Genomic DNA, 57052 nt, shown 5'->3' with positions numbered 1-57052 from the left:
CGATGCTCTGCGCCGCGCACCCGGCGACTGGTTCGTCGTGCACTCGTACTCCGGCTACGAGAACAAGGTCAAGAACAACCTCGAGATGCGGGCGCAGACGCTCGACGTCGAGGACTACATCTTCCAGGTCGAGGTGCCGACCGAGGAAGTCGCGGAGATCAAGAACGGGCAGCGCAAGATGGTCAACCGCAAGGTGCTGCCCGGTTACATCCTGGTGCGGATGGAGCTCAACGACGCCTCCTGGGCCGCGGTGCGGAACACGCCCGGCGTCACCGGCTTCGTCGGTGCGACCTCGAAGCCTTCCCCGCTGAGCCTGGACGAGGTGCTGAAGTTCCTCGCGCCGCGGACGGAGCAGCCCGCCAAGGCCTCCGCCGAGTCGGGGAAGAAGGCCGCGCCGCAGCAGCAGGCCGCCGCGCAGCAGCCCGCTGTGGAGGTCGACTTCTCCGTCGGCGAGTCGGTCACCGTGATGGACGGGCCGTTCGCGACGCTGCCGGCGACGATCAGCGAGGTCAACGCCGACGCCCAGAAGCTCAAGGTGCTGGTGTCGATCTTCGGCCGCGAGACGCCGGTCGAGCTGTCGTTCAACCAGGTTTCCAAGATCTGACCGGGCTCCGGAGCTGGAGCACGGCCACGACGCGCGGCACGGCAGTGCGCGCGATGGCGGGTGGCCACCGGGTGGTCCCGCCAAATTCGGTTCCGGGGCAGGCCGGGACCGGGTGATCGGATAGCGAGGAAGCAGAATGCCGCCCAAGAAGAAGAGGCTTGCAGGAATCGTCAAGCTGCAGATCCAGGCCGGCCAGGCCAACCCGGCTCCGCCGGTCGGCCCGGCGCTGGGGCAGCACGGCGTGAACATCATGGAGTTCTGCAAGGCCTACAACGCCGCCACCGAGGACCAGCGCGGCGATGTGGTGCCGGTCGAGATCTCCGTGTACGAGGACCGGTCCTTCGACTTCAAGCTGAAGACGCCGCCGGCCGCGAAGCTGCTGCTCAAGGCCGCCGGTGTGCAGAAGGGCAGCGGGGTTCCGCACAGCACCAAGATCGGGAAGGTCACCCAGGACCAGATCCGCGAGATCGCCGAGCGGAAGATGGTCGACCTCAACGCCACCAGCATGGAGCAGGCGGAGAAGATCATCTCCGGCACCGCCCGGTCGATGGGTCTGAACATCGACGCGTGATCTGGCGGCTCGATCCGGCCCGAGCTGGTCGAGCCGGATGATCCCGCCGGCCGGAAGGCGGGGTCGTGGGAGGGCCGGCGCTGGCCCGACCAACCACAACTGACTCAGGCAGCGAGGACAGTCATGGCGAAGCGCAGCAAGACCTACAACCAGGCCGCCGAGCTGGTGGACCGCGACCGGCTCTACACGCCGTACGAGGCGGTCGAGCTGGCGAAGAAGACGTCGAAGGCGAAGATGGACGCCACCGTCGAGGTGGCGCTGCGGCTGGGAGTGGATCCCCGGAAGGCGGACCAGATGGTCCGCGGCACCGTGAACCTGCCGCACGGAACGGGCAAGACGGCCCGCGTCATCGTGTTCACGTCCGGCGACAAGGCCAACGAGGCCGAGCAGGCCGGCGCGGACGCGGTGGGCTCGGACGACCTGATCGAGCGGATCCAGGGCGGCTGGCTCGAGTTCGACGCGGCGATCGCCACACCGGACCAGATGGCCAAGGTGGGCAAGGTCGCGCGCGTGCTGGGCCCGCGCGGGCTGATGCCGAACCCGAAGACCGGCACCGTGACGCCGAACGTGGCCAAGGCGGTGGCCGACGTCAAGGGCGGGAAGATCAACTTCAAGGTCGACAAGCAGTCGAACCTGCACTTCATCATCGGCAAGACGTCGTTCGACACGAGCCAGCTGGTGGAGAACTACGAGGCCGCGCTGGACGAGATCCTGCGGGCCAAGCCGACCGCGGCCAAGGGGCGCTACCTGAAGAAGGCCAGCTTCACGACCACGATGGGCCCCGGAATCCAGGTCGACCCGAACATGACCCGGAAGCTGCTGGAGGCCTGACGCCGTTCCCGCTTCAGGCGCACGGCGCTGCCTCCGGTTTGCGCGAGGTTGCTTCCGGCGCACGAGGCGCCGCCGATGTACACGGCGAAGTGGTGCTACACGGCGAAGTGGTGCACATGCCGAAGTGGTGCACATGCCGAAGTCCCCTCGGCCACCGGGTCGAGGGGACTTCGTCGTGCGCGTGGCCTGAGCTTCCCGGTGTGGATGAACGCTGCTCCGAACGTGTGGGGACAATTCACAATTTTCATGAAAATTGTGAACCGTCCCCACGCGATCGGATGATCATGCTCCGGCATCGCTCACGATGGGGGCGCTGCTGAATCACGGGCGGGCGCGGGGGTCGACGCGTTCGATGGGGGCGTTGCGAACCACCTCGCGCCCCACCTCGGCCGCGTGCTGGACGAAGCCCGGACCGTCCCAGTCCGGCGGCCAGCCGTGCCACAGGCGGAGGCGGCCGTCGACGACCACTGCGGTGATCTGGTCGCGGTTGGCCAGGCGCACGAGTTCCCAGGGCAGGTCCCAGGACGGTGTGAGCTCCGGGACGCCGAGGTCGACGAGGAGGAAGTCCGCGGCCTTGCCCGTCGCGATCTCCCCGGTGTGCTCGCCCAGCCCGACCGCCTCGGCGCTGCGCGCGGTCGCGTGCTCCAGCCACCGCTCGCCCGCACCGGCGACGGTGTCCCCGTTGCGCAGGCCGGTGGTGAGCAGCTGCGCCGTTTCCGCCGCGTCGACCATGCGGAAGCCGTCACCGCGGGTGCCGTCGGTGCCCATCCCGAAGCGCACGTCCAGCGCTGCCATCGTGTTCGCAGGTGCCACCGAGTTGCCCTTCCACGCGCTGGCGACCGGGTTGTAGCTGATCGCCGTGCCGGTGTCGGAGAGCAGCCGCAGCTCCTCCGCGGACAGCAGCGTGGTGTGCGCGCCGAGCGTCTGCGGTCCGAGCGCGTCGATGCTGTGCAGGTACTCCAGGGGGCGCAGCTCGTGGCTCCGCAGCGAGCGCTCGACGGCGGCCAGGTGCTCGTTGAGGTGGATCTGGAAGACCGCGTCCGCTTCGGCGCACAGCTTCGCCGTCCGGGTGATCACCTCGGCGGTGGCATCACCGGGAACGGGGATCGCCAGGGAGGGGTGCACCAGCCGGTCGGACTCCCAGCGGGCCAGGTGCTCCGGCCCGCCGGAGCCGTCCGAGCACACTTCGCCGAGCACGCACCGCACCCCGGTGTCGCGCACGGCGTCGGCCAACACCCCCACGTCCACCGGTGCGCGCGTCCCGGCATCGGCGACGGTGGTGAAGCCGCCGCGCAGGGCTTCGAGAGCTGCGAGTTTCGTGGACGTGTAGGCGGTCTCCTCGTCGAGGGCGTGCTCCAGCGGCTCCCAGATCGGTTTGAAGACCTCGGAGGGCTGGCCGAAGGACTGCGCCTTGCCGAAGCTCTGCGTGAGGTGGTGGTGAGCGTCCACGAAACCGGGCATGAGCAGTTGTCCGGGCAGCTGCACCGGTTCGGCGCCGTACTGCCCGGCGAGTCGGTGCGCGGGGCCGATGTCGCGGAACGCACCGTCGGCCACGAGCACGGCTTGATCACGTGCCGGACCGCTCGGCAGCAGCACGAGCTCGGGAACGAGCAGCAGGGGGTCCGCGCGGAACAGCTCGGGGCCGGGTTGGGCGCTCGCCGTTCCGGCTCCGGTGGTGCCCAGCAGTCCGGTGCCCGCAGCGGTCACGCCCATGCCGACGAGGAACCTCCGCCGGGCCACGTTCGCGCCGTCCTCCGCTGGAGTCGGCGTTGTGCCGTGCTGTTCACGCGCCGGTTCGCCGTCGGATCCGTCGGTCAACCTGACCTCCTCGGTTCGGTGGTGACCGGGTCGGGTTGCAAGCTAAACCGCCGTGATCGTTCCGGACAATCGGCGTTCAGCACGAATGAGCCGTGCCGCGGGCGGTGTCGCGTTGGACGTTCCTCCAACGCCGGGCGTTCACCGGCGAGCCGTGCGCTTGTCGGCATGCGGCATCACGTCAGGCGTGCCGCACCGGCAGCCGTGCCGCACCGGCAGGCGTGCCGCACCGGCAGGCGTGCCGCACCGGCAGCCGTGCCGCACCGGCAGGCGTGCCGCACCGGCAGGCGTGCCGCACCGGCAGCCGTGCCGCACCGGCAGGCGTGCCGCACCGGCAGGCGTGCCGCACCGGCAGGCGGCGTCACCGGCAGGCGGGGGCACTGCGGTCGTACGAGGAGATCAGCCATCCGCCGTCGTCCTGTCGGTCGAGGCCGAAGCTGCCGAGTTCGGGGCCGCCGCCGCTGCGCACGCGGCAGCCGTAGACCACGGCTTCCGGTTCGGCGACCTCCACCGCGTTCTCCTGCAGCGAGGGGTTGGCGTACTGGCCGCCGTTGGTGACCTGCGCGTGCAGCTGCCGTGCGGCGCTGGTGCAGTCCTGCGCGCCGTGTTCGCTGGCGAAGGCGGCCTTGCCGGAGGGGCTGAACAGCAGGCAGGTGTGTTCCGGCTGCTCCCCGCGGAGGTAGTTGTACACGCCCTGGACAGCCCGTTGCGGGTTGGTGGAGGTGATGGGCACCGAGTCCGGCGGCACGCCCCCGCCGGTGCCGCCGCCTCCGCCGGAGCCGTTCGAGCCGGTGAGGACGTGTTGCAGCATCGGTGGCACGAGCAGGACCAGCAGGGCCAGATACACCAGGCGGCGAACGAACTTGAACCGGAACAGCCGCAGGAGGCGCTTCCACCACGGGGTGCGCGGTGTCGTGGCCGGTGGCCCCGCCGGAGGCGCCGTCGCCAGGTCGCCGGGCTGGCCGCCCTGTTCGCGCTGCCAGCGCTTGAACCGCTGGAACTCGAGGAACTCCTGGTACTGCCGGTACTCCTCGTCCTCGGTCGCGGCGGACTCGGCGACCGGCGGGCGCGCACCGGTGGCCGGTGTGGAGGCCGTGTCCGCGGGCTCGTGCGCTGGTTCGACGAGTTCGGCCTCGACGGGTTCGGCGGGTTCGATCCCACCGTTGTCCGCCGGGCGCGGCGCGGGGCGGTGTTCGTTCGGGTCGGCCACACCGATCATGATGCCGCCCACCGGGCTCGTGGTCACCAGTGCCCGAGCGGCGCTGCGTGTTGCGGACCGCGCCGAGCGTCGACCCCGGTGCGGGGCCGGCTGCGCGGTGGGCGTACGCTGGGACGCGATTCCAGCCGATGACCGCTGGTCTTTCCCCGCGCCGGGTCCCGGTCGCAGGGGAAACGAAGGTCCCGTGAGAGACGGGCGGCCCGCGCAGGAGGAACGTGGCGATCAGACCGAGATGTGCTGATGACGCCCCGTGCTCTCGCTGCGCCGGGGCGTTTTGTCGTCTCCGGGCCCGACTGACGGACGACAGTCGGAAAGGGAGAAAGGAGGCGACATGGCGAAGCCCGAGAAGGTCGCGGCGGTGGACGAGATCGCCGAGCACTTCAACGAGTCGACCGCCGCGGTCATCACCGAGTACCGCGGGTTGACCACGGCGCAGCTGGCACAGCTGCGGCGCACTCTCGGTGACGAGGCGACCTACCGCGTCAGCAAGAACACGCTGACGAAGCGTGCCGCCGCGCAGTCCGGTATCGAGGGTCTGGACGAGCTGCTCACCGGTCCGACCGCGATCGCCTTCATCCGGGGCGAGCCGGTGGACGCGGCGAAGGCGCTGCGTGAATTCGCCAAGGCCAACCAGGCGCTGGTGATCAAGGGCGGTTACATGGACGGCCGCCCGCTGTCCGTGTCCGAGGTCGAGCGGATCGCCGACCTGGACTCGCGCGAGGCCACGCTGGGCAAGCTGGCCGGTGCGATGAAGGGCAAGCTCAACCAGGCGGCGACCATGTTCTCCGAGCCCGCCGCGCAGATCGCGCGTCTGTCCGGTGCGCTCAAGGACAAGCAGGAATCCTGAGTCCGCTGCGGCGAACTCGAGCGTCGCGGACCCCGGCGGATACCGGTTCCGCCATCCGCACATCCGGCCACTGCCCGTGCGCGGGCACTGATCGAAAGGAACGCCACCATGGCCAAGCTGAGCAACGACGAGCTGCTCGACGCGTTCAAGGAAATGACCCTCCTCGAGCTCTCCGAGTTCGTCAAGCAGTTCGAGGAAACCTTCGACGTCAGCGCCCAGGCCCCGGTCGCGGCGGCCGCCCCGGCCGCCGGCGCTGCCGAGGCCGAGGAAGAGGAAGAGCAGGACGAGTTCGACGTCATCCTCGACGGTGCCGGTGACAAGAAGATCCAGGTCATCAAGATCGTGCGCGAGATCGTCTCCGGCCTGGGCCTGAAGGAGGCCAAGGAGATGGTCGAGGAAGCGCCGAAGCCGGTGCTGGAGAAGGTCGACAAGGAGAAGGCCGACGACGCCAAGGCCAAGCTGGAAGAGGCCGGCGGTCAGGTCACCCTGAAGTGAGTCGACTCGTTCCGGGCTGACGCATTCGTCGGCGCAGAACGCGCGGTGGGCACCTCCCTTTTGCGGGGGTGCCCACTTTTTTGTCGGTACGCGTCGTTGCCTCCCCTCCCGCGCTGCGCGGTGTTTTCGGTGCGCACCAGCGCTATTCCCGCATTCCGGGAAATCGTTCGGACAATGCCGGCCGGATCTTGTGAACTCGCCAGTAACTTCCGCGCGCCGCACTCGTTGCACAGGTGTGACGCGAGAAACCTTCGGTTAGCCGGGTCACATTTGGCAGGCTGCGTGTTCCGGGGCTGGTCCCGGTTGCCGCGAAGCGAGGGGAGTGGAGGTCCGGATGGGCGTCGAGGTGGCCGTCGATGGGCTGTCCAAGTCTTTCGGCTCGCAGACCATCTGGCGGGATGTCTCCCTGAGCCTCCCCCCTGGTGAGATCAGCGTGCTGCTCGGCCCGTCGGGAACGGGGAAGTCGGTCTTCCTCAAGGCGCTGGTGGGACTGCTCAGGCCCGAGGAGGGGCAGGTGCTCATCAACGGCACCGATGTCTGCACCTGCTCGGAAAGCGAGCTCTACGAGATCCGCAAGCTTTTCGGCGTCCTGTTCCAGGACGGCGCGCTGTTCGGGTCGATGAACCTCTTTGACAACATCGCTTTTCCGCTGCGCGAGCACACCAAGAAGAGCGAAAGCGAAATTCGGAACATCGTCGGCGAGAAGATGGACATGGTCGGTCTCGTCGGATCCGAGGACAAACTGCCGGGCGAAATTTCCGGCGGCATGAAGAAGCGCGCCGGGCTGGCGCGCGCCCTGGTGCTCAACCCGGAGATCATCCTCTTCGACGAGCCGGACTCGGGGCTGGACCCGGTGCGGACGGCGTACCTCAACCAGCTGATCGTCGACCTGAACGCGCAGGTCGACGCCACGTTCCTGATCGTCACGCACGACATCAACACCGCTCGGACGGTCCCGGACAACATCGGCATGCTGTTCCGGCGCCACCTCGTCATGTTCGGTCCGCGGGAGGTCCTGCTGACCTCGACGGAGCCGGTGGTCGAGCAGTTCCTCAACGGCCGCCGGGCGGGCCCGATCGGGATGAGCGAGGAGAAGGACACCGGGCAGATGGCCGCGGAGATGGCCGAGCTCGGCAACGACGACGAGGGCCTGCCGCAGATCATCCCGCAGCTGAGCGTCTCGGCCGGGGTGCCCGACCGCGCGGCCGTGCTGCGCCGCAAGGACCGCGTGATGCGGGGGTTGGGCACGCTGGATCCGGCCGCGCAGCAGGAGATCCTCAACACGCTCACGCCGGACGAGCGCGCTCGCTACGGCGTCGACGGCCGCCAGCACGCGCAGGCTCCCGCGCCGCAGGGCCCGGCCGGTGCGCACTCGCTCGAGCCCCGGCCGGAAGCCGGCGGGCAGCCGCCGCAGCAGGCCCAGCCGCAGGGTCAGCACGCGCTGGGGCGGTGGCCGGCGTCCTCCGAAGCACCGACCACTCCGGGCCAGCAGCCCGCCGCCACGCACGAGGCGTGGTCGGGATCGCTGGATGCTCCAGCGGTGGCGCAGGTTCCGCAGCAGGACGCCGGTCCGCCCCCTGCCGGCGGCCCGCCGCCCCCGGGGAGCGGGGGTCAGCAGGACCCGGCCGGTGCGGAGCCGACTCCGCCGCCGTGGACGGTCGGCCACGACTCCGCGGACGAGCAGCAGCCGGCGCGGCGGCGCTGGTTCGGTCGGAAGCGGGGGGATGCCCGGTGAGCCGCCCCGCAGGAGCAGGCATGCCGGGTGCAGGGGCCGTCCGGGAGACCGGGCGGCTGTTCGCGCTCGCGCTCGAGGTGGGGCGGAACCTGCCCAAACGGCCTTTCCAGCTGCGCGAGTTCGTCCAGCAGTGCTGGTTCATCGCGAGCGTGACGATCCTGCCGACAGCGCTGGTCTCCATCCCGTTCGGGGCGGTCATCGCGATGCAGCTCGGCTCGCTGACCCAGCAGATCGGTGCCCAGTCGTTCACCGGTGCGGCCAGCGTGCTGGCGATCATCCAGCAGGCCAGTCCGATCGTCACCGCGCTGCTCATCGCCGGCGCGGGCGGTTCCGCGGTCTGCGCGGACCTGGGATCGCGCAAGATCCGCGAGGAGATCGACGCGATGGAGGTGCTGGGCGTGTCGGCGATCCAGCGCCTCGTGGTGCCGCGGGTGCTGGCGGCGATGCTCGTCGCCGTACTACTCAACGGCATGGTTTCGGTCGTCGGCGTGCTCGGCGGCTACTTCTTCAACGTGATCATGCAGGACGGCACGCCCGGCGCCTACATGGCGAGCTTCAACGCGCTGGCGCAGCTGCCGGACCTGTGGATCGGCGAGGTGAAGGCCCTGATGTTCGGGTTCCTGGCGGGAGTCGTCGCCGCCTACCGCGGATTGAACCCGCCGCCCGGCCCGAAGGGCGTCGGGGATGCGGTGAACCAGTCGGTGGTGATCACCTTCCTGCTGCTGTTCGCGGTGAACTTCATTCTGACGACGGTCTATTTGCAGCTCGTGCCGCCGAAGGGCATGTGACGGCGAGGGAACGCGGACATGGTGACGATCTCCCAACGCGCACGACGCGCGTTCCGGCGACCGCTGGAGACGTTGGACGACCTGGGCGACCAGATGTCGTTCTACGTCCGCACCCTGGTGTGGGTGCCGAAGGCGCTCTTGCGCTACCTCAGGGAAACGCTGCGGCTGCTGGCCGAGGTGAGCTTCGGCAGCGGGGCGCTCGCCGTCATCGGCGGCACGGTCGGCGTGATGGTCGGCATGACGGTCTTCACCGGCACGGTCGTCGGCATGCAGGGCTACGCGGCCCTGGACCAGCTGGGCACCTCGGCCTTCTCCGGCTTCGTCTCGGCCTACTTCAACACGCGTGAAATCGCGCCGCTGGTGGCGGGTTTGGCCCTGTCGGCCACCGTCGGGTCCGGGTTCACCGCGCAGCTGGGCGCGATGCGCATCTCCGACGAGATCGACGCACTGGAAGTCATGGGCGTGCCGAGCCTGCCGTACCTGGTGACCACGCGCGTGATCGCGGGCTTCGTCGCGGTGATTCCGCTGTACGTGCTGGGACTGCTGACCTCGTACGTGGCGGCGCGCGCGATCACGGTGTTCGGTTACGGCCAGTCGGCCGGCACCTACGACCACTACTTCAACCTGTTCCTCCCGCCCGAGGACGTCCTCTGGTCGTTCGGGAAAGTGCTCATCTTCAGCGTGGTGGTGATCATGACGCACTGCTACTACGGCTACCGCGCCAGCGGCGGCCCGGCCGGTGTCGGTGTCGCGGTCGGGCGCGCGGTCCGCACGGCGATCGTGACGACCGCACTGCTGGACTTCTTCCTCAGCCTCGCTATCTGGGGCACCACGACGACGGTTCGGATCACGGGATGAGCAGGCAGACGGTGGGAACCACGGTGCGACGCCGGTTGCTCGGCGTCGCCTTGCTGATGTGCGTGGTGCTGTTCGTGACGATGACGCTCGCGTTCTACAACCGCGCGTTCGAGTCCACTGTGGATGTCGTGCTGAAGGCGCAGCGGACGGCCAACCAGCTGCTGCCGCAAGCGGACGTCAAGGTGCGCGGGATGATCGTCGGCCGCGTCGAGAAGATCGAACCGACCTCCAGCGGTGCGGACGTGCACCTGGCGGTCGAACCGGAGCACGCCGACGAGGTGCCGAGCAACGTCTCGGGCCAGCTGCTGCCGCAGACCCTGTTCGGCGAGCGCTACGTCTCCTTGCAGCTGCCGCAGCAGGCCTCCACCGACCCGCTGCACAGCGGCCAGACCATCCGGCAGGACATCAGCCCCGCCGGGATCGAGCTGGAACGGGTGCTGTCCAACACGTTGCCGCTGCTGCAGGCGGTCCAGCCCGACGACCTCGCGGCCACGCTCAACGCCGTGAACCGGGCGCTGGACGGGCGCGGTGAGCAGATCGGGCAGACGATCACCCAGCTCAACGACTACCTGTCCGAACTGAACCCCTCGGTGCCGAAACTGCAGCAGAACCTCCGCGAACTCGTCGGTGTGGCGCGCACTTACGAGCAGGCGGCGCCGGACGTGGTGCAGGCGCTGGACAACTTCAGCACCACGGCGCGGACGGTCGTGGAGCAGAAGGAGAACCTCCAGGACCTGACCGGTCAGCTGACCACGACCTCGCAGGACGCCACGTCGTTCCTGCAGGAGAACGGCGACACGATGGTCCGCCTCGGCGACGAGGCGCGGCCGACGCTGGACGTGCTGTCCAAGTACTCCTCGCAGTTCCCGTGCTTCCTCGGCGAGATGGCCGACTACGTGCCGCGGATCCGCAAGGCCTTCGGCGAGGGCACCGACGAGCCCGGCCTGCACATCAAGCTGGAAGTCGTCCCGCACCGCGGCAAGTACGAGCCGAACCAGGACGAGCCGGAGTTCAACGACAAGCGCGGTCCGCGCTGCTACAACCTGGTGCCGCTGCCGGAGCCGATGCCCGAGTACCCGCCGGGCGGCCCGTTCAAGGACGGGTCGGAACCGCCGCCCCCGTCCAAGCCCATCCAGGACGGCGTGTACCCGCCGGGCGGTGTGGAGCCGTTCATCCCGCCGGGCGCGGAAGAGCAGGGCGCGTCCACGGCGCCGGCGAGCACCCAGCCCAGTTCCGCCGGCCTCGGCACGCAGAACTCGCCGCGGGAGGCCGAATGGATGTCCTCAGTGGTCGCGCCCAACCTCGGCCGGCCCGCCGGTGACGTGCCCGGGTGGAGCTCGCTGCTGGTCGGCCCGGTGCTGCGGGGAGCGGAGGTGAGCTACGAATGAACGGTCGTTCGATCGCCGCCCCGCTGACCAAGTTCCTCGTGTTCGTGCTGGTCACCCTGCTCGCCATGGGGGTGCTCGTGATGACCATCGCGAACCAGACCTTCGGCAGCTCGCAGAGCTACAGCGCGCGGTTCACCGACGTCACCGGGCTCAACGAGGGCGACGACATCCGCATCAGCGGGGTGAAGGTCGGTCAGGTCGACAGCATCGAGGTCGTCGACCGCCGCTACGCCGAAGTGGACTTCAGCGTGCACGAGCGCCGGCTGCCCGACTCGGTGACCGCGACGATGAAGTACCGGAACCTGGTGGGGCAGCGCTACATCGCGCTGGAGCAGGGCGCCGGTGACCCCAACCAGTACCTGCCGGCAGGTGCGACGATCCCGCTGCAGCGCACCAAACCCGCCCTCGACCTGACGGTGATGCTCGGCGGGTTCAAGCCGCTGTTCCGCGCGCTGTCGCCGGAGGACGTCAACAAGCTCTCGCACCAGATCATCCAGGTGCTGCAGGGCGAGGGCGGCACAGTGGAAAGCCTGCTGACGCACATCGCCTCGCTGACCACCGCGATCGCGAAGAAGGACCAGGTGGTCGGGCAGGTGATCGACAACCTCAACGGGGTGCTGGGCACGGTCAACCGCCGGGACGAGGAGCTTTCCGCGACGATCGGCCAGTTGCAGAAGCTCACCTCGGGCCTCGCGCAGGACCGGCAGTCCATCGGTGAGGCGGTCACGGCCATGGACGGGCTCACGAACACCACCGCCGACCTGGCCGAGCGCTCCCGCCCGGGCCTGAAGGAGAGCATCGGCGGACTCAAGGACACCGCGTCCAACCTCAACCAGCACGAGGAAACCACCGAGCGCGTGCTGCAGAACATGCCGGACAAGCTCAACACCCTCGGCAGGACCGCCTCCTACGGTTCGTGGTTCAACTTCTACCTGTGCCAGGCGGAAGGGACCGTCGGCGTGGGCGAGGCCGAGATCCCGCTGCCCGTGCTGCCGAATACCCAGCCGAGGTGCCAGCGATGAAGCCGTTCACGCAACGCAACCCGTTCACCATCGGCCTGGCCGGGCTGGTCGTGCTGGTGCTGGCTTTCCTGCTGGCCATGAACTTCGAGCGACTGCCGGTGGTCGGCGGCAAGTCGTACTCGGCCGAGTTCAGCGAAGCCGCCGGACTGGCCTCGGGCAACGAGGTCCGCGTCGCGGGCGTGCGCGTCGGCGAGGTCACCGATGTGGAGCTCGCCGGCGACCGGGTGCGGGTCGACTTCCGGGTCAGCGACACCTGGCTCGGCGACCGCACCGCTGCGGCGATCAAGGTCAAAACCCTGCTCGGGCAGAAGTTCCTGTCGCTGGACCCGAAGGGTTCGCGCGAGATGACCGCGGCGGATCCGATCCCGTTGCAGCGCACCATGGCCCCGTACGACGTCATGGAGGCGTTCAGCGACCTGTCCACCACAGTGGACAAAGTCGACACGGACCAGTTGGCGCGCAGCTTCCGCACCATGTCCGAGACGTTCGCCGGCACACCGGACGACGTCAGCGGCGCACTGGACGGCCTCACGCAGCTGTCGCAGACCATCGCCAAACGCGACGCGAAGCTCAAGGAACTGCTCAGCAACACCGAGCAGCTGTCGAAGACCGTCGCCGACCGCAACGCCGAGTTCGAGCGGCTGCTGCAGGACGGCAACCTGCTGCTGGAGGAGATCCGCAACCGGCGCGACTCGGTGCACTCGCTGCTGCAAGGCACGCGTGAGCTCTCGCAGCAGCTGAGCGCGCTGATCGACGAGAACAACGAGCAGATCGCCCCGGCGCTGGAGCAGCTCGACCGCGTGACGAAGATGCTGCAGCGCAACCAGGACAACCTGGACCGCAGCCTGGAGAAGTTCGCGCCGTTCACCCGCCTGTTCGCGAACGTGCTGGGCAACGGACGGTGGTTCGACACCTACATCTGCGGTTTGCTGCCGCCTGCCGTCGGTCCGATCAACGAGAAGGGCTGTCAACCATGAGCAGCGTGTCTCCGCGGCTGTCCAGGCCGGCGTGGGTGAGCCTGCTGGCGCTCGCCCTCGTCGTGCTGCTGGCGGCGACGGTGGCCGGGTGGTGGCTGTTCTTCGGCGCCACGCAGCGGAAAGTCACCGCCTACTTCGACGCGGCGATCGGTGTCTACCCGGGCGGCGACGTGCGCGTGCTCGGTGTCCCGATCGGGTCCATTTCGGACGTGACCCCGCAGGGCGAACGCGTGCGCGTGGAGATGGACATCGACCGGGACGTGGCGCTGCCGGCCGAGGCGAGTGCGGTCGTCGTGGCGCCCACCGTCGTCAGCGACCGGTACGTGCAGCTCGCGCCGACCTACTCGGGCGGGCCGGAGCTCTCGGATGGCGCGGTGATCCCGCCCGAGCGCACGGCGACACCGGTGGAGCTCGACCAGGTCTACAACAGCCTCAACGAGATCACGAAGACGCTCGGGCCCGAAGGCGCGAACTCGCAGGGGGACCTGAGCAAGCTGCTGGACACCGCCGCGGAGAACCTGGACGGCAACGGACGCAAACTCGCCACGACGCTGCGGCACCTCGGCGAGCTGGGCGGAACGTTGCAGGGCAGCAGCGAGGAGTTGTTCGCCACCGTCGACAACCTGCAGAAGTTCAGTTCCATGCTGCGCGCCAACGACGACCAGGTGCGGCGATTCAACTCGCAACTGCAGGAGGTCGGCTCGTTGCTGGCCGACGAGCGGAACAACCTCACGGCCTCCATGGCGGAGCTGACGATCGCGCTGGAGAAGGTCGACTCGTTCCTCAAGAACAACCGCGAACACCTCAAGTCCAATGTGGACCAGTTGAACGCGGTGGCGAAGACGCTAGTCGAACAGCGCGCCGCGCTGGACGAGTCGCTGACCAACGCCCCGCTGGCGCTGAACAACCTCACGAACTCCTACAACGGCGCCTCCGGAACGCTGGACACGCGTGCGGTGATCAACGAGCTCAACCAGCCTCCGCTGGCGGCGGTGTGCAAGCTGCTCAGCCAACGTGCCCCGGCCGACGTGCCGGGACAGGTGTCGCAGCAGTGCGACGCACTGGCCGGCCGGGGTGACACCCGCAAACCCGAAGGCACGCCCGCCGAGATCATCAATTCCGCGCAGAACGGTGAGCTGCCGCCGCTGCCGCTGCTCGGCGGAGCGCAGAACGGGCAGAGCTCCGGAGGTGGCCGATGAGCGCGCACTTCCCGCGAACCGAAGCCCGCACGAGCGCCGGTGGCGGACGCCGCCTCCGGATGATCGGTGTCCTGCTGCTGGTGATGACCGTGTTCGGCGGCTGCGGATTCCGCGGCGTCTACGAGATGCCGCTGCCCGGCGGCGCGGACCTGGGCGATGACCCGTACGAGGTGCGGATCCAGTTCCGGGACGTGCTCGACCTCGTGCCGAACTCGGGTGTGCGCGTGAACAACGTGCCCGTCGGCCGCGTGTCGGACATCAGGCTGGCCGAGGATTCGTGGCTGGCCGAAGTCACGGTGCAGCTCAACGGCGATGTGGACCTGCCGGCCAACGCCGTAGCCCAGCTGCGGCAGTCCAGCCTGCTCGGGGAGAAGTACGTCGACCTGAGCGCCCCGGCGAAACCGGAAGCACCGCGGGGCGAACTCCGCGGCGGTGCGCTCGTCCCGGTCGAACGCACCGACCGCAGCCCCGAGGTGGAGGAAGTGCTGGGCGCGCTGTCCATGCTGCTCAACGGCGGCGGAGTGGCTCAGCTGCAGAACATCACCCGCGAACTCAACACCGCGCTGGACGGGCGGGAAGCCGACGCGCGGGAACTGCTGAACAACATCGACGAGCTGGTCACCCGGCTGGATGCCCAGCGCGACGACATCACGCGGGCGCTGGACAGCGTCAACCGGCTCAGCGCCGAGCTCAACGCGCAGCGCCAGAGCATCGACAAGGCGCTCACCGAGATCGAACCGGGCCTGCGCGTGCTCAACCAGCAGCGCGAGCAGCTGACGACCATGCTGCGCTCGCTCGACGAACTGTCCGGAGTGGCCACCGATGTGGTCGAGCGGGGCGGTGACGACCTGGTGCACAACCTCAACCAGCTCGCTCCGACCGTGCGGAAGCTCGCCGAATCCGGCAGTGCCCTGCCGAAGTCCTTCGAGGTGTTGGCCACCTTCCCGTTCCCGGACAACGCCGTCGAAGGGATCAAGGGAAGCGACTACGTGAACCTGTACGCGGACGCGGACCTCAACCTCACCCGCATCATGAACAACCTGGGGCGCTCGCAGCAGCCGTTGCTGCGCACGCCCGACCTGCCCCTGCCGCTGGGGCAGCGGCCAGGAGACCCGCCGGTGGGGCAGTCCGAACAGGACGGAGGCGGGCAGACCCCGACGCGGCCCGCCCCGACGCCGAGCGACCAGCCGCCGAGCGACCAGCCGCAGCCCTCGGAGCAACCCGAGGACGGCGGTGACGGCGGGAACGACGACGGCGGCCTGCTCGGTGGGCTCTTCGGAGGTAACTGATGCTGACGCGCAAAGTCCGCCTGCGAGTGCTCGCGTTCGTGATCATCGCCCTGCTCGGCGTGGGCTACACCGGCTTCACCTACGCCGGCCTGGACAAGGCCCTGTGGGCGCGCGGTTATGACGTGACCGTGAAACTCGCCAGCACCGGCGGAATCTTCGAGAACGCGGAAGTCACCTACCGCGGTGTGCCCGTCGGGCGGGTCGGCGAGCTGCGCCTGAGCCGGGAGGGCATCGCCGTGCCGCTGAACATCGAGTCGGACGCGCCGCGCATCCCGCGCGACGTGCGGGCCGTGGTGGCCAACCGCTCGGCCGTCGGCGAGCAGTACGTCGACCTGCGACCGCAGACCGACCGGGGGCCGTACCTCTCCGACGGGGCGGTGATCGAGGAGAAGCGCACCAGCACACCGCTGCCGGTGCAGAACCTGATGATGAACCTGAACTCGTTCGCCGAGTCGGTTCCGCAGGACTCGCTGCGCACCGTGGTCTCCGAGCTCGGCACCGCCTTCCGCGGGAACGGCCAGCACTTGCAGACCGTTTTGGACACCACCAGCGAGTTCACCGCCGAGGCGCAGCAGCACCTGCCGCAGACGAAGCAGCTGCTCGATGACGGCCAGACCGTGCTGGCCACGCAGAACGAGCAGGCCCCGGCGATCAAGTCGTTCAGCAGTGACCTCGAGGCGTTGACGGCCGAGCTGAAGGAGTCCGATCCGGACCTTCGGGGTCTGGTGGAGCAATCCCCCGAAACCGCCCGCCAAGTCAGCGGATTCCTCGACGAGCAGGAACAACTCGGCCCGCTGATGCGAAATCTGACCGGTACGTCCGAGGTGCTGGCGAACAACAACGACGGCATCGAGCAGATCATGACGCTGTACCCGGCGATCGTGGCGGCTTCCAACAGCGTCGTACCAGGTGACGGCAAAGCGCACTTCGGACTTGCGCTCAACGTCTTCGATCCGTTGCCATGCACGGCCGGATACGAGGAGACTCCGAAACGCGCCGGCGACGAGATGGCGCCGCTGCCGCTGAACACCGAGGCGCACTGCGCCGAACCGCGGGGAAGCGACACGTCGGTGCGCGGGGCGCAGAACGCGCCGTGAGGCACAGCACGAGACACGACACCAGGTCGTTGATGGGAGTGGTCATGTCCGGCGAGAATTCCGCGCCGCGCCGGCGAACCGGGGCGCTGGTGGTGACGTCGCTGTGCGGACTCAGCCTGGTGGCCTGCGCGGGCACCGGAATCGCGTGGGCCGTCAGCGCTCACGACTCCGAAGTGCAGCGCGCACAAGTGCGCGACGAAGCTCTGCAGGCGGGGCAAGCGGCGGTGGCGAACTTCAACAGCCTCGACCACCGGAAGCTCCAGCAGGGCTTGGACCGCTGGGAGCAGAGCTCCACCGGTGCGTTGCACCAGGAAGTCCAGCAGGGGCGGCAGCAGTACGCCGAGCAGATCAAGCAGCGCAAGAGCATCACCGAGGCGAAGGTCCTCGACGCGGGGCTGACCGAGCTCGACGAGCAGTCCGGCAAGGCCAGGATGATCACGGTGGTGCAGGTGACGGTGCGGGCGGAGAGACAGCAGCCGAGCACGCAGCGGCACCGCTACGCGGCGCAGCTCAGCCGCGACGGCGAGGACTGGAAACTCGCCCGGATCTCCCAGGTGCCCAACGGGGCCCAGGAACCGAACGAGTCCCAGCAGAACGGCGGGCAGCAGAACGGCGGGCAGCAGAACGGCGGGCAGCAGAACGGTTCCGGGGGCGGATCCGGCCAGGGACCGGGCGCGTCCGGGCAGTGACGCGCCGCAGCACCTCGACCAACCGCGCAAGGAGCGAACGCAGTGTCCACGAACCGTCACAACCGTCCGCGCGGCTCCGCCGCCCGCCGCGTCGCCGGGACGCGGAACCGGCCCGCTGCGGACGACGCGCCCAGCGGCGCGAACACCACCGAGCACCCGGACGCCGGCAGTTCCGGCTCGGCCGCCGAGGAGTCGGCGGCTCAGGTCGGTGCGGGCGGTGCCGAAGCGGCACCGGAACCGCACTCGGAGGGGAGGGACGAGAACTCCTCCGGGGGTGCTGCTGACGGCACCGCCACTGATGAGGCTGCCACCGACGGCACCGCTAACGGTGGCATCGCCACCGGTGGCACCGCTACTGGTGGTGCCGCCACCGGGAATGCCGCTGCTGAGGGGGATGTCGCTGCTGAGGAGGGCGTCGCGGCCGGCTCCGGCGGAGCCGGGACGCCCGGAGCGGAGGCCGGTGCTGCCGCCGAGACGAGCAGCGCCACCGGCGCAGGCAGCGCAGGCAGCGCGGACAGCTCGGGCATCTCGGGCAGCTCGGGCGCGGACGGGGCCGCCGTCGGTTCCGGCGGATCCGACGGGGCCGGAAGAACGGAGGAAACCGCTGCCGGAACCGGCCGGCGGTTGGGCTCGGCCTCGGCCAAGCGGCGCAGCGTCCGCGCGGCGCGCCGCGGGACCGCGGGCCAGCACCGCAAACCGGAGTCCGAATCCGAGGGTGCGGGCACCGCTGAAGAACCCGCCCGCGCGGGCCGGCTCGCACGGGTGCGTGCGCGTCCCGTTCCCGTGCTCGCCGTGGTGACGGTGCTCGCCCTGGCATTCGCCGGCTGGTTCGGCTACGAGACCTACTCGCTGCGCTACAGCGGTGCCGCGGCCAACGCGGCGCTCACCGACGGTGCGGCCACCAGCGAGGTCAACGGGCAGATCACCAGCGCGGTGGAGAAGGTCCTCTCCTACGACCACAACAACGTCCAGGCCTCCGAGAAGGCTGCCGACCAGTTGCTCACCGGGTCCGCCGTGGACACGTACAACCAGCTGTTCGGCGTGGTCAAGGAGCAGGCCCCGAAGCAGCAGCTGGTGGTCACCACGAGCGTGCGGGAAAGCGCGGTGACACGTCTGGAAGGCGATCAGGCCGAAGTGCTCGTGTTCGTGGACCAGCGGTCGATGCGCGCCGAAACCGGGCAGAGCAACTCGGCGCCGGCCCAACTCAGCATCGGCGCGCACCGCGAAGGCGACACGTGGAAGATCAACCGCATCACCCTGCGCTGATCCGGTTCCCGCCGCGCTGGTCCGGCGTGCCGGGCGGGGTCCGTCGCCGGCCCCGCCCGGCACGCCCGCGCGGCCGCCTCACGTGCGCGCCAGGCGGTCGCTGATGAGCCGGTTCAGGCTGATGCCCTCCTCGGCCGCTTCGGCCGCCAGCCTGCGGTGCAGCGTCTTCGGGATGCGCACGTTGAACCGCCCCGAGAAGTGCTGGTCCGACAGCGGAACGGGCACCCGCTCACCTCCGCCGAGGAGGTCGGCCACGGCCTCGGCGGCGAGCTGCTCCATTCCGGCCAGCGCGTCCTGCGGCGTCACCGCGAGCCAGGACAGGGAAGGCAGTTCCAGGCAGGTCGCCACGTATTCGCCGTCCTCCGCGGACCAGGACACGCGGTAGGTGTAGTGTTCCGAGTTCACGTGCTGTGTCGTCATCGCTGCTGTCACTGCCGCCCCTCCAAACGGTCGATGGCCTTGAGGTGGACGCCGCATCGCGCTCACGATCGCGTCGATCTTGGCCACGCTACTGATGGTACCATTACTGGTGCCACTGCGCTAAGTAGGGCGTTCTGCGGTTTTGCGCGGAGTGGATCTGCACGCTGCTGGGCGTTGCGCACTCAGGTGTTTGCAAGTCCTTCCACCCGGCCACGGCCTCGGCGGCGAGCTGCTGCGGAACCGCGCCTACGGTCCGACGTGGACGAACGGGGCCCACTGGCTGGGCGCGTCCGGGTGCTCGTCGCGCAGGCGGCGGGACGCATCGTGCAGGGCGTAACTCGCGTGGTCCAGCTCGCCGCCGACGACCTCGCCGTACACGCCCTCCAACGCGGTGCACGCGTTGCGCTCCGCGGCCTCCCACAGCGATCCGAGCACGTGCGCGTACCCGGCGAAACCCAGGATCGCGGGCAGGCACACGGCCGCGGGGGACGGGACTTCCGCAGCGGTGGCGCAGTGGCCGAGCACGCACAGCTCGGCGGCTTCCAGCCGCACCTGTCCGATCTCCACGACGCCGAGCGAGGCCTCCGGTTCGCGGGAGAGCACCGATGCCGCCGCGGGCCGGCTCGGATACGCCGCGCTCCGCTCGCACACGTGCACCCAGCCGGCGCGCGGCAGCCGGCGCAGCACCTCGTCGGTGGAGGCGTCCGCGCCGAGCACCTCGGCCCCGGGCCAGTAGCGCGCGACCACCTGGTTGCGCGGCGGCAGTTCGCGCGCGGGGCCGCCGGCCGAGCCGGCCGCGACCAGCGCCGAGGTCTCCGCGGGCTGCTGTCCGCGGGTGCGTCGCAACGCGCCCAGCGTCGGCACGTACGAGGACACCACGCACTCCAGCGCGCTCGTGCCGTCCGCCGCGGTCGCCGCGTGCAGCGGCAGGTGCGCGGTGGAGCCGTGGGTGCACCACCACACGCGCGGCCAGCGCTGCCCGGAGCCGGGGCTGCGGTGATAGCCCATGCGTTCCAGCACGGGCCGCACCAGCTGCTCCCAGCTCCAGTGCAGGCATTCGCCCAGCCGCTGCTCGTCGCGGCGCAGGGCGGCGTCCAGCGCGGTGTGCGCCTGTTCGGTGACCGCCTCCGGCGACGCCCCGGGCAGCGGCACGGTCACCAGCCGACCGCCGAACACGATCAGCGCGTCCGAGCGGTACCGGCTGATGTTGGGCAGCACGATCGCGCCGTAGTCGGCCCCGGCCTGCGCGGCCGTGGTGGCCAGTTCGTCGAACGGGGCCGGGCGGAGGTGCTCGCTGTCGACGGTGCGGATGCGGCCGAGCAGCTCGTGCCAGGCGTCGGCGCTGCGCGTGCGGTCGTCGACGGGGGTGAGCACCGGTTCGGCGGTGGGGCGGTCGAGCAGGCGGCGCAGGCGCACCGCCTCGTCGGCGAGTTCGGGCTTTCCCCGGTGCAGCGCACCGAGTTCGCCGCCGGTCGGCAGGAAATCGGTGAGCACCGCGGTGCGCCCGTGCTCGAGCAGTTCGACGGCCCGCTGCGGCAGTCCGGCCTCGATCGTGCACGCCACGGCGTCGGCGGTGAGCAGAGCCCAGTCCCGCTGCACCTCGGGGGACGCGACGACGCGCTTGCCGCGCGGCACCAGCGGGAGCAGCTGCACCGCCTGGGAGAACGACTCGGCGGCATCGGACCAGCGTTGGGCGTCGGCGGCCAAGCGGGCCGCCGTCTCGGCCGCGCGCAGGCGCTGATCGGCCGGGGCGGTGGACTGCTCGGCGGCTTCGGTGAGGACCTTGCGCGCCCACCGGTAGTTTCGCCGCCGCCCGGAGCGCCGGTGCAGTTCGCGGAGGGCTTCGCCGAGCCGGAGGGCGACGTCGGCGCGCGCGGGCATGCCGTCGGGGATCCCGCCGAGGCCCTGGGCGAGGCGCTGGATCGCCCCGTCGAGATCGCCCTCGCGCCGGGTGAGCCGGTAGCGCCGCAGCGAGAGCTCACCGCGCACCGCGGTGTTCTGCGCGGCGACCGGGCTCGCGCCGTACCCCTCCGCGATCGTGTCCACCGCGAGGTGGCCGGCGACCTCGGCGGCGCGGTCCAGATCGGCCGTGCCGCCGGAGTGCTCGTGCCGGGTGACGAGGCTGCGGATGAGGGACAGCCGCACCGGGTCCGCCGCGGCGTCCGCGACGTGCCGCAGTGCTTCCTCCCCGGCGGTGACGGCGGTGTCCAGCGCGGCCGCGTCGGGTTGCTGCGCGTGCTGGCGGCGCGCCAGCGCGCCGTAGAGCGCGAGCACCGCCACCCGGTACGGGTCGTCGCCGCGCATGGTGTGCGCGGCGGAGGCGAGCGGGCGCAGCACCTGCTGCAGGAGTTGCGGTTCGCCCGTGGCGTCGACGTGGTCGAGAGCGCATTCGGCGAGGTGGCGTGCGGCCCTGCCGAGCAGGGGACCGCCCTCCGCGACGGCGGCCACCACGCCGAGGAGTTCGACGACGGCCGTGTGCAGGTCGGCCACGTCGCCGCTGACGTGGAAGCGCAACCGCAGCGCGCTGGCGAGGTAGCACTGCGCCCGGTGCCGCCCGGTTCCCTCGGGCAGGCTGCTCGCCCCGGTGCGCAGGTGGTGCACGCTCTCGTCCAGCGCCGCCGGGTCGCCGCTGCGCTGGGCGCGCCGGGTGAGTGCCGCGCCCAGGTTGACCAGCAGTTCCGGCGCCTCGCCCTCCGGGGCGTTGCGCGCGGCTTCCCGGAAGGCGTCGATGGACTCCTCGTCGGCGCCGTTGTCGCTGGCCACGCGGGCGTGCGTGCGCAGGCTGGTCGCCAGGCGCACCGCTGCCACGTGCCGCCGCGGATCACCGCGCGGGGTCAGCCGGGCGGTTTCCCGGGCGTGGGCCGCGGCCTGCGCGCTCGACTCCGCGCTGCGGCTGCGCGTGGCGTGCTCGATCAGCGCCAGCACGAGGTTGTTGCGGTAGAGCAGCAGGTCCTCGTCGGTGCGCGGGGCCGCGGTGACCGCCGAGCGGTAGTAGGCGATCGCGTCTTCCAGGTCGGCGACGTCCGCGCTGGTGGCGAAGGTGAGCTGGGCGGCGGTGCCGAGGTTGTTGAGCACCGAGGCGCGGGCCGGGTCGTGCTCGGCGAGCACGCCGGCGGTTGCGCGGAAGACCTCGGTCACCCAGGGCAGCGCGCTGAAGTCGCGCGTGCTGACGATCCGGTTCATCGCCGCGAGGGCGTCGGCGTAGCGCTGCTCGGGGGTGCGCCGCGGGTTCTCACCGGTCGTGGCCACCGGTGGCCGGTTGTCGGGTTGCCCGGCCCCGGGAGCGGGGGCCGTCCCGGTGCCGCGCGGTGCGGAGGCCGCGGGGTCCGCTGCCGGGGCCGCGGCCGGTGGAGTCGGTTCCGGCGGGGCGGGTTCGGGCGGCGTGGGCTCGGGCGGCGGAGTGCCGTCGACGTGTTCGCGGGAGAACCAACCGGGCGCGGAGCGCGTCTGCTCGGAGCGGACCTCGTGCCGCCCGCCGGACGAGCTCGCCGGTCTGGCGTCGTCGCTCATGGGTCGGTACTCCTGTGCACTGCGGTTACCGGCTGCGTCGCTCCCCCGACTGAACGACGGGTACACGCTACCGGGATGCGTCCCGTTTGTGGTGCCTTGTGCAGCAACCCGCACCGCGCCCCCTCCGAGCGCCCCGTCCGAGGAGCGGGACGCTGCGCGCGAACGCGGTGGTGCACCGGTTCCGGCGCGGGCGCTGCTGCAGCTGCGGTGACCGGAATCACTCCGCTCGGGCGGGCCGGGACCGCTCCGCTCGGGCGGGCCGGGGTCACTCCGCTCGGGCGGGCCGGGACCGCTCCGCTCGGGCGGGCCGGGGTCACTCCGCTCGGGCGGGAATGCCGCGAGGGCGGGAGGTGTTGCAAGAGTGCCGCACCGGCAACTGCTCCGTTGCCCCGATGGCGTGAAGCCCGATGTGGGGCACGCCATATGCGGTCCGATGTGTCCGGTTTTCGCGGCAGGGTCACCGCGGGGCGCGGCGGCGGTCGCGGCCGCCCGCGGCGGGCGTGCGCGCTGCCGGTGACAACCGAATGACCAGCGAATCCGTCGTGATCAGTCGAGCGGGGCAGCGACCGTGTCGTGCGCCACGAGGGTGATCGATGCGCGCTCCCTTGACTGTGGGCGGTCGCGGGTTCACTCTGGATTCGAAGCGAGCACCCCCGTCGCACTTTGCCGGGGGCCTCGACAGCTGCCGTCGTTCCGGCTAGACTGCTACGTTGCGCTGCCCTCTTTCCGTATGCCCGTGAAGGGCTCCTAGGATCGTGGGCGCCATTGCACCCTTGACAGCCGTGTTAGCGATCATGTTCCGTGCATCGGCCTCGATGCCGCGCCGTTCCCAGGTGCCGGGCACCGGCCGCCGGTGCTGCGCATCCCCGATGCATCATCCATCGCTGACGCGGTTGCAGCCAGTTCAGAGTCCCGGAAGGACGCATCTTGGCAGTCTCCCGCGCGACCAAGGTCTCTGCAGCTTCCAACTTCACGTCGGAGATCCCTGGGGCACCCAGGCGGGTCTCGTTCGCGAACATTCACGAGCCGTTGAGCGTGCCGAATCTGCTCGACCTGCAGGTCCAGTCCTTCGAATGGCTCGTCGGTGACGAGTCCTGGTTCCAGCGCCGGGTCGATGCCGGCGAGGAGAACCCCCAGGGCGGACTCGAGGAGGTCCTCAACGAGATCTCCCCGGTCGAGGACTTCTCCGGCTCGATGTCGCTGTCCTTCTCCGATCCGCGCTTCGACGAGGTCAAGGCGACCGTCGAGGAGTGCAAGGACAAGGACATGACGTACTCGGCGCCGCTGTTCGTCACCGCCGAGTTCACCAACCACACCACTGGCGAGATCAAGAGCCAGACGGTCTTCATGGGCGACTTCCCGGTGATGACCAGCACGGGGACGTTCATCATCAACGGCACCGAGCGGGTGGTCGTCTCCCAGGTCGTGCGCTCCCCGGGGGTGTACTTCGACCAGTCGGTGGACAAGTCCACGGACAAGGACATCTACGGGGTGAAGATCATCCCCAGCCGCGGTGCGTGGCTCGAGTTCGACGTGGACAAGCGCGACACCGTCGGTGTGCGCATCGACCGCAAGCGCCGCCAGCCGGTCACCGTGCTGCTGAAGGCGCTGGGGTGGAGCGACGAGGCCATCCGCGAGCGGTTCAGCTTCTCCGAAACGCTGCTGGCGACCCTGGAGAAGGACCAGACGGCCGGCCAGGACGAGGCGCTGCTGGACATCTACCGCAAGCTGCGCCCCGGCGAGCCGCCGACGAAGGAGAGCGCGCAGACCCTGCTGGAGAACCTCTTCTTCAAGGAGAAGCGCTACGACCTGGCCCGAGTCGGCCGCTACAAGCTCAACAAGAAGATGGGGCTCGAGCTGCCCTACGAGACCGGTGTCCTGTCGGAGGAGGACATCGTCACCGCCATCGAGTACCTGGTGCGGCTGCACGCGGGCGAGACCTCGATGAACGCGCACGGCGGAGCCGCGGAGGACTCCGCTGAGCAGGCCACCGTCCCGGTCGAGGTGGACGACATCGACCACTTCGGCAACCGGCGGCTGCGCACGGTCGGTGAGCTCATCCAGAACCAGGTGCGCGTGGGGCTCTCGCGCATGGAGCGGGTCGTCCGCGAGCGGATGACCACGCAGGACGTCGAGGCGATCACGCCGCAGACGCTCATCAACATCCGCCCGGTCTCCGCGGCGATCCGGGAGTTCTTCGGAACCTCCCAGCTGTCCCAGTTCATGGACCAGACCAACCCGGTGGCGGGGCTGACGCACAAGCGGCGGCTCAACGCGCTCGGTCCGGGCGGTCTGTCCCGCGAGCGGGCGGGCATGGAGGTCCGCGACGTCCACCCGTCGCACTACGGCCGGATGTGCCCGATCGAGACGCCGGAGGGCCCGAACATCGGCCTCATCGGCTCGCTGGCCACCTTCGGCCGGGTGAACCCGTTCGGCTTCATCGAGACGCCCTACCGCAAGGTCGTCGAGGGCCGGGTCACCACCGAGATCGAGTACCTCACCGCCGACGAGGAGGACCGGCACGTCAAGGCGCAGGCCAACGCGCCGATCGACGCCGACGGCAACTTCGAGGAGGAGCGGGTGCTGGGTCGGCGCAAGGGCGGCGAGGTCGAGCTGCTCGCGCCGACCGAGATCGACTACATGGACGTCTCGCCGCGGCAGATGGTCTCGGCCGCCACGGCGATGATCCCGTTCCTGGAGAACGACGACGCCAACCGCGCGCTCATGGGCGCGAACATGCAGCGCCAGGCCGTGCCGCTGCTGAAGTCCGACTCGCCGCTGGTCGGCACGGGCATGGAGCTGCGCGCCGCCTACGACACCGGTGAGGTCATCCACGCGGAGAAGGCCGGCGTGGTCGAGGAGCTCAGCGCCGACTACATCACCGTGATGGCCGATGACGGCACGCGCCGGACCTACGGGATGTCCAAGTTCAACCGGTCCAACGCCGGCACCTGCTTCAACCAGAAGCCGGTGATCAACGAGGGCGACCGCGTCGAGGCCGGGCACATCCTCGCGGACGGCCCGTGCACCGAGCAGGGCGAGATGTCGCTGGGCAAGAACCTGCTCACGGCGATCATGCCCTGGGAGGGGCACAACTACGAGGACGCGATCGTCATCTCCCAGCGCCTCGTGCAGGACGACGACCTCACCTCGGTGCACATCGAGGAGCACGAGGTCGACGCCCGCGACACCAAGCTCGGCGCGGAGGAGATCACCCGGGACATCCCGAACGTCTCCGACGACGTGCTGGCCGACCTCGACGAGCGCGGCATCATCCGCATCGGTGCCGAGGTGCAGGGCGGCGACATCCTCGTCGGCAAGGTCACGCCGAAGGGCGAGACCGAGCTGACCCCGGAGGAGCGGCTGCTGCGCGCGATCTTCGGCGAGAAGGCGCGGGAGGTCCGCGACACCTCGCTGAAGGTGCCGCACGGCGAGACCGGCAAGGTCATCGGCGTCCGCGTGTTCAACCGCGAGGACGAGGACGAGCTGCCCGCGGGCGTGAACCAGCTCGTGCGGGTCTACGTCGCGCAGAAGCGCAAGATCCAGGACGGCGACAAGCTCGCCGGCCGGCACGGCAACAAGGGCGTCATCGGCAAGATCCTGCCGGAGGAGGACATGCCGTTCATGGAGGACGGCACCCCGGTGGACATCGTGCTGAACACGCACGGCGTGCCGCGGCGGATGAACATCGGCCAGGTCCTGGAGAGCCACCTCGGCTGGATCGCCAAGCAGGGCTGGTCGATCGAGGGCGAACCGGACTGGGCGCGGCGGTTGCCGGAGGAGCTCTACGACGTGGAGCCCGACACGAACACCGCGAGCCCGGTGTTCGACGGTGCCCGGGAGGAGGAGATCACGGGTCTGCTCGGCTCCACCAAGCCGAACCGCGACGGGCAGCAGCTCGTCAAGGGCGACGGCAAGGCCACGTTGTTCGACGGCCGCAGCGGTGAGCCGTACCCGCACCCCATTTCGGTCGGGTACATGTACATCCTCAAGCTGACGCACATGGTGGACGACAAGATCCACGCGCGGTCCACCGGTCCGTACTCGATGATCACGCAGCAGCCGTTGGGCGGTAAGGCCCAGTTCGGTGGCCAGCGCTTCGGTGAGATGGAGTGCTGGGCGATGCAGGCCTACGGCGCCGCCTACTCGCTGCAGGAGCTGCTGACGATCAAGTCCGACGACGTGGTCGGCCGGGTGAAGGTCTACGAAGCCGTCGTCAAGGGCGAGAACATCCCCGAACCCGGTATTCCGGAGTCGTTCAAGGTGCTTCTCAAGGAGCTCCAGTCGCTGTGCCTGAACGTCGAGGTGCTCTCCAGCGACGGTGCTTCCGTGGAGATGCGCGAGGGCGAGGACGAGGACTTGGAGCGTGCCGCCGCGAACCTCGGCATCAACCTGTCCAAGAACGAGTCGCTGTCGGTCGACGACGTCGCGCACTGACGACCTCGCCGCCGGCCCGCGGTGACGCCGCGGGCCGGCGCCCGACCCAACCTGGCAGGACTGCCGCCGCGGCGGCAGAACTTTCGATCAAGGGAGAAGAGCCGACGTGCTGGACGTCAACTTCTTCGACGAACTCCGCATCGGCCTCGCCACGGCCGACGACATCCGCCAGTGGTCGTATGGCGAGGTGAAAAAGCCCGAGACGATCAACTACCGCACGCTCAAGCCGGAGAAGGACGGCTTGTTCTGCGAGAAGATCTTCGGACCCACCCGCGACTGGGAGTGCTACTGCGGCAAGTACAAGCGGGTCCGCTTCAAGGGCATCATCTGCGAGCGGTGCGGTGTCGAAGTCACGCGCGCCAAGGTGCGGCGTGAACGGATGGGGCACATCGAGCTGGCCGCTGCCGTGACGCACATCTGGTACTTCAAGGGCGTGCCGAGCCGGCTGGGCTACCTGCTCGACCTGGCCCCCAAGGATCTCGAGAAGATCATCTACTTCGCCTCCTACGTGATCACCTCGGTGAACACGGAGATGCGGCACAACGACCTGCCGACGCTGGAGAGCGAGATCGGCGTCGAGCGCAAGCGCATCGCCGACGACCGGGACTCCGAGCTCGAGCAGCGCGCGCAGAAGCTCGAGACCGACCTGGCCCAGCTGGAGCAGGAAGGCGCCAAGAGCGACGCCCGCCGCAAGGTCAAGGAGGCCGGCGAGCGGGAGATGAAGCAGATCCGCGAGCGCACCCAGCGCGAGCTGGACAAGCTCGAGGAGCTGTGGGAAACCTTCACCAAGCTGGAGCCGCGGCAGTTGATCTCGGACGAGACGCTGTTCCGCGAGCTGTACGACCGCTACGGCGAGTACTTCACCGGCGGCATGGGTGCCGAGGCGATCCAGGGGCTGCTGCAGAACTTCGACATCAACGCCGAGGCCGAGGGCCTGCGCGAGACCATCCGCACCGGCAAGGGGCAGAAGAAGCTCCGCGCGCTCAAGCGCCTCAAGGTCGTCGCCGCGTTCCAGAACACCGGCAACGACCCGGCCGGCATGGTGCTCGGTGCGATCCCGGTGATCCCGCCGGACCTGCGCCCGATGGTCCAGCTGGACGGCGGCCGCTTCGCGACCTCCGACCTCAACGACCTGTACCGCCGGGTGATCAACCGGAACAACCGGCTCAAGCGGCTGATCGACCTCGGTGCGCCCGAGATCATCGTCAGCAACGAGAAACGGATGCTGCAGGAGTCCGTCGACGCGCTGTTCGACAACGGCCGGCGCGGACGTCCGGTCACCGGCCCCGGCAACCGCCCGCTCAAGTCGCTGTCCGACCTGCTCAAGGGCAAGCAGGGCCGCTTCCGGCAGAACCTGCTCGGCAAGCGCGTCGACTACTCCGGCCGTTCCGTCATCGTGATCGGTCCGCAGCTGAAGCTGCACCAGTGCGGTCTGCCGAAGGAGATGGCGGTCGAGCTGTTCAAGCCGTTCGTCATGAAGCGGCTGGTCGACCTCAACCACGCGCAGAACATCAAGTCCGCCAAGCGGATGGTGGAGCGGCAGCGGCCGCAGGTCTGGGACGTGCTGGAAGAGGTCATCGCCGAGCACCCGGTGCTGCTCAACCGCGCTCCGACGCTGCACCGGCTGGGCATCCAGGCCTTCGAGCCGCAGCTGGTGGAAGGCAAGGCGATCCAGCTGCACCCGCTGGTCTGCGAGGCGTTCAACGCCGACTTCGACGGCGACCAGATGGCCGTGCACCTGCCGCTGTCGTCGGAGGCGCAGGCCGAGGCCCGGGTGCTGATGCTGGCCAGCAACAACATCCTCTCGCCGGCCTCCGGCCGTCCGCTGGCCATGCCGCGGCTGGACATGGCCACGGGCCTGTACTACCTGAGCCGGCAGAAGGACGGCGCCACCGGTGAAGGCCGGGCGTTCTCGTCCGTCGGCGAGGCGGTCATGGCCTACGACCGCAGGGAGCTGGACCTGCAGGCCCAGGTCACCATCCGGCTGCGCGACGTCGTCCCGACGCGGGGACAGGAGCCGGAGGACTGGGAGCCCGGTCAGCCCTGGAACGCCACCACGACGCTGGGTCGCGTGTGGTTCAACGAGCAGCTGCCCGAGGACTACCCGTACGTCAACGAGCTGCTGCCGAAGAAGAAGCAGGGCGCGATCGTCAACGATCTCGCCGAGCGGTACCCGATGGTGACCGTGTCGCAGACCCTGGACAAGCTCAAGGACGCGGGCTTCCGCTGGGCCACGCAGTCCGGGGTGACCATCGCGATCTCCGACGTGATCGTGCCGCCGAACAAGACCGAGATCCTGGACGGCTACGAGTCCAAGGCCGACCAGGTGGAGAAGCGCTACCGCCGTGGTGCCCTGTCCCACCAGGAGCGCAACGACGAGTTGGTCAAGGTCTGGAACGCCGCCCGCGACGAGGTCGCGGAGGCCATGGAGAACAACTTCCCGGACGACAACTCGATCAGCATGATCGTGAAGTCCGGGGCCGCCGGCAACATGACGCAGGTGGCCCAGCTGGCGGGCATGCGCGGCCTGGTGTCCAACCCGAAGGGTGAGTACATCCCGCGGCCGATCAAGGCGAACTACCGCGAGGGCCTGTCGGTGCTGGAGTACTTCATCTCCAACCACGGTGCGCGCAAGGGTCTCGCCGACACCGCGCTGCGCACCGCCGACTCCGGTTACCTCACCCGGCGCCTGGTCGACGTCTCGCAGGACGTCATCGTCCGCGAGCACGACTGCCACACCGACCGGGGAATCCGGATGCCGATCGCGCAGCGGCAGTACGACGGCACGCTGCTGCGGCACCCGAACGTGGAAACCAGCGTGTACGCCCGGACCACGGCCGCGGACATCACCGACGCCGACGGCAACGCCGTCATCGCCGAGGGCACGGACATCGGCGACCCGGCGATCGAGAAGCTCGTCAACGCCGGTGTCACCGAGGTGCGGATCCGCAGCGTGCTCAGCTGCGAGTCGGAGAACGGCGTCTGCGCGATCTGCTACGGCCGGTCGCTGGCCACCGGCAAGCTGGTCGACGTGGGCGAGGCCGTCGGCATCGTCGCGGCGCAGTCCATCGGTGAGCCGGGTACGCAGCTGACGATGCGCACCTTCCACCAGGGCGGTGTCGCCAGCGAGGACATCACCACCGGGCTGCCGCGCGTGCAGGAGCTGTTCGAGGCCCGGGTCCCGCGGGGCAAGGCGCCGATCGCCGACGCGCCGGGACGCATCCGGATCGAGGACAACGAGCGCAGCTGGAAGATCACCATCACGCCGGACGACGGCGGCGAGGAGATCGTCTACGACAAGCTGTCCAAGCGGCAGCGCCTGGCGACGATCTCGGTGGACGGCACCGAGCGGCAGTTGCAGGACGGCGACCACGTCGAGGTCGGCAAGAAGCTGCTGGAAGGTGCGGTCGACCCGCACGAGGTGCTGCGCGTGATGGGCCCGCGGGAGGCGCAGCTGCACCTGGTCGACCAGGTGCAGGAGGTGTACCGCTCGCAGGGCGTGGGCATCCACGACAAGCACGTCGAGGTGATCGTCCGGCAGATGCTGCGGCGGGTCATCATCATCGACTCCGGTGCGACCGAGTTCCTGCCCGGTTCGCCGGTGGAGCGTTCGCAGTTCGAGTCGGAGAACCGCCGCGTGGTCTCCGAGGGCGGGGACCCGGCGTCCGGCCGTCCGGTGCTCATGGGCATCACGAAGGCCTCGCTGGCCACCGAGTCGTGGCTGTCGGCGGCCTCCTTCCAGGAGACGACCCGCATCCTCACCAACGCCGCGATCGAGCGGTCCAGTGACAAGCTGGTCGGCCTGAAGGAGAACGTGATCATCGGCAAGTTGATCCCGGCCGGTACGGGCATCAACCGGTACCGCAACATCCAGGTGCAGCCGACGGAGGAGGCCCGGGCCGCGGCCTACGCGATCCCCTCCTACGACGACAGCTACTACACCCCGGACGTGTTCGGTGCCGGCACCGGCGCAGCGGTTCCGCTGGACGACTACGACTTCGGCCGCGACTACCGCTGAGCCGCGGGCTCAGGTCTGAACATCGCGGCTCAGGTCTGAACATCGCACCGGCCCCCGCCCGCCCTCGTGCGGGTGGGGGCCGATGCGTGTTCGGGGCCGGATGCGTGTTCGGCGGGGCGGATTCCTGCGCTGCCCGCGCCCCGGTCGGTCCTGCGGCAGGATTGCCCCTGCTGGCGGGCTTGCTCCGCGGTGCGGTCGTTCCTGCGGTGCTGCTGGTCGGTGACGGCGCTGCCGATGTTCGGTGATCAGCCCCGGCAGTGCGGCACCGGGCAGTATGCTCGGCCCTTGATCGTGGAACCTCAGGGTGCCTCGCGCGGCGACGCCCGGTTGTGGGGAGCGAGCTATGACTCAGCCTTCGGGGCGGGTGCCGCAGACCGCGGCGCGGGCAACGGCCGCTGCAGTTCCGCCCGTTGCGCGGCGCCCTCGCGGGCTTCACGTGCTGCTGGCCGTGTTCGTGGTGGACATGGTGCTGAACACGGCGGCCGTGGTGATCAGCGTGCCCGGAGAGTACTGGGCCGCCGTGCTGCTCGTCGGTGCGGGAGTGATCGCCGTGGCACGGCTCGCTGTTTTCATCGGCCTGTGGCTCGGCAACGACACCGCTCGTCAACTGCTCGTGGTCGGGCAGACGTTCTTCGCCGCGGCGCTCGCTCTGGCCGCTTTCTTCGCGTACTCGGGTTTTCTGCACTCCGGCTCCGCCTTCGTCCTCGGCCTGCGCATCGCGGCGATCGTGTGCATGCTCGTCGGAACTGCGCTGGGGACCTCGGGCCTCGTGCGGGAGTGGTGTTCGGGCGGACGGTTCCGGGTGGTGCGTCGTCCGGGACAGGCAAACCCGGTGGCCGAGGAGGACCCTGAAGAGGGTGCTGGTCTGGGGGACTGGACAGGTGCCGTCGGGTGGGGATGGGCGGCCGATGTGCCGCTCGTCCGACTCGGCGGGTTCAACTCGGAACCGTTCGTGGAGACCAAGCACCGGCAATGCCGCACGCTCGTGTGGGGTTCCTACTGCGGGATGTCGGCGATGGTGCTGCAGCAGCGTTACACGAAGCGCGTCCCCGGTGGTACGACCGGGCCCGACATGCGCACGGTGTACAAGGCGAAGTACTACGACATCGTCTGCGCTGTGCTGGAGACGGACACCGCGTTGCCCGCGCTCGCTGTCCGGCAGAAGAAGGATCTCGTCGGGACGGTTTCGGACGTGCTGAACGGTGACAACGCCCGTGCTGCGCTTCAGTGGAGCAACGTGCAACTGCCGCAGCACCCGGCAGGGGAGCTGTTCTCCGCGCGCTCGACCAGCGGTGAATTCGCCCGGCAGTTGCTCACTCCGGACCTGGTGGAAGCCATGGCGCCCGCTCCGGGAATGGAGGTGCTCCGGTTCAACTTCCGACTCACCGGAAACAAGGTCGTGGTCTGGTCGATGATGACCGCCGACATGCGCCCCGAGTTCGTCAAGCAACAGCTCGGTCGTGCCCACGACCTGTACCGGCGGGCAGCTTCGCTCGGGCGGATCGCGCCCGAGTCGAAACCGGTGTTCGCACCGCTGCGGAAGCTCACCGAACAATTGGTGTAACCAGGAGCAGCGCGGGGCTGCCCGTGCGGCGTGGCCCCGACCACCGCCGTGCGGCAGTCGGGGCTGCGGGAACAGCTGGTGACAACCCTTCGGCCGGCCTCAGAACTCCAGTTGCCCTTCGATCTTCTGATCTGCCGGTACATTGCTGAAGCCGCCTTCGCTGGCCTGCTTTTCTAAGCCATCAGCGGCGTTGCTCGCGGCGTTACCGTAGTGCCCCATTGTCTTCATGGCACCGTCGTAGGCCGTCTGCCCCGGATCGATGCTCGTGCCGCCCTGGGCGTTGGTCGTCGGCGTCGGGTCCAGCTGCGCCTGTTCGTACTTCAGCGCGTCCTGCGTCGCCTTCAGCGTGTTCTTCTCCGCGTTGAGCTCGTCGCTGGCCTTCTTGTGCCCACCGGAAGTGTTGGCATCACCGGACTTGATCGCTTCCATCGCGTTGTTCGCTCGAACGGTGTCCAACGCCGCTTTGATCATGGTGATCGCATTGACGACATCGTTGAGGATGTCGATGATCCGCTTGATCTTGCGCGAGGTGTTCGCCACAGCAATACTCGCTTCGACGCTGGTCGCAGCGCCAGCGGCGGCTGTGGATCCGCCGAGTGTCGGCCCAGCCGAAGCCAGAGCTGGCACCCACGTCATAATCAGCCAGGTAATGAAGTCTGCGAGGATTCCGCGGATCGCGCCCTCGGCCGCTTCCGCCAGCGTGGAGCTCATCCGCAGGATCTCGGAAAGGTTGTGCGCCTGCTTGCCGGTGTTGTGCACGCCCTCGGAGAATTCGGCGATCTTCGCCCGCGCTGCCTCGGCCGCCTCGCCGTTCCAATCCGTGGTTCCGGTTTGGACGGTATCGAGGAGATTTTGAGCCAACTGGTTCAACTGCTGCTGGACCTCTGCGAACTCAGCGCTGCCCTGGCTCAGGGATTCCTTGTCGCCGCTGACCGCCTGGATGGCTTCCTCGATGGGCTTGACGAAGTCCATGAGAAAACCCAGTCCTTTGTTGATCAGCCAACTCGCCGGGTTCGTGGCGAAACTGAGCGCATCGGATGCTAGTTCGGCGACACCGGATTGCACCGCGGAGAGATCGACCTGATCGCCGGATACAGCTTTTCCGATTGCAGCGCCCTGCTTGATACCGGGAAGTTCCTGCACCGCGCTGGTGTCTATGGCTCCGCCGTCAGCGGATCCGCCTTCACTCATGCTGCACCACCCGTGTTGATCTTGTCCATGATCGTCTGGATGGATTGCTGATGCGAACGATCGGTCTCGTCGTAGTCCTGCGCGATTTCCTGGAAAGTGTCGCCGGCCTTCTCGATGCCTTCCTTCACCTCGCCCAGGTGTTCACTGAACTGCTGGAGGAGGTCGTCGTAGTCGCTCTTCACGAACATCCCGATCATTCCCCAGGCCGAGTCGGAAACCTCAGCCCGGGAACTGTTCTGCTCGATTCCTCCGGCCGTGTCCGCCAGGCCCTTCACTTCCTGTCCGGTCTTGTCGATCGCCTCGGTGGGCGCGTTGAAACCGTTGCCGTTGCCCATCGGTCACCTCCGGCCGTAGAACGTGCCGTCCTCGAAGTCGTCGTCATCGTCGTCCTCGGCCGGGGCCGATCGGGGTCGTGCGGCGTCCTCGGGGTCGATGCTCACGCCGAGCACTTCCTCCTGGGTGCGCCGGACCCGTTCGGCGATGTCGCCCTCCGGGGCGAACTCCTGCACGATCCCGGCCTGCTCCCGTGCGGCCTGCGCGACGGCCTGACGCAGCGCGCTCATCACGGTGCTCGACAGCTGGATGGGCGAGAGCTTGGTGGCGTCCTTGGTGAACTCGATGTTCGTCACCGAACCGCCGGGTCCGGCGGTGACCGTGACGGCCTTGTCCGCGGAGGTCACCTCGGCCTCGACGGCGCTGATCCGCTCGCGCATCCGATCGGCGTCCTGGAACCGCTGCTGTGCCTGCGCGCCCATCTGGCGCACCCGGTCCAGTTTCCGCTGGACCTCTTCCACGTCCGGCACGGTCCGCCCTCCGTTCTTCGCGTTCTCGTGTTGCGAGGCAAGTATCGTTGATCGGGTTCCCCGATGGGGACGAAACGCCTGAATCGAGATCGCCGAACGTGAAAACGCCGCCCGGCGCACGGCCGGACGGCGTCGTCGTGAGTCCCGGGGTCGATGACTCCGGTAGCGGTGTCGGGTTCTGCTCGCCGGTCAGCCCTCGAGGTCGGCCAGCTGCTGCCGGACCCGTTCGACCTCGGCTTCCAGCTCGGCCAGCTTCGCCTCGTGCTGCTCGCGGGCCTGCTGCAACACGGTTTCGATCGTGTCGGAGATGTCCTCGTGCAGCTCCTTGGCCGCTTTCGACACGGCCGCGGCGGGGACCTGGACGCCTTGCACGACGCGCTTGCCGCCGTGCATGAGTTCGGCCTGCCATTCGCCTTCGGCGGTGCCGGTCACGGTCAGCGTCAGCTCGACGGTCCGGGTCTTGCGGGCGGTGCTCTTGGAGCGCTTCTTCTTCGACTGGGTGTTCTCGCCGCTGCCCTCGCCGTCCGCTGCGGCGGACGTCTGGTCCTGCTCGGCGGACGTCCGGCCGGAGCCCTGCTCCTGCGCCGGCTGCTCGTCCGCCTGCGTCGCGGACTGCTCGGTCGGCTCGGCGTCCGAGGCGGAAGCGGTCTGCGGGTCCTGCTCCTCGGTCACGATGTCACTCCTTCGGCTGGTCGGACTCGTTCGTGCGCGCGGTGCTCGCGCCCTGCTCGCGAACCTCCCGCTCGCGGACGGGCGGCCGCGACGGCGCACCTCCACGATAGAACAGGAGTTCGCCCGCGGGAGGTGTCGCGGCCACGTCCGCGCGGTGCGGACCGCGGTGATCGGGGAGGACGCGGCGCGCCTCCGGTCGGGGACGCTGGAGAACTCTGGCACGCCGCGGTCCGAGCGCGGAGCAGCCCGTGCGGACGCGGCGGCCACCGCGGGAACGCGGGGCACCCTGGAGACGTTCCGGCGAGATCGCATGCGGCACCATTGCGGGCAGCGCACGTGCCGCGCAAACCGCCGGCGAACCTCCCACGGTGACACGAGACGGAGATGCCCCATGACCACACCCGGCTCGTCTGCCAATCCGCTGAACTGGGCAGACCGATTCCGCGCGGCGATGCTCGGCGGCGCGGTCGGCGATGCGCTCGGCGCCGCTGCCCGCGATCTGTCCACTGCGGACATCCAGCGGTGGTACGGCCCGCACGGGCTGACCGACTACGCGCCCGCCTTCGGGCGTCGGGGGCAGGCCAGCGACCTGACGCAGCTGTCCGCCTTCACGTTGGAGGCCGTGCTGCGCACGCGGGCCAACGCCGGTGCCGACGGGCAGGTGCTCTCGTACGTGTTCCGGAACCAGCTGCGCTGGCTGCACACGCAGGCGGTGCCGTGGCCGTTCGCGATGCGCCGCTACCTGCACGAGGAGCCGGCACCCACCGGGTGGCTGCTCGGCCGCGCCGAGTTGTACTCGACGCGCAATCCCGGCGGTCCCGCGCTGGCGGCGCTGGGCGGGATGGCGCAGCAGTCGCCGGTGGACGCGCAGGGCAAGGTCCAGCCGGCGAGCGCGGCGGAAGGCCCGGTGGACTGCCTCGTGTGGACGGCGCCGCTGGCGGTGTGCGCCGCGCGCCCCGACACGGCCTTCGAGCTCGCCTCCGCGCTGGCCAACGTGTTCACCAGCGCGAGCAACACGCGGGCCGCCGCGGGCACGCACGGCTGCGTGCTCGCCCGGGTGCTGCGCGGCAGCTCCCTGTGGGAGTCGGTGGCCCAGGCGGACGAGCAGCTCGCCGCGACCTCCGTGGGCGCGGACACCGGGCGGTTCCCGGCCGCGGTGCGGCAGCTGCTGCACGGAGCGATGTTCGTCTCCCGCCGGCAGCGTCCGCTCGGCCCCGGTGAACTCGACGTGGAGTTCGACTTGGCGAGCGGGCTGGGGGAACTCGGCGTGGCGCTGACCGCCGTGGGGCGCACCCCGTCGTTCGCGGACGCCGTGCGTGCCGCGGTGAACCACTCCGTTGACAGCGCGGTGGCCGGGTCGCTGGCCGGACAGCTCGCCGGCGCGCTGTACGGGCCGGCGGCGATCCCGGCGCGCTGGCTGGACGAGCTCGAGCTGCGGGAGATCCTCGAGACGCTGTCCCAGGACGCGGTGGACGCCTTCGGCGTTCCGCGCTGGGCCCAGCGCTACACCGAGCAGCGCACGCCGATGCTGCCGCACCAGTCCGGGATTCCGGGGCGGGACGAACGCGCTGGTGCGGACCGGACGATGGTGCTGCCCGCCATCCCGGCCGACGGCCCGGCCGAGCCCGCACCGGCGGAGGCCGCACCAGCGGAGCCCGCTCCGGTCGAGCCCGCACCGGCGGAGCCCGCTCCGGTCGAGCCCGCACCAGCGGAGGCCGCTCCGGCCGAGCCCGCATCGGCGGAGGCCACGCTCACCTTCAGCACGCCCCCGGCCGCTGGATCGCCGAATCCGGAAGTCGCTGCCGAGCCGGGGACTGCTGAGTCGGACACCGCCTGGCTCGATGTCGCTGCGCCGGATGTCGGGCCGAACACCGCTGCGCCGGATGCCGCTGCGTCGGATGCCGCTGCGCCGGATGTCGGGCCGAACACTGCTGCGCCGGATGCCGCTGCGCCGGACGCCGCCGGGCCGGAGGGAACCGAGCCCGCGGGTGCCGCTTCGAACGCGACGGCCGCGCTCGAACCGCACGCCGCCCTCGGAGCACCGGAACGGGAGGCCGGCGGCGGTTCCGAGGTCTCGCCGGCCGCGGCGTTCCCCTCCGGTGAAGCCGTGCGGTTCCCCTTCCACGGCACCGCGGACCACGACATCGCGGACCACGAGACCGCTGACCACGACCTCGCGGAGGCTTCCGGGTGGTCGGCCGAGTTCACCGCGCAGAGCCCGACGCAGGTGGACCCCGACGCCTTCCCGCAGGGCACCGGCGCGTTCTCCGCGGAGCCGGAGCGGGTGGACGGTCCGCAGCGCGCCGAGGGCCCGGAGTGGACCTGGCAGGACTGGCAGCACGAGCCGTTCCAGGAGGCCGCCGCGACCGATGAGCCCCGGGACAGCGCGTTCTCCGCCGCCGAACACGCGGTGCGCGAGTTCTGGCTGCGTTCCGCGGAACACGAGCGGGAAGGCCCGCCGGAGGAGACGTTCGCCGGGCGGGGGGAGCCCGCGGAGGCCACCGCACCCCACGCGCCGGAGGGTGCGCGCGGCAGGCACGAGTCCGCCGAGGTCGCACCGGTGCATGCGGCCTCCGACGGGCGAGCGGCCGCGGCCCACTCCGCTGAAACCGGAAGGGCTGAAACCGGAAGGGCTGAAACCGGAGGAGTTGAAACGGGGCGGACTGAAACGGGCCGAGCCGAGGCCGGACGCGGCGGGGAGCACGCCCGCGGCGGGGCCCGCGAACCGGACGCCCCGTCGTTGGCCGAGCGGGTGCTGGGCGGTTTCCTCGGCAGCGCCCTCGGCGATGCGTGCGGCCGCAGGTCCGCCGCGGAACCCGAGGTGGAATTCGGCGCCGCGGAGCCCGCGAGCGTCACCGACGTCACGCGGTCGACCCTGTTCACCGCCGAAGGCCTGATCCGTGCCAGTGTCGCCCGGCGCACGCTCGGCGAGACCGACCCGCTGCCGCAGCTGCGCCTGGCCCACCAGCGCTGGCTGCACGCGTGCGGGGTGGACTGGTCCGTGGCGGCCGGCCCCTTCCGGGAGGTGGTTCCGCAGCCCGACGGGTGGTTGATCGACGTCACCGGGATGCACGTCGACGGCGGAACGAGCGGCACCGTGCTGGAAGCGCTCATAGGATTCGGCGCGGGCGGTGCCGAAGCGCCGGACAGCCGGGCCGGTGATGCGGGTGCGGTGCCGCGCGCGGCGCCGATCGCGCTGCTCTCCGCCGACCCGACCGAGGTGTTCGACCTGGCCACGCGTACGGCGGCGTTCACCCACGGGCATCCGGACGGTCACCTGCCGGCGGGGGCGTTCGCCGTGATCATGCAGCAGGGATTGCTGGGGCGCGAGCTCGACGACGGCGTGTGGCTCGCCCTGCAGCTCCTGGAGACCCGCGAGGACTCCGCGCTGACCGGCGAACTGCTGAAGACGGCCGCCGAGCTCGCGCGTGCGGACATCTCCGCCGAGGGGGCTCGCGACCGCCTCGGTGCGGGGAACACGGGTGCGGAAGCGTTGGCGATCGCGGTGTACGCCGCGTTCACCGGCGGGGACGTGGCACGTGCCGTGGTGCGGGCCGCGCGGCACTCGGTCGAGCCCTGCGCGAGCAGCGCGCTGTGCGGCGGCATCCTCGGCGCGCTGCGGGGTGTCGGAGACCTCCCCGTGGACAGCCTGGCCGGGTTGGAGCTGCGTGCCGTGGTGCAGCGCATGGCCTTGGATTGCGTCGCCGAGTTCGCTGATGACGGTGCTGGCGTCCTCGAAGGCGAGGCGAGCACCGCTCGTCCGGATGATGCGGACTGGCACGAGCGGTACCCGGTGCGTGCACTGCGGGAGGACGAGTCCGACCGCGCCGGGTGCGGGGACGCCTCCGCGGCAGGTGCGGACTGCGCCGGCGTCGCGGCCGAGGACGTCGCAGCAGACCTCGACACGGCCGCCGAGTTCTCGCCGGAGCCGCCCGCGGTGGAGTTCGGCGCATCCGTGACTGCGCCGACCACAGCTGCCGGGGCTGCGCCGACCACCGCTGCGGAGCCCCACGAGGAGTCCGCGCCGCGCGTCGTGCTGCCCGACGAGCCGCCGGTCGGAGCGGACGAGGTCGCCGACGAGGCACCCGCCGCGGACGAGCGGACGGGGTTGCCGCACCGGAGCGGCCCGGTTGACACCGCACCGCCCGCGGAGGGGGCTGTCGGCATCGCACCGCCCGCGGAGGGGGCTGGTGTGGGCGCGGCTGATGCGCCGGGAGAGGTCCCGATGAGCGTGCCGGAACCCGCTGAAACGGCGGCGGAGGCCGATTTCCCCGCCGGAATTCACGAGGGCGCTGGGGTTGCTGGGGATGCTGGAGTTTCTGGGGTTTCCGGGGATGCCGGGGTTTCCGGGGATGCTGGAGTTTCCGGGGTTGCCGGGGTCTCCGGGGATGCTGGGATTTCCGAGGGGGTCGGGGTTTCGGGAGACGCCGGAGTCTCCGGGGAGGCCGTGTTCGAGGAAGAGGACGGAATTTCCGAGCCCGCCGGAAGCGGCGAAGACGCTGCCGCAGACGTGGCTGCGGCTTCCGACGTGCTCGGCGAGGCCGCGGCAGGCGCCGCGACGTTCCCGGCGGTCCCCCCGGGCGGGCAGGTCGACTTCGAACGCGCACGTGCGGAAGCAACGGAAGAGACCACCGAAGGGACCGCCGGGTTTCCCGAGGAGGCCGAGATCGGGGTCGCCGAGACCGGAGCAGAGGACGCCGAGACCGGGGTGCCCGAGCACGCCGAGACCGGGGTGCCCGGGCACGTGGAGACCGGGGTGGTCGAGGAAGCCGAGGCCGAGGACGTCGAGGCGGTCGAGACGACGGACCCCCGCAGTGCCACGGCGATGTGGGTGGATCCGACTGCTGTGCCGGACGCGCCGCAGGCGCGGTCCGGAGAGGACGACGGTCGGGAACCGACCGCGCGCCTCGGCATTGCGACCTTCGAAGAACCGGCCTCGAATCCCAGCGGAATGTCACCCGTTCGGGCATTCATCGGTGCCGGCGCAGCGGTGTCCGCGGCCGGTTCGGACCGTTCGCACGCGCAGGCCGAGGCTGCGCAGGGGAATCCTGCACAGGGGAATCCTGCGCAGGAGGGTGCTGAGCACGGAGTTCCTGCACCGGAAAACCCTGTTCGGGAAGGTACTTCACCGGAGAACCCTGCACCGGAGGACACTGGGCAGGAGGACGTCGGGCCGGAGGACACTGGGCAGGAGGGCACCGCGCCGGAGAACCCGGAGGGCACCGCGCCGGAGGACGCTGGGCAGCAGGACGAGGCGCACGCCGATGACGCGTTCCCCACGCCGAAGCCGGCGCGTCGGCGCATCAACGGAGTGGTGGACACCACGCCACCGGAACCCGAGGAGTGACTTCCGCGAACATCCTCGGGAGCAACCGGAGGGGGGGACCGACCCGGTGCGGCCGGTCGGCGGAGGTGCTCGACCGGCTCGAGGGCGCGGCGACACGTGCGGCGACACGCGCGGCGAGGTTCCCCCGTTTCGCGCGTGCTCGACCTTGTCCGGACGGGTACGCTGATAGCACAAGCCAACAGCGCTCGCCGGCATCGCGTTCCGCCGCCGGTTCTGGGCAGCCGGCTCTGGCTAGCCGATCCGGGTTGGTCGGCTCGATCGGGTCAAGCCGGCTCGGCCGGGTCAGCCTGGGGGAGGTCCGCGGGCACTCGGAGCCACCGCGACCCTGCCGAGGCCGGAAGCGGCGGTGAAGCGGCGGCGGTAGAGCCTGTTGCTGAACCTCCTCGGCTGCGAGCGAGCGCAGGGGCGGCAACGGGCTCTCGGGACGAGCGGTCAAACCGACCCCCGTTTTGACCCCCTGTGAACGGGGCAGGTACCTTTGATTCCTGGACCCGAGCTCATCGGGTCGGTCCGTGTGCTGTTCGCGCGGTGCGCCTCGGGTGGCCCACGCATGCGTCATGCGGACAGTGCGGAACTCCTCCCGCAGGCACTGGGCATCCCCAGGATGGCTGCAGTGTCCATACCGAGGAGTGGGCAACACGCCCGACTTCGGGGGTCGGAGGGTTTCCGAAACCAGGACGGTGCTTGCCGGGCGATCGAGGGCGTTCGATGCCGAGGCACACCGATGCTCGAACGAGCGCGGCTTGGTCGAGCACCCGAAGAAGACGCGAACGCTGACAGAAAGCCGGTCCATGCCCACCATCCAGCAGCTGGTCCGAAAGGGCCGCCAGGACAAGCCCGCGAAGCTGACGACTGCCGGGCTCAAGGGGAGCCCGCAGCGGCGCGGCGTGTGCACCCGCGTGTACACCACCACCCCGAAGAAGCCGAACTCGGCGCTGCGTAAGGTCGCCCGTGTCAGGCTGACCAGTGGTGTCGAAGTGACGGCGTACATCCCGGGTGAAGGCCACAACCTGCAGGAGCACTCCATCGTGCTCGTTCGCGGTGGTCGTGTGAAGGACCTCCCCGGTGTCCGTTACAAGATCGTCCGCGGTGCCGCCGACACGCAGGGTGTGAAGAACCGCAAGCAGTCTCGCAGCCAGTACGGCGCGAAGAAGGAGAAGAGCTGATGCCCCGCAAGGGTCCGGCCCCGAAGCGGTCGTTGTACGCCGATCCGGTCTATGGTTCCCCGCTGGTCACCCAGCTCGTGAACAAGGTGCTGGTGGACGGGAAGCGTTCCCTGGCCGAGCGGATCGTCTACGGTGCGTTGGAAGGCTGCCGGGAGAAGACCGGCACCGACCCGGTGGTCACGCTCAAGCGCGCGCTGGACAACGTCAAGCCCACCCTGGAGGTCCGCAGCCGCCGCGTCGGTGGCGCGACGTACCAGGTCCCGGTGGAGGTGCGCCAGGGTCGTTCCACGACGTTGGCTCTGCGCTGGATGGTCATCTACTCCCGGCAGCGGCGCGAGAAGTCCATGGTCGATCGCCTGACCAACGAGCTGCTGGACGCGAGCAACGGTCTCGGCGCGAGCGTGAAGAAGCGCGAAGACACGCACAAGATGGCGGAGTCCAACAAGGCTTTCGCGCACTACCGCTGGTGACGTCGGGTCGGCCCACTGCCCGCTCGACGCACCGCTTCGACAGCTTGCACCTGCTGTAGGAACGGGGAAGATCTCGTGGCACGCGACGTGCTTACGGACCTCACCAAGGTCCGCAACATCGGCATCATGGCCCACATCGACGCGGGCAAGACGACGGCGACCGAGCGGATCCTCTACTACACGGGGATCAACTACAAGCTCGGCGAGACGCACGACGGTGCGTCGACGATGGACTGGATGCAGGAGGAGCAGAAGCGGGGCATCACCATCACCTCGGCTGCGACCACCACCTTCTGGAACGACTACCAGATCAACATCATCGACACCCCCGGGCACGTCGACTTCACCGCCGAGGTGGAGCGCTCGCTGCGCGTGCTGGACGGCGCCGTCGCGGTCTTCGACGGCAAGGAGGGCGTCGAGCCGCAGTCCGAGCAGGTCTGGCGCCAGGCGGACAAGTACGACGTCCCGCGCATCTGCTTCATCAACAAGATGGACAAGCTGGGCGCGGACTTCGACTACAGCGTCGGGACCATCCGCGAGCGGCTGAACGCCAAGCCGCTGGTGCTGCAGCTGCCGATCGGTCGGGAGTCCGACTTCGAGGGCGTCGTCGACCTGATCAACATGCGGGCGCTGACCTGGCGCGGTGACGTGGAGAAGGGCGCCAAGTACACCGTCGAGGAGATCCCGGAGGAGCTCCGCGAGAAGGCGCAGCGATACCGGGAGGAGCTCGTCGAATCGGTCGCCGAGAGCTCCGAGGAGCTCATGGAGGCCTACTTCGGCGGTGCCGAGCTCAGCGTCGACCAGATCAAGGCCGGCATCCGCACGCTCACCGTGAACCGCGAGGCCTTCCCGGTGCTGTGCGGCTCCGCCTTCAAGAACAAGGGCGTGCAGCCGATGCTGGACGCCGTGGTCGACTTCCTGCCGTCGCCGCTGGACCTGCCGCCGGTGCAGGGCACGCTGACCGACGGGGAGACCGCCGACGAGCGCAGGCCGGACACGAAGGAGCCCTTCTCCGCGCTGGCGTTCAAGGTCGCGGTGCACCCGTTCTACGGCAAGCTCACCTACGTCCGCGTGTACTCCGGCCAGATCCAGCAGGCCCAGCAGATCATCAACGCGACCCGCGGGCGCAAGGAGCGCATCGGCAAGCTGTTCCAGATGCACTCCAACAAGGAGAACCCGGTCGACGAGGCGCAGGCCGGGCACATCTACGCCGTGGTCGGCCTCAAGGAGACCGGCACCGGTGACACGCTCTCGGACTCGAACAAGCCGATCGTGCTGGAGTCGATGAGCTTCCCGGCCTCGGTCATCGACGTGGCCATCGAGCCGAAGAGCAAGGCCGACCAGGAGAAGCTCTCCACCGCCATCCAGAAGCTGGCGGAGGAGGACCCCACGTTCCGGGTGCACCGGGACGAGGAGACCGGCCAGACCATCATCGGTGGCATGGGCGAGCTCCACCTCGAGGTCCTCGTGCAGCGGATGAAGACGGACTTCAAGGTCGAGGCCAACATCGGCAAGCCGCAGGTCTCCTACCGCGAGACCATCCGCAAGCCGGTGGAGAAGTTCGAGTACACGCACAAGAAGCAGACCGGTGGCTCGGGCCAGTTCGCCCGCGTGATCATCAACGTCGAACCGATCGAGCAGACCAACGAGAGCGCGACCTACGAGTTCGCCAACAAGGTTGTCGGCGGACGCGTGCCGAAGGAGTTCATCCCGTCGGTCGACGAGGGCGCGCAGGACGCCATGCAGTACGGGGTGCTCGCGGGGTACCCGCTGGTTGGTGCGAAGGTGACCTTGGTCGACGGCCAGTACCACGAGGTCGACTCCTCGGAGATGGCCTTCAAGGTCGCGGGTTCCATGGCGATGAAGGAGGCTGTCACCAAGGCCAGCCCCTGCCTGCTGGAGCCCATGATGGCGGTCGAGGTGACCACGCCCGAGGAGTACATGGGCGACGTCATCGGCGACCTGAACTCCCGCCGTGGTCAGGTCCAGGCCATGGAGGAGCGCAACGGGACGCGGGTCGTGAAGGGCCTGGCTCCGTTGTCCGAGATGTTCGGGTATGTCGGCGAGCTCCGGTCCAAGACGCAGGGGCGCGCCAACTACACGATGCACTTCGACTCCTATGCCGAGGTTCCCGCGAACGTGGCGAAGGAGATCATCGCGAAGGCGACCGGGGAGTGACTCCCCCGTAGAAACCGGTGCGGCGGAGGACCGGTTCCGCACCCGGCGGTGACGCCGTCGGGGAGCGGGTCCGGTGCTCCGCCCTCCACACCCGACAGGACTCCGCCTGGCGCACCGAGGTCGTACGGCGGAAAGGTAACAAGTCCAGGAGGACATTCCAGTGGCGAAGGCGAAGTTCGAGAGGGACAAGCCGCACGTCAACATCGGGACCATCGGTCACGTTGACCACGGCAAGACCACCCTGACGGCAGCCATCACCAAGGTGCTGCACGACAAGCACCCGGAGCTCAACCCCTTCACGCCTTTCGACACCATCGACAAGGCACCGGAGGAAAAAGAGCGCGGCATCACGATCCAGATCGCGCACGTCGAGTACCAGACCGAGACGCGTCACTACGCGCACGTTGACGCGCCCGGCCACGCCGACTACGTGAAGAACATGATCACCGGTGCCGCCCAGATGGACGGCGCGATCCTGGTGGTCGCCGCGACCGACGGTCCGATGCCGCAGACCCGCGAGCACGTGCTGCTGGCCCGGCAGGTCGGCGTCCCCTACATCGTGGTGGCGCTGAACAAGGCCGACATGGTCGAGGACGACGAGATCAGCGAGCTCGTCGAGATGGAGGTCCGGGAGCTGCTGTCCGAGCAGGAGTTCCCGGGTGACGACATCCCGGTCGTGAAGGTCTCCGCGCTCAAGGCCCTGGAGGGCGACGAGCAGTGGACCGACCGGATCATGGACCTGCTCAACGCCTGCGACGAGAAGATCCCGGACCCGGTCCGCGCGACCGACCAGTCCTTCCTCATGCCGGTCGAGGACATCTTCTCGATCACCGGCCGCGGCACCGTCGTCACCGGCCGCGTCGAGCGCGGTCAGATCAAGGTGAACGAAGAGGTCGAGATGGTCGGCATCAAGGACAAGGCCATCAAGACCACCGTCACCGGCGTCGAGATGTTCCGCAAGCTGCTCGACCAGGGCCAGGCCGGCGACAACGTGGGTCTGCTGGTTCGCGGTGTCAAGCGCGAGGACGTCGAGCGCGGCATGGTCGTGGTGAAGCCCGGCAGCACCACCCCGCACACCGAGTTCGAGGCGCAGGTGTACGTCCTGTCCAAGGACGAGGGTGGTCGCCACACGCCGTTCTTCAACAACTACCGGCCGCAGTTCTACTTCCGCACCACGGACGTGACCGGTGTCGTGACCCTGCCCGAGGGCACCGAGATGGTCATGCCCGGTGACAACACCGAGATGTCGGTGCAGCTCATCCAGCCCATCGCGATGGAGGAGGGGCTGCGCTTCGCGATCCGCGAGGGTGGCCGCACCGTCGGCGCCGGTCGCGTCACGCAGATCACCAAGTGAGTTGACAGGGGGCCTGCCCTTCCGCGCGAGGGGCAGGCCTTCTGCGGTTTGCGGGCGTTCCACGCCAACAAACCACCCCGATGAGCAGCGGCGTACTCGGGTATGTCATGCTATTCGGGTTGCTCGTGTGGGGCGGCCGGAAGCGCCGTTCGCCGGCGTGTCCGGCCGCCCCGTTGCGAGGGCCTCGCGGCCCTGGTCTCGGGCCGGGCCCACCTGCCGGACCTCTCGGGTTCGTGGCGACGGTGCGGCGATCCGGACCGACAAGCAGGTGTACGGGTTTTTCCCATCCTCTGCGGCGACGTTCGCGGAGGACCGGTGCGCGGCAGCGGGCCGACACGCCCGACCGCGTGTTCCGGGCACCAACAAGCTGAACAGGGTGAACCGAGGGCTGTGCGATCCGGGATCCGGCTCGCCGGCCGCGTTCGCTGACGCGCTGTGCTCGCTGCAGCACTGCTTTTGCTCAGGCACGGCGTTTGCTCAGGCACGGCGTTGCGGCGCTGGCGCGGTGAACGCGGCACGGGTCGGACGACGGTCGGGCTTCCCGGAGATCGGGGTCTGGCGGGCATCGGGAGCGACACCCGGCCCCACGGCCAGGTGGCCGCGCGGCGGCGAGCCGCCGCGGCCGGCGCACCCGGTCCCACAACGAAACCGCGGCACGAGACCAGAAGGAACGGCAAGCCACTATGGCGGGACAGAAGATCCGCATCCGGCTCAAGGCCTACGACCACGAGGCGATCGACGCGTCCGCGCGCAAGATCGTCGAGACCGTGACGCGCACCGGCGCTCGGGTCGTTGGGCCGGTGCCGCTGCCCACGGAGAAGAACGTCTACTGCGTCATCCGCTCCCCGCACAAGTACAAGGACTCGCGGGAGCACTTCGAGATGCGTACGCACAAGCGGATGATCGACATCCTCGAACCGACGCCGAAGACGGTGGACGCGCTCATGCGCATCGACCTGCCAGCCAGCGTCGACGTGAACATCCAGTAAGGCACGGCGACCAGAGGTAGCTGGAGAGAACGAGACCCATGTCTGAGAAGCAGATGAAGGGGATTCTGGGCACCAAGCTCGGCATGACCCAGGTCTTCGACGAGAACAACCGGGTGGTGCCGGTGACCGTCGTGGAGGCCGGGCCGAACGTGGTCACCCAGATTCGCACCCCGGACAAGGACGGCTACTCGGCCGTGCAACTGGCGTTCGGCGGGGTGAAGCCGCGCAAGGTGACCAAGCCGCGCGCCGGCCACTTCGCGAAGGCCGGTGTCACCCCGCGTCGGCACCTGGTGGAGCTGCGCACGGCCGACGCAGGTGACTACGAAGTCGGCCAGGAGATCACCGCTGAGCTCTTCGACAGCGGCGCTGTCGTCGACGTGGTCGGCACCAGCAGGGGCAAGGGCTTCGCGGGCACCATCAAGCGGCACGGGTTCCACCGGCAGCCGATGAGCCACGGTACGCACCGCGTGCACCGCAAGCCGGGTTCGATCGGCGGCTGCGCGTACCCCGGCCGCGTGTTCAAGGGCATGAAGATGGCGGGCCGGATGGGCTCGAACCGGGTCACCACGCAGAACCTGAAGGTGCACCAGGTCGAGGACGACTCCGGTCTGCTGCTGATCAAGGGCGCCATCCCGGGTCCCAAGGGCGGCCTGGTGCTGGTGAAGAGTCCTGCGAAGGGTGGTGCGTGATGGGCGCGACGCTCGACGTCCGTACCCCGGACGGCAAGACCGACGGCACGGTCGAACTGCCCGCCGAGATCTTCGACGTGCAGGCGAGCATTCCGCTGATGCACCAGGTCGTCGTGGCGCAGCTGGCCGCCGGCCGGCAGGGCACCCACGCGACCAAGACTCGCGGCATGCGTTCCGGTGGCGGCAAGAAGCCGTACCGGCAGAAGGGCACCGGCAACGCCCGGCAGGGTTCGACCCGCGCTCCGCAGTTCAAGGGCGGCGGTGTCGTGCACGGTCCCCAGCCGCGTGACTACGACCAGCGCACGCCGAAGAAGATGAAGGCCAAGGCGCTGTTCGGTGCGCTGTCCGACCGGGTGCGCGCCGACCAGCTGCACGTGGTCACGCACGTGGTCGGCGCGGAGAGCCCGTCCACGAAGCAGGGCAAGGCGGCGCTGCGCAACTGGACCGATGCCCGCAAGGTGCTGGTCGTGTTGGACCGCCAGGAGGAGGAGAACTCCTGGCTGAGCCTGCGGAACCTGCAGCACGTGCACCTGCTGGACGCGAGCCAGGTCAACACCTACGACGTGCTGAACAACGACGACGTGGTGTTCACCAAGTCCGCGTTCGAGCGGTTCGTCAGCCGCGCGTCGCAGGGTCGTTCGGCCAGGACCACCGCGTCTTCCACGGAGGAGGCTAAGCAGTGAGTGGCGACCCGCGTGACGTGATCATCAAGCCGGTGATCTCCGAGAAGAGCTACGGCTTGATGGAGCAGAACCAGTACACGTTCTTGGTGGACCCGCGGTCGAACAAGACCGAGATCAAGATCGCCGTCGAGAAGATCTTCGACGTCCGGGTTTCCAAGGTGAACACGATCAACCGCAAGGGCAAGCGCAAGCGCACCCGCACCGGGTGGGGCAAGCGCAAGGACACCAAGCGGGCGATCATCGTGTTGTCCCCGGACAGCAAGCCGATCGAGATCTTCGGCGGTACGGCTAGCTGACCGCGTTGATGAGGACGAGGTTGCATTAGAAATGGGCGTTCGCAAGTACAAGCCGACGACGGCGGGCCGTCGCGGCTCCAGCGTGTCCGACTTCGCCGAGATCACGCGGTCGAAGCCGGAGAAGTCGTTGGTCCGTCCGCTGAACAAGAAGGCGGGCAGGAACAACAAGGGCAGGATCACTACGCGCCACCAGGGCGGCGGGCACAAGCGGATGTACCGCGTCATCGACTTCCGCCGTCATGACAAGGACGGTGTGCCGGCGAAGGTCGCGCACATCGAGTACGACCCGAACCGCAGTGCTCGGATCGCCCTGCTCAACTACAAGGACGGCGAGAAGCGCTACATCATCGCGCCGAACAAGGTCAATCAGGGCGACTGGCTCGAGAACGGGGCCAAGGCCGACATCAAGTCCGGCAACAACCTCCCGCTGCGAAACATCCCGCTGGGCACCGTGATCCACGCGATCGAGCTGGCTCCGGGCGGCGGCGCCAAGATCGCGCGGGCCGCGGGCACCCGGGTGCAGCTGGTGGCCAAGGAGGGCCGTTTCGCGCAGCTGCGGATGCCGTCCGGCGAGATCCGCAACGTGGACGCGCGCTGCCGCGCCACCATCGGCGAGGTCGGCAACTCCGAGCACTCCAACATCAATTGGGGCAAGGCCGGCCGGATGCGTTGGAAGGGTCGTCGACCCACGGTCCGCGGTGTCGCCATGAACCCGATCGACCACCCGCTCGGCGGCGGTGAGGGTCGCAGCTCGGGTGGGCGCCACCCGGTCAACCCGAACGGCAAGCCGGAAGGCCGCACCCGTCGGAGGAAGTCCAGCGACAAGCTGATCGTCCGGCGTCGTCGGACCGGCAAGAAGAAGCGCTGAGCAGGGAGGGACTGACGCATGCCACGTAGCCTGAAGAAGGGCCCGTTCGTGGACGACCACCTGCTCAAGAAGGTGGACGCGCTGAACGAGTCCGGCAAGAAGACGGTGATCAAGACCTGGTCGCGCCGGTCGACGGTCATTCCGGACATGATCGGTCACACCATCGCGGTGCACGACGGGCGCAAGCACGTCCCGGTGTTCGTGACCGAGGCCATGGTCGGGCACAAGCTCGGCGAGTTCGCTCCGACCCGGACTTTCAAGGGTCACGTCAAAGAAGACCGGAAGTCGCGCCGCCGCTGAGCGGGTCTGTGACACGAACGAGGAACAGCAAGGGGTAGCAGGATGACAGCCCGTACTGAGGACACCGCGGCGGCGAACCCGCGTGCGGTGGCGCGGGCCCGCTACGTCCGCGTGTCGCCGCGCAAGGCGCGCCGCGTGGTCGAGCTCATCAAGGGCCGGAGCGCCAGCGATGCCCAGGTCGTGCTCCAGTTCGCGCCGCAGACCGCCAGCGGTCCGGTGTCGAAGGCGCTCGCCAGCGCGGTCGCCAACGCGGAGAACAACCAGTCCCTCGACCCCGACACCCTGTGGGTGCACCGGGCGTATGTGGATGAGGGCCCGACTCTGAAGCGGTTCCGGCCGCGGGCGCAGGGGCGCGCATTCCGCATCCGCAAGCGCACCTCGCACATCACGATCGAGGTCGAGTCGCGGTCGAAGGCGGCGAAGGCCGGCAAGTCCCGCAAGAGCCAGAAGGGGAGGGCCCGGTAGTGGGTCAGAAGATCAACCCGCACGGCTTCCGACTTGGCGTCACCACGGACTTCAAGTCCCGCTGGTACGCCGAGAAGCAGTACTCGGAGTACGTGGCGGAGGACGTCAAGATCCGCCGTCAGCTCTCTCGCGGCATGGAGCGTGCCGGGATCTCCAAGGTCGAGATCGAGCGCACCCGCGAGCGGGTCCGGGTGGACATCCACACCGCGCGGCCGGGCATCGTCATCGGTCGTCGGGGTGCGGAAGCGGACCGGATCCGCGGCCAGCTGGAGAAGCTGACCGGCAAGCAGGTTCAACTGAACATCCTCGAGGTGAAGAACCCCGAGGCGGACGCGCAGTTGGTGGCCCAGGGCATCGCCGAGCAGCTGTCCAACCGCGTGTCGTTCCGGCGTGCGATGCGCAAGGCCATCCAGTCGGCCATGCGTTCGCCGCAGGTCAAGGGCATCCGCGTGCAGTGCGCGGGTCGTCTGGGCGGTGCGGAGATGTCCCGCTCGGAGGTCTACCGCGAGGGCCGCGTGCCGCTGCACACGCTGCGTGCCGACATCGACTACGGCTTCTTCGAGGCCCGCACGACCTTCGGCCGCATCGGCGTGAAGGTCTGGGTCTACAAGGGCGAACTGCTCGGTGGGCTGAAGCAGAAGCAGCAGGAGTCCGAGGTCCGCCCGCCTCGCAGCGACCGCGGCGAGCGCGGTGAACGCGGTGAGCGCGGCGGCCGGTCGGAGCGCGGTGGCCGTCGGCGCGGTGACCGTTCCAAGGGCTCGGCGCAGAGCCCGCAGCAGGCGCGGACCGCCGAGGACGCGGCTGCTGCCAGCGCTCCGGAGGTCGCTGAGCCGAAGGCCGACGAGAAGACGGAGGGCTGACACGTGCTCGTCCCACGCAAGGTGAAGTGGCGCAAGAGCCACGCGCCGAAGCGGAAGGGCTTCGCCAAGGGCGGCACCCGGATCAACTTCGGCGAGTACGGCATCCAGGCGCTGGAACACGGTTACGTGACCAACCGCCAGATCGAATCCGCCCGCATCGCGATCAACCGGCACGTCAAGCGTGGCGGCAAGGTCTGGATCAACATCTTCCCGGACCGCCCGCTGACGAAGAAGCCCGCGGAGACGCGCATGGGTGCGGGCAAGGGTTCCCCGGAGTACTGGATCGCGAACGTCAAACCGGGCCGGGTCATGTTCGAGTTGACCTTCCCGAACGAGAAGACCGCTCTCGAGGCGCTTCGACGCGCGTCCCACAAGCTCCCGATGAAGTGCAAGATCGTGTCCCGCGAGGGTGGTGACTTCTGATGGCTGCTGGTGTCACCGCGGCGGAGCTGCGTGAACTGAACGACGAGGAGATTGTGCAACGGCTGCGGGAAGCCAAGGAGGAGCTGTTCAACCTCCGCTTCCAGATGGCCACTGGCCAGCTGCAGAACAATCGTCGGCTGCGCACGGTCCGCAAGGACATCGCCCGGATCTACACGATCATGCGCGAGCGCGAGCTGGGCTTGGTCGACTCGCCCGAGAGCGCTGAGGAGGGCGCTGCATGAGTGAAACGACGCAGGGCGCAACCCGCAATCAGCGGAAGGTCCGGGAAGGCTACGTCGTCTCGGACAAGATGAACAAGACGGTCGTCGTCAGTCTCGAGGACCGCAAGCAGCACGCCCTCTACGGCAAGATCATGCGCGCGAACAAGAAGGTCAAGGCGCATGACGAGGAGAACTCCGCGGGCGTGGGCGACCGGGTGCTGCTGATGGAGACCCGGCCGCTGTCGGCGACGAAGCACTGGCGGATCGTCGAGATCGTGGAGAAGGCCAAGTAGTGACAGGCGCCCAAGCATGAGGGGCACGTGGTCGGCCGGCCGCCGGGCCGTCCCCGCGGTCGGCCGGAGTGCGTGTTGGCATGACCGCGCGTGTCAGGTCGGAAATTTGGCGCGCCAGAGTGTGCTCGGGGCGTTCCCGGGCACTTAGGGTCAGGAGTCGGACGTGATCCAACAGGAATCGCGACTGCGTGTCGCCGACAACACCGGAGCTCGGGAGATCCTCACCATCCGAGTTCTCGGTGGCTCCGGTCGGCGGTACGCGGGCATCGGGGACATCGTGGTCGGCACGGTGAAGGAAGCGATCCCCGCCGCAAACGTGAAACGGGGCGATGTCGTCAAGGCCGTCATCGTCCGGCAGAAGAAGGAGAAGCGTCGTCCGGACGGTTCCTACATCCGGTTCGACGAGAACGCCGCCGTGCTCGTGAAGCCGGGCGGCGAGCCGCGGGGGACCCGCATCTTCGGCCCCGTGGCGCGGGAGCTGCGTGACAAGAAGTTCATGAAGATCATCTCGCTCGCGCCGGAGGTGCTGTGATGAAGATCAAGAAGGGCGACGAGGTCGTCGTCATCTCCGGCAAGGACAAGGGCGCCAAGGGCAAGGTCATCCAGTCCTTCCCGCGGAAGGACCGCGTCCTGGTGGAGGGCGTGAACCGGATCAAGAAGCACACCCGCGTCTCCCGGAACGAGCGCGGTGCGGAGTCCGGCGGCATCGTCACGCAGGAGGCGCCGATCCACGTCAGCAACGTGATGGTGCTGGACTCCGACGACAAGCCGACCCGGGTCGGATACCGGTTCGATGAGAACGGCAAGAAGGTTCGGGTCTCGCGTCGCAACGGTAAGGACATCTGATCATGACGACAGCAGAGAAGATCGTCCCGCGGCTGAAAACCCGCTACCGCGACGAGATCCGGCAGGGCCTGACCGAGGAATTCGGCTATGACAACCCGATGAAGGTCCCCGGCCTGGTCAAGGTCGTGGTGAACATGGGCGTCGGGGACGCCGCTCGGGACAGCAAGATCATCGAGGGCGCGGTCCGCGACCTCTCCGCCATCACCGGCCAGAAGCCGGAGGTGCGGCGTGCGCGCAAGTCCGTCGCCCAGTTCAAGCTCCGCGAGGGCATGCCGATCGGTGCTCGCGCCACGTTGCGCGGCGACCGGATGTGGGAGTTCATCGACCGGTTGAACAACATCTCGCTGCCGCGCATCCGCGACTTCCGCGGGTTGTCGCCCCAGCAGTTCGACGGGCACGGCAACTACACCTTCGGTGTGAGCGACCAGTCGATGTTCCACGAGATCAACCCGGACGACATCGACCGTCCGCGGGGCATGGACATCACCGTCGTCACGACGGCCAACACAAATGAGGAAGGTCGGTCGCTGCTGCGGCGGCTGGGCTTCCCGTTCAAGGAGAGCTGAGCCGATGGCGAAGAAGGCGCTGATCGAGAAGGCCAAGCGCAAGCCGAAGTTCGCCGTTCGCGCGCACACCCGTTGCGGCCGGTGCGGACGTTCGCGCGCGGTGTTCCAGAAGTTCGGCCTGTGCCGGATCTGCTTCCGCGAGATGGCGCACGCGGGCGAGCTGCCCGGCGTGACCAAGTCGTCCTGGTGAGTCCCTCCTGCCGGGGCCCGGCGCAGCGCCGGTACCCTCGGCAGGCGTGACCAGCGCGTTCGCTCGCGCTCCGCGTCGCGGGAGTCGTGTCGCACACGGCGTGCCAGAAGGCCTGCCTCCGGTAGGCGAACTCCACTGTTTCGTCCAGGCCAGGGCCCAGACTCCAGGGCGCCGGCACCGGTCGTCACCGGCCGGCGCCCGCACGTTGGGGCCCGTCGGAACCAGACGAGGAAGGTTGTACAGGTCACCATGACGATGACCGATCCGATCGCAGACATGCTGACGCGTCTGCGCAATGCCAATTCGGCATTCCACGACGAAGTCGTGATGCCGCACTCGAAGGTCAAGGCGAACGTCGCCGACGTCCTGCAGCGGGAGGGCTACCTGGCCGGCTCCCGCGTCGAGGAGGGCGCGAAGAGCAAGCAGCTGGTCTGCGAGCTCAAGTTCGGCCCGAACCGCGAGCGGAGCATCGCGGGCCTGCGCCGGGTTTCCAAGCCGGGCCTGCGGGTGTACGCGAAGTCCACGAACCTGCCGAAGGTGCTGGGGGGTCTCGGGATCGCCGTGATCTCGACGTCCCAGGGTCTGATGACCGACCGGCAGGCCATGCGCAAGCGAGTGGGCGGGGAAGTCCTCGCCTACGTTTGGTGAGGGAGGAGGAACGGACATGTCGCGCATCGGAAAGCTGCCGATCACCGTCCCCTCCGGTGTCGAGGTCACCGTCGATGGCCAGCAGGTCACGGTCAAGGGTCCCAAGGGCACGCTGGAGCAGGTGGTCCCCGAGCCGATCAGCGTCGAGCACGGCGAGGACGGCGCGCTTCTGGTCAACCGCCCGGACGACGAGCGCCGGAGCCGCTCGATGCACGGGTTGGCGCGCTCGTTGGTCAACAACATGGTCGTGGGCGTCAGCCAGGGTTTCCAGAAGGACATGGAGATCCAGGGCGTCGGTTACCGCGTCCAGCAGAAGGGCGAGAACCTCGAGTTCGCGCTCGGCTACAGCCACCCGGTCGTGATGGAGCCGCCGCAGGGCATCGAGTTCTCGACGGAGGGGCCGAGCAAGTTGTCCGTCAAGGGCATCGACAAGCAGTTGGTCGGCGAGGTCGCCGCGCGGATCCGCAAGCTGCGCCGCCCGGACCCGTACAAGGGCAAGGGTGTTCGCTACGCGGGTGAGAACGTCCGCCGCAAGGTCGGAAAGACGGGTAAGTGACGATGAGCGAGAACACCACGACGAAGCGCAGGCCGGTGGGCAAGAGCATCGCGAGGCAGCGTCAACTTGCCCGTCAGAAGCGGCACGTGCGCATCCGCAAGAAGGTCAGCGGTACCGCGCAGCGCCCGCGGCTGGTCGTGCACCGGTCCCTGCGGAACATCAACGCCCAGGTGATCGACGACCAGCGGGGCCACACCCTGGCCTCGGCCACCTCGTTGGAGCACGACCTGCGCTCCTTCGACGGGGACAAGTCGGCGATGGCCACCAAGGTCGGCGAGCTCGTCGCCGCGCGGGCGAAGAACGCCGGCGTCGAGAAGGTCGTGTTCGACCGCGGTGGTTACGCCTACCACGGCCGTGTCGCAGCGTTGGCCGACGCCGCGCGAGACGGTGGTCTGGAGTTCTGACAAGTGCGTAAGACAGCGAACGGAAGGGACGCCTGATGCCTGGACGCACTCGGCGTGAGGGCGGGGAGTCCGGCGGCAAGGACCGTCGGGACCGCCGCGACGGTGGCCGTGGCGGGGCGGCCCAAGAAAAGACCCCGCAGTTCGAGCGTGTCGTGACCATCAACCGTGTTGCGAAGGTCGTCAGCGGCGGCCGGCGGTTCGCGTTCACGGCGCTGGTCGTGGTCGGTGACGGCGACGGCATGGTCGGTGTCGGTCACGGCAAGGCCAAGGAGGTGCCCTCGGCGATCGCCAAGGGCGTCGAGGAGGCGAAGAAGAACTTCTTCCGCGTCCCGCGCCTGGAGGGCACGATCACGCACCCGGTCCAGGGCGAGGACGCGGCCGGCAAGGTCCTGCTCCGCCCGGCCAGCCCCGGTACCGGTGTCATCGCTGGCGGTCCGGTCCGCGCGGTGCTGGAGTGCGCGGGTGTGCACGACGTGCTGAGCAAGTCGCTGGGCAGCGGCAACCCGATCAACATCGTCAAGGCGACGGTGCACGCGCTCAAGCACCTGCAGCGTCCGGAGGCGGTGGCGGCGAGGCGCGGTCTGCCGCTCGAGGACGTCGCCCCGGCCTCCGTGGTGCGTGCACGCGCCAACCAGGGAGCGTGATCGCGATGGCACAGCTGAAGATCACCCAGGTGCGCGGCCTCGTCGGAACGCGCCAGGCCCAGCGGGAGACGATGCGTACCCTCGGCCTGCGCCGGATCCGCCAGTCGGTCGTGCGCCCGGACACCTCGGAAACGCGCGGCCAGATCAAGGCCGTTCACCAGTTGGTGACGGTTGAGGAGGTCGACTGACATGGTCATCAAGATCCACGACCTGAAGCCGGCCGCGGGCTCGAAGCGCAAGCCGCTGCGCGTCGGCCGCGGTGAGGGCTCGAAGGGCAAGACCGCCGGCCGCGGTACGAAGGGCACCACGGCCCGGAAGACGGTGCCGGCGAACTTCGAGGGTGGGCAGATGCCCATCCAGATGCGCCTGCCGAAGTTGCGCGGCTTCCGCAACCCGTCGCGCATCGAGTACAAGGGCGTGAACGTCGGCAGGATCGCCGAGGCGTTCCCGCAGGGCGGTCAGATCGGCTTGGCCGAGCTGATCGGTGCGGGCCTGGTGAAGAAGAACGAGCTCGTGAAGGTGCTCGGTGACGGTGACGTGGACGGCGTCAAGCTCGACGTCTCGGCGCACGCGTTCACCGGCAGCGCCCAGGAGAAGATCACCAACGCCGGCGGTTCGGCGACCAAGGTGAAGATCACGCGCAAGCCCAACAAGTGATCTGCCGGTGACCACGCCGCGTAGGCGTGGCACTCGACCTGCGGGCCGGTCGTCCTCGGACGGCCGGCCCGTTTGCGCGTGGGCGCTGCGCGGCCCGGTGCACGGGCCGTGCGCTGCGGTTCGCGCCGCTTGCCGTGCTGCGCGGGCGGTTTCGCCGGCGCTGGTCGCGGCACCGCCGCACCGGCATGCGCAAGGTGCCGTGTTGGTCGCTGACGGTGTTCGCGTTGCCGGCTGCTAGAGTGCGCAACCGCAGTGCCGTGTCCGGACGCTCGTGCTGGTGCGGATCGTGTGCGACCGCTCGTGCGTCGGCCCTGCGCTGCACCGATGTCCGCTGTGCCCGATGTCGGCCGTGCCCGTTGACCGCTGTGCGCGGTGTTCGCAGCGCCGGTGTCCTTCGGGGAGCTGTTCCGCGGGCCAGTTGTCCCACGGGACAGCGGTCGTGTCGGTGCGGGCGTGGCGGGACGGTACTGTGCATCTTGTGCCCGGTGAAGCGGGCGTCCCAACCATCGCGCCGGCTGTCGCCAAGCCGGCCACCGTCCCAGCCGGTTGCGACCGGTGTAGGAGGAGGTTCGCGTGCTCGGCGCCTTCCGCTCGGCTCTGACGACGCCGGACCTGCGCCGCAAGATCCTGTTCA

53 protein-coding genes and 1 pseudogene (2 of these 54 running past the window's edge) are annotated in these 57052 nt (G+C 69.3%); 46 read left to right on the top strand and 8 right to left on the bottom strand.

The window, feature by feature from the left end; translation table 11 throughout:
- The 3 genes from nusG to rplA all read left to right on the top strand — a co-directional run.
- Positions 1-604: the 3' portion of a transcription termination/antitermination protein NusG gene (gene nusG / locus ACVGV2_RS18660; protein ID WP_459163642.1), read on the top strand. It extends 281 nt beyond the left edge of the window; the window shows 604 of its 885 coding nt (coding positions 282-885); its start codon lies off the left edge, out of view; its stop codon occupies positions 602-604.
- Between the two features lie 136 nt (positions 605-740).
- Positions 741-1175 (top strand): 50S ribosomal protein L11, encoded by a 435-nt coding sequence (rplK, locus tag ACVGV2_RS18655; protein ID WP_459163641.1) that lies wholly within the window; start codon positions 741-743, stop codon positions 1173-1175.
- A gap of 123 nt (positions 1176-1298) precedes the next feature.
- A complete protein-coding gene (rplA, locus tag ACVGV2_RS18650) occupies positions 1299-2006 on the top strand; it encodes a 50S ribosomal protein L1 (protein WP_459163640.1) in 708 nt (235 codons plus the stop codon).
- Positions 2007-2327: 321 nt separating this feature from the next.
- On the opposite strand, the gene ACVGV2_RS18645 is transcribed toward rplA, so the two are convergent.
- On the bottom strand, positions 2328-3719 hold the full coding sequence (locus ACVGV2_RS18645; RefSeq protein ID WP_459166052.1) for an amidohydrolase family protein: 1392 nt from the start codon (positions 3717-3719) through the stop codon (positions 2328-2330).
- 463 nt (positions 3720-4182) lie between these two features.
- The gene (locus tag ACVGV2_RS18640) at positions 4183-5031 is read right to left on the bottom strand and encodes a hypothetical protein (RefSeq protein WP_459163639.1); all 849 of its coding nucleotides are present in this window, start codon (positions 5029-5031) and stop codon (positions 4183-4185) included.
- A 340-nt stretch (positions 5032-5371) separates the two neighbouring features.
- On the opposite strand from ACVGV2_RS18640, the gene rplJ reads away from it, so the two are divergent.
- From rplJ to ACVGV2_RS18575, 13 genes and pseudogenes are all read left to right on the top strand, one after another.
- The gene (gene rplJ, locus ACVGV2_RS18635) at positions 5372-5887 is read left to right on the top strand and encodes a 50S ribosomal protein L10 (protein ID WP_459163638.1); all 516 of its coding nucleotides are present in this window, start codon (positions 5372-5374) and stop codon (positions 5885-5887) included.
- A 108-nt stretch (positions 5888-5995) separates the two neighbouring features.
- Positions 5996-6382, top strand: coding sequence for a 50S ribosomal protein L7/L12 (gene rplL, locus ACVGV2_RS18630; protein ID WP_459163637.1), 387 nt, complete (start codon positions 5996-5998; stop codon positions 6380-6382).
- A gap of 334 nt (positions 6383-6716) precedes the next feature.
- Positions 6717-7886, top strand: a pseudogene (locus ACVGV2_RS18625) (ABC transporter ATP-binding protein); the annotation flags it as partial.
- A gap of 251 nt (positions 7887-8137) precedes the next feature.
- Positions 8138-8905 carry an MlaE family ABC transporter permease gene (locus ACVGV2_RS18620; RefSeq protein WP_459163636.1) on the top strand — a complete coding sequence of 256 codons (768 nt, stop codon included), beginning with the start codon at positions 8138-8140 and terminating at the stop codon, positions 8903-8905.
- An 18-nt stretch (positions 8906-8923) separates the two neighbouring features.
- A complete protein-coding gene (locus ACVGV2_RS18615; protein WP_459163635.1) occupies positions 8924-9763 on the top strand; it encodes an MlaE family ABC transporter permease in 840 nt (279 codons plus the stop codon).
- Positions 9760-11151 (top strand): MCE family protein, encoded by a 1392-nt coding sequence (locus ACVGV2_RS18610; protein WP_459163634.1) that lies wholly within the window; start codon positions 9760-9762, stop codon positions 11149-11151. The genes ACVGV2_RS18615 and ACVGV2_RS18610 overlap by 4 nt, the downstream gene beginning before the upstream one ends.
- On the top strand, positions 11148-12173 hold the full coding sequence (locus ACVGV2_RS18605; protein WP_459163633.1) for an MCE family protein: 1026 nt from the start codon (positions 11148-11150) through the stop codon (positions 12171-12173). Before ACVGV2_RS18610 ends, ACVGV2_RS18605 begins: the two co-directional genes overlap by 4 nt.
- Positions 12170-13150: an MCE family protein gene (locus tag ACVGV2_RS18600; protein WP_459163632.1), complete on the top strand. Its 981-nt coding sequence runs from the start codon at positions 12170-12172 to the stop codon at positions 13148-13150. The genes ACVGV2_RS18605 and ACVGV2_RS18600 overlap by 4 nt, the downstream gene beginning before the upstream one ends.
- Complete coding sequence (locus ACVGV2_RS18595) at positions 13147-14349, top strand: MCE family protein (protein WP_459163631.1); 1203 nt, start codon at positions 13147-13149, stop codon at positions 14347-14349. Before ACVGV2_RS18600 ends, ACVGV2_RS18595 begins: the two co-directional genes overlap by 4 nt.
- A complete protein-coding gene (locus ACVGV2_RS18590) occupies positions 14346-15638 on the top strand; it encodes an MCE family protein (protein ID WP_459163630.1) in 1293 nt (430 codons plus the stop codon). The genes ACVGV2_RS18595 and ACVGV2_RS18590 overlap by 4 nt, the downstream gene beginning before the upstream one ends.
- Positions 15638-16735, top strand: coding sequence for an MlaD family protein (locus tag ACVGV2_RS18585; protein ID WP_459163629.1), 1098 nt, complete (start codon positions 15638-15640; stop codon positions 16733-16735). Before ACVGV2_RS18590 ends, ACVGV2_RS18585 begins: the two co-directional genes overlap by 1 nt.
- Before the next feature lie 44 nt (positions 16736-16779).
- Positions 16780-17424 carry a hypothetical protein gene (locus ACVGV2_RS18580; protein ID WP_459163628.1) on the top strand — a complete coding sequence of 215 codons (645 nt, stop codon included), beginning with the start codon at positions 16780-16782 and terminating at the stop codon, positions 17422-17424.
- A gap of 42 nt (positions 17425-17466) precedes the next feature.
- Positions 17467-18690: a hypothetical protein gene (locus ACVGV2_RS18575; protein ID WP_459163627.1), complete on the top strand. Its 1224-nt coding sequence runs from the start codon at positions 17467-17469 to the stop codon at positions 18688-18690.
- Positions 18691-18768: 78 nt separating this feature from the next.
- On the opposite strand, the gene ACVGV2_RS18570 is transcribed toward ACVGV2_RS18575, so the two are convergent.
- The gene (locus tag ACVGV2_RS18570) at positions 18769-19110 is read right to left on the bottom strand and encodes a type II toxin-antitoxin system HicB family antitoxin (protein WP_459163626.1); all 342 of its coding nucleotides are present in this window, start codon (positions 19108-19110) and stop codon (positions 18769-18771) included.
- 246 nt (positions 19111-19356) lie between these two features.
- Entirely contained in the window at positions 19357-22620 is a 3264-nt protein-coding gene (locus ACVGV2_RS18565; protein ID WP_459163625.1) for a CHAT domain-containing protein, read from the bottom strand.
- Between the two features lie 927 nt (positions 22621-23547).
- Here ACVGV2_RS18565 and rpoB point away from each other — a divergent pair.
- The 3 genes from rpoB to ACVGV2_RS18550 all read left to right on the top strand — a co-directional run bounded on the left by rpoB (position 23548) and on the right by ACVGV2_RS18550 (position 32639).
- Positions 23548-27057, top strand: coding sequence for a DNA-directed RNA polymerase subunit beta (rpoB, locus tag ACVGV2_RS18560; RefSeq protein WP_459163624.1), 3510 nt, complete (start codon positions 23548-23550; stop codon positions 27055-27057).
- Positions 27058-27163: 106 nt separating this feature from the next.
- Positions 27164-31075, top strand: coding sequence for a DNA-directed RNA polymerase subunit beta' (locus ACVGV2_RS18555; protein ID WP_459163623.1), 3912 nt, complete (start codon positions 27164-27166; stop codon positions 31073-31075).
- 343 nt (positions 31076-31418) lie between these two features.
- The gene (locus ACVGV2_RS18550; RefSeq protein WP_459163622.1) at positions 31419-32639 is read left to right on the top strand and encodes a hypothetical protein; all 1221 of its coding nucleotides are present in this window, start codon (positions 31419-31421) and stop codon (positions 32637-32639) included.
- Between the two features lie 99 nt (positions 32640-32738).
- Here the strand turns inward: ACVGV2_RS18550 and ACVGV2_RS18545 are convergent, their stop codons facing one another.
- The 4 genes from ACVGV2_RS18545 to ACVGV2_RS18530 all read right to left on the bottom strand — a co-directional run bounded on the left by ACVGV2_RS18545 (position 32739) and on the right by ACVGV2_RS18530 (position 35305).
- Positions 32739-33830 (bottom strand): hypothetical protein, encoded by a 1092-nt coding sequence (locus tag ACVGV2_RS18545; protein ID WP_459163621.1) that lies wholly within the window; start codon positions 33828-33830, stop codon positions 32739-32741.
- Entirely contained in the window at positions 33827-34165 is a 339-nt protein-coding gene (locus ACVGV2_RS18540; RefSeq protein ID WP_459163620.1) for a hypothetical protein, read from the bottom strand. The genes ACVGV2_RS18545 and ACVGV2_RS18540 overlap by 4 nt, the downstream gene beginning before the upstream one ends.
- A 3-nt stretch (positions 34166-34168) precedes the next feature.
- Positions 34169-34633: a YbaB/EbfC family nucleoid-associated protein gene (locus ACVGV2_RS18535; RefSeq protein WP_459163619.1), complete on the bottom strand. Its 465-nt coding sequence runs from the start codon at positions 34631-34633 to the stop codon at positions 34169-34171.
- A 189-nt stretch (positions 34634-34822) separates the two neighbouring features.
- Entirely contained in the window at positions 34823-35305 is a 483-nt protein-coding gene (locus ACVGV2_RS18530) for a DUF6319 family protein (protein ID WP_459163618.1), read from the bottom strand.
- 391 nt (positions 35306-35696) lie between these two features.
- On the opposite strand from ACVGV2_RS18530, the gene ACVGV2_RS18525 reads away from it, so the two are divergent.
- From ACVGV2_RS18525 to secY, 27 genes are all read left to right on the top strand, one after another.
- Positions 35697-40652: an ADP-ribosylglycohydrolase family protein gene (locus ACVGV2_RS18525; RefSeq protein ID WP_459163617.1), complete on the top strand. Its 4956-nt coding sequence runs from the start codon at positions 35697-35699 to the stop codon at positions 40650-40652.
- Between the two features lie 791 nt (positions 40653-41443).
- Positions 41444-41818, top strand: a complete 375-nt coding sequence (gene rpsL / locus ACVGV2_RS18520) for a 30S ribosomal protein S12 (protein ID WP_459160084.1) — start codon at positions 41444-41446, stop codon at positions 41816-41818.
- Entirely contained in the window at positions 41818-42288 is a 471-nt protein-coding gene (gene rpsG / locus ACVGV2_RS18515; RefSeq protein ID WP_459163616.1) for a 30S ribosomal protein S7, read from the top strand. Before rpsL ends, rpsG begins: the two co-directional genes overlap by 1 nt.
- Positions 42289-42363: 75 nt before the next feature.
- Positions 42364-44466 carry an elongation factor G gene (gene fusA, locus ACVGV2_RS18510; RefSeq protein WP_459163615.1) on the top strand — a complete coding sequence of 701 codons (2103 nt, stop codon included), beginning with the start codon at positions 42364-42366 and terminating at the stop codon, positions 44464-44466.
- A gap of 160 nt (positions 44467-44626) precedes the next feature.
- Entirely contained in the window at positions 44627-45820 is a 1194-nt protein-coding gene (gene tuf, locus ACVGV2_RS18505; RefSeq protein WP_459163614.1) for an elongation factor Tu, read from the top strand.
- Positions 45821-46503: 683 nt separating this feature from the next.
- Positions 46504-46809 (top strand): 30S ribosomal protein S10, encoded by a 306-nt coding sequence (gene rpsJ / locus ACVGV2_RS18500; RefSeq protein ID WP_459157386.1) that lies wholly within the window; start codon positions 46504-46506, stop codon positions 46807-46809.
- A gap of 38 nt (positions 46810-46847) precedes the next feature.
- The gene (gene rplC / locus ACVGV2_RS18495; protein WP_459163613.1) at positions 46848-47498 is read left to right on the top strand and encodes a 50S ribosomal protein L3; all 651 of its coding nucleotides are present in this window, start codon (positions 46848-46850) and stop codon (positions 47496-47498) included.
- Positions 47498-48181, top strand: coding sequence for a 50S ribosomal protein L4 (gene rplD, locus ACVGV2_RS18490; RefSeq protein ID WP_459163612.1), 684 nt, complete (start codon positions 47498-47500; stop codon positions 48179-48181). Before rplC ends, rplD begins: the two co-directional genes overlap by 1 nt.
- Entirely contained in the window at positions 48178-48477 is a 300-nt protein-coding gene (rplW, locus tag ACVGV2_RS18485) for a 50S ribosomal protein L23 (RefSeq protein ID WP_459163611.1), read from the top strand. The genes rplD and rplW overlap by 4 nt, the downstream gene beginning before the upstream one ends.
- Positions 48478-48508: 31 nt before the next feature.
- Positions 48509-49345, top strand: a complete 837-nt coding sequence (rplB, locus tag ACVGV2_RS18480) for a 50S ribosomal protein L2 (protein WP_459163610.1) — start codon at positions 48509-48511, stop codon at positions 49343-49345.
- 18 nt (positions 49346-49363) lie between these two features.
- Complete coding sequence (gene rpsS / locus ACVGV2_RS18475; RefSeq protein ID WP_459157381.1) at positions 49364-49645, top strand: 30S ribosomal protein S19; 282 nt, start codon at positions 49364-49366, stop codon at positions 49643-49645.
- 42 nt (positions 49646-49687) lie between these two features.
- Positions 49688-50110 (top strand): 50S ribosomal protein L22, encoded by a 423-nt coding sequence (gene rplV / locus ACVGV2_RS18470; protein WP_459157380.1) that lies wholly within the window; start codon positions 49688-49690, stop codon positions 50108-50110.
- Complete coding sequence (rpsC, locus tag ACVGV2_RS18465) at positions 50110-50970, top strand: 30S ribosomal protein S3 (protein WP_459163609.1); 861 nt, start codon at positions 50110-50112, stop codon at positions 50968-50970. The genes rplV and rpsC overlap by 1 nt, the downstream gene beginning before the upstream one ends.
- 3 nt (positions 50971-50973) lie before the next feature.
- Positions 50974-51393, top strand: a complete 420-nt coding sequence (gene rplP / locus ACVGV2_RS18460) for a 50S ribosomal protein L16 (protein ID WP_459163608.1) — start codon at positions 50974-50976, stop codon at positions 51391-51393.
- Positions 51393-51635 carry a 50S ribosomal protein L29 gene (rpmC, locus tag ACVGV2_RS18455; protein ID WP_459163607.1) on the top strand — a complete coding sequence of 81 codons (243 nt, stop codon included), beginning with the start codon at positions 51393-51395 and terminating at the stop codon, positions 51633-51635. Before rplP ends, rpmC begins: the two co-directional genes overlap by 1 nt.
- Complete coding sequence (rpsQ, locus tag ACVGV2_RS18450; protein WP_459163606.1) at positions 51632-51907, top strand: 30S ribosomal protein S17; 276 nt, start codon at positions 51632-51634, stop codon at positions 51905-51907. The genes rpmC and rpsQ overlap by 4 nt, the downstream gene beginning before the upstream one ends.
- 163 nt (positions 51908-52070) lie before the next feature.
- A complete protein-coding gene (gene rplN / locus ACVGV2_RS18445) occupies positions 52071-52439 on the top strand; it encodes a 50S ribosomal protein L14 (RefSeq protein WP_459157375.1) in 369 nt (122 codons plus the stop codon).
- Entirely contained in the window at positions 52439-52753 is a 315-nt protein-coding gene (rplX, locus tag ACVGV2_RS18440; RefSeq protein ID WP_459163605.1) for a 50S ribosomal protein L24, read from the top strand. Before rplN ends, rplX begins: the two co-directional genes overlap by 1 nt.
- 2 nt (positions 52754-52755) lie before the next feature.
- Positions 52756-53319 carry a 50S ribosomal protein L5 gene (gene rplE / locus ACVGV2_RS18435; RefSeq protein WP_459163604.1) on the top strand — a complete coding sequence of 188 codons (564 nt, stop codon included), beginning with the start codon at positions 52756-52758 and terminating at the stop codon, positions 53317-53319.
- 4 nt (positions 53320-53323) lie between these two features.
- Positions 53324-53509, top strand: a complete 186-nt coding sequence (locus ACVGV2_RS18430) for a type Z 30S ribosomal protein S14 (protein WP_459163603.1) — start codon at positions 53324-53326, stop codon at positions 53507-53509.
- Between the two features lie 249 nt (positions 53510-53758).
- A complete protein-coding gene (gene rpsH / locus ACVGV2_RS18425) occupies positions 53759-54157 on the top strand; it encodes a 30S ribosomal protein S8 (protein ID WP_459163602.1) in 399 nt (132 codons plus the stop codon).
- A 16-nt stretch (positions 54158-54173) separates the two neighbouring features.
- Positions 54174-54713, top strand: coding sequence for a 50S ribosomal protein L6 (rplF, locus tag ACVGV2_RS18420; RefSeq protein ID WP_459163601.1), 540 nt, complete (start codon positions 54174-54176; stop codon positions 54711-54713).
- Positions 54710-55117 carry a 50S ribosomal protein L18 gene (gene rplR / locus ACVGV2_RS18415; RefSeq protein WP_459163600.1) on the top strand — a complete coding sequence of 136 codons (408 nt, stop codon included), beginning with the start codon at positions 54710-54712 and terminating at the stop codon, positions 55115-55117. Before rplF ends, rplR begins: the two co-directional genes overlap by 4 nt.
- 35 nt (positions 55118-55152) lie before the next feature.
- Positions 55153-55761 carry a 30S ribosomal protein S5 gene (rpsE, locus tag ACVGV2_RS18410; protein ID WP_459163599.1) on the top strand — a complete coding sequence of 203 codons (609 nt, stop codon included), beginning with the start codon at positions 55153-55155 and terminating at the stop codon, positions 55759-55761.
- 5 nt (positions 55762-55766) lie between these two features.
- Positions 55767-55949: a 50S ribosomal protein L30 gene (rpmD, locus tag ACVGV2_RS18405; RefSeq protein WP_459163598.1), complete on the top strand. Its 183-nt coding sequence runs from the start codon at positions 55767-55769 to the stop codon at positions 55947-55949.
- A gap of 1 nt (position 55950) precedes the next feature.
- Positions 55951-56418 carry a 50S ribosomal protein L15 gene (rplO, locus tag ACVGV2_RS18400; RefSeq protein ID WP_459163597.1) on the top strand — a complete coding sequence of 156 codons (468 nt, stop codon included), beginning with the start codon at positions 55951-55953 and terminating at the stop codon, positions 56416-56418.
- 573 nt (positions 56419-56991) lie between these two features.
- A protein-coding gene (secY, locus tag ACVGV2_RS18395) for a preprotein translocase subunit SecY (RefSeq protein WP_459163596.1) crosses the window boundary here: on the top strand, positions 56992-57052 show its beginning. It continues 1265 nt past the right edge of the window; the window shows 61 of its 1326 coding nt (coding positions 1-61); its start codon is at positions 56992-56994; the stop codon falls past the right edge of the window.

This window comes from Bounagaea algeriensis (assembly GCF_054491375.1).
The sequence above is the reverse complement of the archived record's forward strand: the minus strand, read 5'-3'. Positions and strand labels throughout refer to the sequence as shown.

What these genes read in the sequence shown, in the direction of transcription:
- rplK (WP_459163641.1), top strand. Translation starts at nt 741, where the DNA reads ATGCCGCCCAAGAAGAAGAGGCTTGCAGGAATCGTCAAGCTGCAGATC.
- rplA (WP_459163640.1), top strand. Translation starts at nt 1,299, where the DNA reads ATGGCGAAGCGCAGCAAGACCTACAACCAGGCCGCCGAGCTGGTGGAC.
- ACVGV2_RS18645 (WP_459166052.1), bottom strand. Translation starts at nt 3,719, where the DNA reads ATGGGCGTGACCGCTGCGGGCACCGGACTGCTGGGCACCACCGGAGCC.
- rplJ (WP_459163638.1), top strand. Translation starts at nt 5,372, where the DNA reads ATGGCGAAGCCCGAGAAGGTCGCGGCGGTGGACGAGATCGCCGAGCAC.
- rplL (WP_459163637.1), top strand. Translation starts at nt 5,996, where the DNA reads ATGGCCAAGCTGAGCAACGACGAGCTGCTCGACGCGTTCAAGGAAATG.
- ACVGV2_RS18620 (WP_459163636.1), top strand. Translation starts at nt 8,138, where the DNA reads ATGCCGGGTGCAGGGGCCGTCCGGGAGACCGGGCGGCTGTTCGCGCTC.
- ACVGV2_RS18615 (WP_459163635.1), top strand. Translation starts at nt 8,924, where the DNA reads ATGGTGACGATCTCCCAACGCGCACGACGCGCGTTCCGGCGACCGCTG.
- ACVGV2_RS18610 (WP_459163634.1), top strand. Translation starts at nt 9,760, where the DNA reads ATGAGCAGGCAGACGGTGGGAACCACGGTGCGACGCCGGTTGCTCGGC.
- ACVGV2_RS18605 (WP_459163633.1), top strand. Translation starts at nt 11,148, where the DNA reads ATGAACGGTCGTTCGATCGCCGCCCCGCTGACCAAGTTCCTCGTGTTC.
- ACVGV2_RS18600 (WP_459163632.1), top strand. Translation starts at nt 12,170, where the DNA reads ATGAAGCCGTTCACGCAACGCAACCCGTTCACCATCGGCCTGGCCGGG.
- ACVGV2_RS18595 (WP_459163631.1), top strand. Translation starts at nt 13,147, where the DNA reads ATGAGCAGCGTGTCTCCGCGGCTGTCCAGGCCGGCGTGGGTGAGCCTG.
- ACVGV2_RS18590 (WP_459163630.1), top strand. Translation starts at nt 14,346, where the DNA reads ATGAGCGCGCACTTCCCGCGAACCGAAGCCCGCACGAGCGCCGGTGGC.
- ACVGV2_RS18585 (WP_459163629.1), top strand. Translation starts at nt 15,638, where the DNA reads ATGCTGACGCGCAAAGTCCGCCTGCGAGTGCTCGCGTTCGTGATCATC.
- ACVGV2_RS18580 (WP_459163628.1), top strand. Translation starts at nt 16,780, where the DNA reads ATGTCCGGCGAGAATTCCGCGCCGCGCCGGCGAACCGGGGCGCTGGTG.
- ACVGV2_RS18570 (WP_459163626.1), bottom strand. Translation starts at nt 19,110, where the DNA reads ATGACGACACAGCACGTGAACTCGGAACACTACACCTACCGCGTGTCC.
- ACVGV2_RS18565 (WP_459163625.1), bottom strand. Translation starts at nt 22,620, where the DNA reads ATGAGCGACGACGCCAGACCGGCGAGCTCGTCCGGCGGGCGGCACGAG.
- ACVGV2_RS18550 (WP_459163622.1), top strand. Translation starts at nt 31,419, where the DNA reads ATGACTCAGCCTTCGGGGCGGGTGCCGCAGACCGCGGCGCGGGCAACG.
- ACVGV2_RS18545 (WP_459163621.1), bottom strand. Translation starts at nt 33,830, where the DNA reads ATGAGTGAAGGCGGATCCGCTGACGGCGGAGCCATAGACACCAGCGCG.
- ACVGV2_RS18540 (WP_459163620.1), bottom strand. Translation starts at nt 34,165, where the DNA reads ATGGGCAACGGCAACGGTTTCAACGCGCCCACCGAGGCGATCGACAAG.
- ACVGV2_RS18525 (WP_459163617.1), top strand. Translation starts at nt 35,697, where the DNA reads ATGACCACACCCGGCTCGTCTGCCAATCCGCTGAACTGGGCAGACCGA.
- rpsL (WP_459160084.1), top strand. Translation starts at nt 41,444, where the DNA reads ATGCCCACCATCCAGCAGCTGGTCCGAAAGGGCCGCCAGGACAAGCCC.
- rpsG (WP_459163616.1), top strand. Translation starts at nt 41,818, where the DNA reads ATGCCCCGCAAGGGTCCGGCCCCGAAGCGGTCGTTGTACGCCGATCCG.
- rpsJ (WP_459157386.1), top strand. Translation starts at nt 46,504, where the DNA reads ATGGCGGGACAGAAGATCCGCATCCGGCTCAAGGCCTACGACCACGAG.
- rplC (WP_459163613.1), top strand. Translation starts at nt 46,848, where the DNA reads ATGTCTGAGAAGCAGATGAAGGGGATTCTGGGCACCAAGCTCGGCATG.
- rplD (WP_459163612.1), top strand. Translation starts at nt 47,498, where the DNA reads ATGGGCGCGACGCTCGACGTCCGTACCCCGGACGGCAAGACCGACGGC.
- rplB (WP_459163610.1), top strand. Translation starts at nt 48,509, where the DNA reads ATGGGCGTTCGCAAGTACAAGCCGACGACGGCGGGCCGTCGCGGCTCC.
- rpsS (WP_459157381.1), top strand. Translation starts at nt 49,364, where the DNA reads ATGCCACGTAGCCTGAAGAAGGGCCCGTTCGTGGACGACCACCTGCTC.
- rplV (WP_459157380.1), top strand. Translation starts at nt 49,688, where the DNA reads ATGACAGCCCGTACTGAGGACACCGCGGCGGCGAACCCGCGTGCGGTG.
- rpmC (WP_459163607.1), top strand. Translation starts at nt 51,393, where the DNA reads ATGGCTGCTGGTGTCACCGCGGCGGAGCTGCGTGAACTGAACGACGAG.
- rpsQ (WP_459163606.1), top strand. Translation starts at nt 51,632, where the DNA reads ATGAGTGAAACGACGCAGGGCGCAACCCGCAATCAGCGGAAGGTCCGG.
- rplX (WP_459163605.1), top strand. Translation starts at nt 52,439, where the DNA reads ATGAAGATCAAGAAGGGCGACGAGGTCGTCGTCATCTCCGGCAAGGAC.
- rplE (WP_459163604.1), top strand. Translation starts at nt 52,756, where the DNA reads ATGACGACAGCAGAGAAGATCGTCCCGCGGCTGAAAACCCGCTACCGC.
- ACVGV2_RS18430 (WP_459163603.1), top strand. Translation starts at nt 53,324, where the DNA reads ATGGCGAAGAAGGCGCTGATCGAGAAGGCCAAGCGCAAGCCGAAGTTC.
- rpsH (WP_459163602.1), top strand. Translation starts at nt 53,759, where the DNA reads ATGACGATGACCGATCCGATCGCAGACATGCTGACGCGTCTGCGCAAT.
- rplF (WP_459163601.1), top strand. Translation starts at nt 54,174, where the DNA reads ATGTCGCGCATCGGAAAGCTGCCGATCACCGTCCCCTCCGGTGTCGAG.
- rpsE (WP_459163599.1), top strand. Translation starts at nt 55,153, where the DNA reads ATGCCTGGACGCACTCGGCGTGAGGGCGGGGAGTCCGGCGGCAAGGAC.
- rpmD (WP_459163598.1), top strand. Translation starts at nt 55,767, where the DNA reads ATGGCACAGCTGAAGATCACCCAGGTGCGCGGCCTCGTCGGAACGCGC.
- rplO (WP_459163597.1), top strand. Translation starts at nt 55,951, where the DNA reads ATGGTCATCAAGATCCACGACCTGAAGCCGGCCGCGGGCTCGAAGCGC.